This is a genomic window from Kitasatospora sp. CM 4170 (genome assembly GCF_032110285.1).
Taxonomy (GTDB): Bacteria; Actinomycetota; Actinomycetes; order Streptomycetales; family Streptomycetaceae; genus Kitasatospora; species Kitasatospora aburaviensis.
This window is the reverse complement of sequence record NZ_CP134877.1, coordinates 6,227,501-6,284,778: the sequence shown is the minus strand read 5'-3', so window position 1 is coordinate 6,284,778 and position 57,278 is coordinate 6,227,501. Positions and strand designations below refer to the sequence as shown.

Annotated in this window: 45 protein-coding genes, 1 tRNA gene and 2 rRNA genes (1 of these 48 cut by a window edge); 27 read left to right on the top strand and 21 right to left on the bottom strand. The window is 73.8% G+C overall.

What is annotated here, in order from left to right:
* Nucleotides 1-94 precede the first annotated feature (94 nt).
* Both RMN57_RS26780 and RMN57_RS26775 read left to right on the top strand, forming a co-directional pair.
* Nucleotides 95-856 carry a DUF3152 domain-containing protein gene (locus RMN57_RS26780; RefSeq protein WP_313765851.1) on the top strand — a complete coding sequence of 254 codons (762 nt, stop codon included), beginning with the start codon at nt 95-97 and terminating at the stop codon, nt 854-856.
* A 147-nt stretch (nt 857-1,003) separates the two neighbouring features.
* On the top strand, nt 1,004-1,999 hold the full coding sequence (locus RMN57_RS26775; protein WP_313765850.1) for a TetR/AcrR family transcriptional regulator C-terminal domain-containing protein: 996 nt from the start codon (nt 1,004-1,006) through the stop codon (nt 1,997-1,999).
* Between the two features lie 48 nt (nt 2,000-2,047).
* Here the strand turns inward: RMN57_RS26775 and RMN57_RS26770 are convergent, their stop codons facing one another.
* A complete protein-coding gene (locus RMN57_RS26770) occupies nt 2,048-3,013 on the bottom strand; it encodes a helix-turn-helix domain-containing protein (RefSeq protein ID WP_313765849.1) in 966 nt (321 codons plus the stop codon).
* A 104-nt stretch (nt 3,014-3,117) separates the two neighbouring features.
* Here RMN57_RS26770 and RMN57_RS26765 point away from each other — a divergent pair, with 104 nt between their 5' ends.
* The gene (locus RMN57_RS26765) at nt 3,118-3,741 is read left to right on the top strand and encodes a cysteine hydrolase family protein (RefSeq protein ID WP_313765848.1); all 624 of its coding nucleotides are present in this window, start codon (nt 3,118-3,120) and stop codon (nt 3,739-3,741) included.
* A 49-nt stretch (nt 3,742-3,790) separates the two neighbouring features.
* On the opposite strand, the gene RMN57_RS26760 is transcribed toward RMN57_RS26765, so the two are convergent.
* Nucleotides 3,791-4,555, bottom strand: coding sequence for an NAD(P)H-binding protein (locus RMN57_RS26760; RefSeq protein WP_313765847.1), 765 nt, complete (start codon nt 4,553-4,555; stop codon nt 3,791-3,793).
* Between the two features lie 117 nt (nt 4,556-4,672).
* Here RMN57_RS26760 and sigJ point away from each other — a divergent pair, with 117 nt between their 5' ends.
* Nucleotides 4,673-5,584, top strand: coding sequence for an RNA polymerase sigma factor SigJ (gene sigJ / locus RMN57_RS26755; protein ID WP_313765846.1), 912 nt, complete (start codon nt 4,673-4,675; stop codon nt 5,582-5,584).
* 72 nt (nt 5,585-5,656) lie between these two features.
* Here the strand turns inward: sigJ and RMN57_RS26750 are convergent, their stop codons facing one another.
* From RMN57_RS26750 to RMN57_RS26740, 3 genes are all read right to left on the bottom strand, one after another.
* Complete coding sequence (locus tag RMN57_RS26750; RefSeq protein WP_313765845.1) at nt 5,657-7,147, bottom strand: hypothetical protein; 1,491 nt, start codon at nt 7,145-7,147, stop codon at nt 5,657-5,659.
* A 156-nt stretch (nt 7,148-7,303) separates the two neighbouring features.
* Nucleotides 7,304-7,822 (bottom strand): DinB family protein, encoded by a 519-nt coding sequence (locus tag RMN57_RS26745; RefSeq protein ID WP_313765844.1) that lies wholly within the window; start codon nt 7,820-7,822, stop codon nt 7,304-7,306.
* 34 nt (nt 7,823-7,856) lie between these two features.
* On the bottom strand, nt 7,857-8,432 hold the full coding sequence (locus tag RMN57_RS26740) for a nucleosidase (protein WP_313765843.1): 576 nt from the start codon (nt 8,430-8,432) through the stop codon (nt 7,857-7,859).
* A 536-nt stretch (nt 8,433-8,968) separates the two neighbouring features.
* Here RMN57_RS26740 and RMN57_RS26735 point away from each other — a divergent pair.
* The 10 genes from RMN57_RS26735 (at nt 8,969) to RMN57_RS26690 (ending at nt 22,139) form a co-directional block, all read left to right on the top strand.
* Nucleotides 8,969-10,276, top strand: coding sequence for a hypothetical protein (locus RMN57_RS26735; protein ID WP_313765842.1), 1,308 nt, complete (start codon nt 8,969-8,971; stop codon nt 10,274-10,276).
* Between the two features lie 14 nt (nt 10,277-10,290).
* The gene (locus RMN57_RS26730) at nt 10,291-11,241 is read left to right on the top strand and encodes a glutamate ABC transporter substrate-binding protein (protein ID WP_313765841.1); all 951 of its coding nucleotides are present in this window, start codon (nt 10,291-10,293) and stop codon (nt 11,239-11,241) included.
* Nucleotides 11,242-11,372: 131 nt separating this feature from the next.
* On the top strand, nt 11,373-12,731 hold the full coding sequence (locus RMN57_RS26725; RefSeq protein WP_313765840.1) for a hypothetical protein: 1,359 nt from the start codon (nt 11,373-11,375) through the stop codon (nt 12,729-12,731).
* Between the two features lie 5 nt (nt 12,732-12,736).
* Nucleotides 12,737-15,271, top strand: coding sequence for a tetratricopeptide repeat protein (locus tag RMN57_RS26720; protein WP_313765839.1), 2,535 nt, complete (start codon nt 12,737-12,739; stop codon nt 15,269-15,271).
* 3 nt (nt 15,272-15,274) lie between these two features.
* Nucleotides 15,275-16,579 carry a protein phosphatase 2C domain-containing protein gene (locus RMN57_RS26715; protein ID WP_313765838.1) on the top strand — a complete coding sequence of 435 codons (1,305 nt, stop codon included), beginning with the start codon at nt 15,275-15,277 and terminating at the stop codon, nt 16,577-16,579.
* Nucleotides 16,580-16,636: 57 nt separating this feature from the next.
* Nucleotides 16,637-17,992: a VWA domain-containing protein gene (locus tag RMN57_RS26710; RefSeq protein ID WP_313765837.1), complete on the top strand. Its 1,356-nt coding sequence runs from the start codon at nt 16,637-16,639 to the stop codon at nt 17,990-17,992.
* Between the two features lie 72 nt (nt 17,993-18,064).
* Entirely contained in the window at nt 18,065-19,384 is a 1,320-nt protein-coding gene (locus RMN57_RS26705; RefSeq protein ID WP_313765836.1) for an FHA domain-containing protein, read from the top strand.
* 165 nt (nt 19,385-19,549) lie between these two features.
* Nucleotides 19,550-20,467 (top strand): ABC transporter ATP-binding protein, encoded by a 918-nt coding sequence (locus RMN57_RS26700; protein ID WP_313765835.1) that lies wholly within the window; start codon nt 19,550-19,552, stop codon nt 20,465-20,467.
* On the top strand, nt 20,464-21,627 hold the full coding sequence (locus RMN57_RS26695) for an ABC transporter permease (RefSeq protein WP_313765834.1): 1,164 nt from the start codon (nt 20,464-20,466) through the stop codon (nt 21,625-21,627). Before RMN57_RS26700 ends, RMN57_RS26695 begins: the two co-directional genes overlap by 4 nt.
* Before the next feature lie 107 nt (nt 21,628-21,734).
* Nucleotides 21,735-22,139, top strand: coding sequence for a globin (locus RMN57_RS26690; RefSeq protein WP_238863881.1), 405 nt, complete (start codon nt 21,735-21,737; stop codon nt 22,137-22,139).
* A gap of 84 nt (nt 22,140-22,223) precedes the next feature.
* Here the strand turns inward: RMN57_RS26690 and RMN57_RS26685 are convergent, their stop codons facing one another.
* The 4 genes from RMN57_RS26685 to RMN57_RS26670 all read right to left on the bottom strand — a co-directional run bounded on the left by RMN57_RS26685 (nt 22,224) and on the right by RMN57_RS26670 (nt 27,122).
* A complete protein-coding gene (locus RMN57_RS26685; RefSeq protein ID WP_313765833.1) occupies nt 22,224-22,922 on the bottom strand; it encodes a hypothetical protein in 699 nt (232 codons plus the stop codon).
* A gap of 120 nt (nt 22,923-23,042) precedes the next feature.
* A complete protein-coding gene (locus RMN57_RS26680; RefSeq protein WP_313765832.1) occupies nt 23,043-23,522 on the bottom strand; it encodes a thioesterase family protein in 480 nt (159 codons plus the stop codon).
* Between the two features lie 107 nt (nt 23,523-23,629).
* Complete coding sequence (gene ettA, locus RMN57_RS26675; RefSeq protein ID WP_313765831.1) at nt 23,630-25,294, bottom strand: energy-dependent translational throttle protein EttA; 1,665 nt, start codon at nt 25,292-25,294, stop codon at nt 23,630-23,632.
* Nucleotides 25,295-25,655: 361 nt separating this feature from the next.
* The gene (locus RMN57_RS26670; RefSeq protein WP_313765830.1) at nt 25,656-27,122 is read right to left on the bottom strand and encodes a Cys-Gln thioester bond-forming surface protein; all 1,467 of its coding nucleotides are present in this window, start codon (nt 27,120-27,122) and stop codon (nt 25,656-25,658) included.
* 1,238 nt (nt 27,123-28,360) lie between these two features.
* Between RMN57_RS26670 and RMN57_RS26665 the strand changes: the two genes are divergently transcribed.
* Nucleotides 28,361-28,433 (top strand) — tRNA-Arg (locus RMN57_RS26665).
* A gap of 283 nt (nt 28,434-28,716) precedes the next feature.
* Here RMN57_RS26665 and RMN57_RS26660 read toward each other — a convergent pair.
* The gene (locus tag RMN57_RS26660) at nt 28,717-29,352 is read right to left on the bottom strand and encodes a TetR/AcrR family transcriptional regulator (RefSeq protein WP_313765829.1); all 636 of its coding nucleotides are present in this window, start codon (nt 29,350-29,352) and stop codon (nt 28,717-28,719) included.
* Nucleotides 29,353-29,425: 73 nt separating this feature from the next.
* On the opposite strand from RMN57_RS26660, the gene RMN57_RS26655 reads away from it, so the two are divergent.
* Nucleotides 29,426-29,977 (top strand): GNAT family protein, encoded by a 552-nt coding sequence (locus RMN57_RS26655; protein ID WP_313765828.1) that lies wholly within the window; start codon nt 29,426-29,428, stop codon nt 29,975-29,977.
* Between the two features lie 159 nt (nt 29,978-30,136).
* Here the strand turns inward: RMN57_RS26655 and RMN57_RS26650 are convergent, their stop codons facing one another.
* Nucleotides 30,137-31,621, bottom strand: coding sequence for an MFS transporter (locus tag RMN57_RS26650; RefSeq protein ID WP_313765827.1), 1,485 nt, complete (start codon nt 31,619-31,621; stop codon nt 30,137-30,139).
* A 202-nt stretch (nt 31,622-31,823) separates the two neighbouring features.
* Between RMN57_RS26650 and RMN57_RS26645 the strand changes: the two genes are divergently transcribed.
* Both RMN57_RS26645 and RMN57_RS26640 read left to right on the top strand, forming a co-directional pair.
* Nucleotides 31,824-32,528, top strand: coding sequence for a TetR family transcriptional regulator (locus RMN57_RS26645; RefSeq protein WP_313765826.1), 705 nt, complete (start codon nt 31,824-31,826; stop codon nt 32,526-32,528).
* Between the two features lie 170 nt (nt 32,529-32,698).
* Nucleotides 32,699-33,511, top strand: a complete 813-nt coding sequence (locus RMN57_RS26640) for an enoyl-CoA hydratase/isomerase family protein (RefSeq protein ID WP_313765825.1) — start codon at nt 32,699-32,701, stop codon at nt 33,509-33,511.
* A gap of 90 nt (nt 33,512-33,601) precedes the next feature.
* Here the strand turns inward: RMN57_RS26640 and RMN57_RS26635 are convergent, their stop codons facing one another.
* On the bottom strand, nt 33,602-34,825 hold the full coding sequence (locus tag RMN57_RS26635; protein WP_313765824.1) for an acyl-CoA dehydrogenase family protein: 1,224 nt from the start codon (nt 34,823-34,825) through the stop codon (nt 33,602-33,604).
* Between the two features lie 212 nt (nt 34,826-35,037).
* Here RMN57_RS26635 and RMN57_RS26630 point away from each other — a divergent pair, with 212 nt between their 5' ends.
* Both RMN57_RS26630 and RMN57_RS26625 read left to right on the top strand, forming a co-directional pair.
* The gene (locus tag RMN57_RS26630) at nt 35,038-35,676 is read left to right on the top strand and encodes a TetR family transcriptional regulator (RefSeq protein ID WP_313765823.1); all 639 of its coding nucleotides are present in this window, start codon (nt 35,038-35,040) and stop codon (nt 35,674-35,676) included.
* 198 nt (nt 35,677-35,874) lie between these two features.
* Nucleotides 35,875-37,338 carry a cellulase family glycosylhydrolase gene (locus tag RMN57_RS26625; RefSeq protein WP_313765822.1) on the top strand — a complete coding sequence of 488 codons (1,464 nt, stop codon included), beginning with the start codon at nt 35,875-35,877 and terminating at the stop codon, nt 37,336-37,338.
* Nucleotides 37,339-37,569: 231 nt separating this feature from the next.
* Here RMN57_RS26625 and RMN57_RS26620 read toward each other — a convergent pair whose 3' ends face one another.
* Complete coding sequence (locus RMN57_RS26620; RefSeq protein ID WP_313761509.1) at nt 37,570-38,523, bottom strand: IS481 family transposase; 954 nt, start codon at nt 38,521-38,523, stop codon at nt 37,570-37,572.
* Between the two features lie 116 nt (nt 38,524-38,639).
* Complete coding sequence (locus RMN57_RS26615; RefSeq protein ID WP_313765821.1) at nt 38,640-40,664, bottom strand: M3 family metallopeptidase; 2,025 nt, start codon at nt 40,662-40,664, stop codon at nt 38,640-38,642.
* Between the two features lie 256 nt (nt 40,665-40,920).
* Here RMN57_RS26615 and RMN57_RS26610 point away from each other — a divergent pair, with 256 nt between their 5' ends.
* A complete protein-coding gene (locus RMN57_RS26610) occupies nt 40,921-42,636 on the top strand; it encodes a bifunctional 3'-5' exonuclease/DNA polymerase (protein ID WP_313765820.1) in 1,716 nt (571 codons plus the stop codon).
* Nucleotides 42,637-42,685: 49 nt separating this feature from the next.
* On the opposite strand, the gene dhaM is transcribed toward RMN57_RS26610, so the two are convergent.
* A complete protein-coding gene (dhaM, locus tag RMN57_RS26605; protein ID WP_313765819.1) occupies nt 42,686-43,078 on the bottom strand; it encodes a dihydroxyacetone kinase phosphoryl donor subunit DhaM in 393 nt (130 codons plus the stop codon).
* Nucleotides 43,079-43,293: 215 nt separating this feature from the next.
* Between dhaM and dhaK the strand changes: the two genes are divergently transcribed.
* Entirely contained in the window at nt 43,294-44,289 is a 996-nt protein-coding gene (gene dhaK, locus RMN57_RS26600; protein ID WP_313765818.1) for a dihydroxyacetone kinase subunit DhaK, read from the top strand.
* A gap of 52 nt (nt 44,290-44,341) precedes the next feature.
* Entirely contained in the window at nt 44,342-44,968 is a 627-nt protein-coding gene (gene dhaL / locus RMN57_RS26595; protein ID WP_313765817.1) for a dihydroxyacetone kinase subunit DhaL, read from the top strand.
* Between the two features lie 111 nt (nt 44,969-45,079).
* Here dhaL and RMN57_RS26590 read toward each other — a convergent pair whose 3' ends face one another.
* Nucleotides 45,080-46,255, bottom strand: coding sequence for a PP2C family protein-serine/threonine phosphatase (locus tag RMN57_RS26590; RefSeq protein WP_313765816.1), 1,176 nt, complete (start codon nt 46,253-46,255; stop codon nt 45,080-45,082).
* Nucleotides 46,256-46,618: 363 nt separating this feature from the next.
* On the opposite strand from RMN57_RS26590, the gene RMN57_RS26585 reads away from it, so the two are divergent.
* Together RMN57_RS26585 and RMN57_RS26580 are read left to right on the top strand one after the other, a co-directional pair.
* The gene (locus RMN57_RS26585) at nt 46,619-46,837 is read left to right on the top strand and encodes a cation transporter (protein WP_313765815.1); all 219 of its coding nucleotides are present in this window, start codon (nt 46,619-46,621) and stop codon (nt 46,835-46,837) included.
* Between the two features lie 96 nt (nt 46,838-46,933).
* Nucleotides 46,934-49,249 carry a heavy metal translocating P-type ATPase gene (locus tag RMN57_RS26580; RefSeq protein WP_313765814.1) on the top strand — a complete coding sequence of 772 codons (2,316 nt, stop codon included), beginning with the start codon at nt 46,934-46,936 and terminating at the stop codon, nt 49,247-49,249.
* A gap of 65 nt (nt 49,250-49,314) precedes the next feature.
* Here the strand turns inward: RMN57_RS26580 and RMN57_RS26575 are convergent, their stop codons facing one another.
* From RMN57_RS26575 to RMN57_RS26565, 3 genes are all read right to left on the bottom strand, one after another.
* Nucleotides 49,315-50,034 (bottom strand): SDR family oxidoreductase, encoded by a 720-nt coding sequence (locus RMN57_RS26575; protein WP_313765813.1) that lies wholly within the window; start codon nt 50,032-50,034, stop codon nt 49,315-49,317.
* 569 nt (nt 50,035-50,603) lie between these two features.
* The gene (locus RMN57_RS26570; protein WP_313765812.1) at nt 50,604-51,893 is read right to left on the bottom strand and encodes a citrate synthase; all 1,290 of its coding nucleotides are present in this window, start codon (nt 51,891-51,893) and stop codon (nt 50,604-50,606) included.
* Nucleotides 51,894-52,117: 224 nt separating this feature from the next.
* On the bottom strand, nt 52,118-54,364 hold the full coding sequence (locus RMN57_RS26565) for an ATP-dependent RecD-like DNA helicase (RefSeq protein ID WP_313765811.1): 2,247 nt from the start codon (nt 54,362-54,364) through the stop codon (nt 52,118-52,120).
* Between the two features lie 160 nt (nt 54,365-54,524).
* Here RMN57_RS26565 and RMN57_RS26560 point away from each other — a divergent pair, with 160 nt between their 5' ends.
* Together RMN57_RS26560 and RMN57_RS26555 are read left to right on the top strand one after the other, a co-directional pair.
* Nucleotides 54,525-55,355 carry a VOC family protein gene (locus tag RMN57_RS26560; RefSeq protein ID WP_313765810.1) on the top strand — a complete coding sequence of 277 codons (831 nt, stop codon included), beginning with the start codon at nt 54,525-54,527 and terminating at the stop codon, nt 55,353-55,355.
* A 174-nt stretch (nt 55,356-55,529) separates the two neighbouring features.
* Nucleotides 55,530-55,982, top strand: a complete 453-nt coding sequence (locus RMN57_RS26555; RefSeq protein ID WP_313765809.1) for a GNAT family N-acetyltransferase — start codon at nt 55,530-55,532, stop codon at nt 55,980-55,982.
* A gap of 60 nt (nt 55,983-56,042) precedes the next feature.
* Here RMN57_RS26555 and rrf read toward each other — a convergent pair.
* Together rrf and RMN57_RS26545 are read right to left on the bottom strand one after the other, a co-directional pair.
* Nucleotides 56,043-56,159: ribosomal RNA gene (gene rrf / locus RMN57_RS26550) — 5S ribosomal RNA — on the bottom strand.
* Nucleotides 56,160-56,239: 80 nt separating this feature from the next.
* A 23S ribosomal RNA gene (locus RMN57_RS26545) occupies nt 56,240-57,278 on the bottom strand; it runs 2,082 nt beyond the window's last position.

Below are 57,278 nucleotides of genomic sequence, written 5' to 3'. Positions count from 1 at the left end.
CGTCCACGACACCAGCCACCGACACGGGACAGCCCAGCACGGGGAAGCACGCCAGGGAGAGGCCCGGCCGGAGAGGCCCCGCGGGGGCGGGCTCTTGAAGGGCGCGCTCGCGCTGCTGCTGGTCGCGGCCGTGGCGGCCGGACTGCTGTGGTGGCACCCGTGGAGCGGGAAGACCGCCGGGCCGAAGCCGTTGCAGTTCACCAGCGCCACCGGCGGCTCCGACCGGTTCGGCACCGGAGCACACCTCTACCGCTACAAGGTGCGGGTGGAGGACGGGCTCGCCGAGCGGCCCGAGCAGTTCGCCGCCGAGGTGGACGCCGTCCTCGGGAACGTCAAACTCGGCTGGGCCGCGGGCGGTGAGGTGTCCTTCCAGCGCGTGGCCGCCGACCCGGTGGACTTCACCGTCTACCTCGCCACCCCGAAGTCCACCGACCGCATATGCGGCCAGTACGGGCTGGACACCGGCGGCTGGGTGAACTGCGGCGCCGGCCACCAGGTGGTCATCAACGTCAAGCGCTGGACCGAGCTGTCCGAGTTCTACGTCGGCCGCCCCGAGCTCTACCACGCCCTCGCCGTCAACCACGAGGTCGGCCACATCCTCGGCAACGGGCACGTCGACTGCCCGGGCCCGGGCGCCCCGGCGCCGGTGATGCAGCAGCAGATCAAGGGCCTGAACGGCTGCGTCCCCAACGGCTGGCCCTACTCCGACACCGGCGCCCTGCTCACCGGCCCACCCACCCCGGACGCGATCCCCAGCCAGGGCGCCACACCCGCCCAGGGCGCCACGCCCGGCCAGGGCAGCACGCCCGCCCAGGGCGCCACGCCCGGCCGGGCCACCGGGGCGGCCATGCCGTAGCCGCGGCCGTCCCGTAGCCCCGGCCGGGCCGTCGCCGGGGCCGCCGGCCGCCGCGGCGTGAGCGGCTGCGCCGTGAATCCGCGCTGGTAGGGTCGGAGCCAGTACAGAGCGGCCAGCGACACAGCGATCCTCCGAGGAGTCGGCACCATGGCACCGGAGACGGAGCCGCCCTTCCAGCGCATCGCCGCCGAGCTCCGCCGGCGCATCGCCACCGGGGAGCTGGCGCCCGGCGAGCGGGTGCCCTCCACCCGGCGGATCGCCCAGGACTGGGGCGTCGCCCTGGCCACCGCCACCAAGGCGCTCACCGTGCTGCGCCTGGAGGGCCTGGTGGAGGCCCTGCCCCGGGTCGGCACCGTGGTGGCGGCACCCGCCGGGCCGACGGCCGGCAGCCCAGCGGCACCCGCCGCCCCGGCGGACGGCGCGCCCGGGCAGCAGCACCGCTCCCCCGCCGCCGACGGCGAGTTGAACCGCGAGCGGATCCTCCGGGCCGCCCTGGAGCTGGCCGACGCCGAGGGCCTGGCCGCGCTCTCGATGCGGGCCGTGGCGGCCCGGCTCGGCGTCTCGGCGATGTCCCCGTACCGGTACGTCACCAGCAAGGACGAGCTCGTCCTGCTGACGGCCGACCTGGCCTTCGGCGAGGCGGCCTACCCCGCCGAACCGCCCGCGGGCTGGCGGGCCCGGCTGGAGGTGGGCGCGCGCACCCTCTGGTCGCTGTTCCGCCGCCACCCCTGGCTGGCGCAGCTCAGCCCGGTCACCCGGCCGCTGGTGCTGCCCAACCTGATGGCGCACGCGGAGTGGGCGCTCGCCGCACTGGAGGGGCACGGACTGGACGCCACGACCGTGCTGGACACCCATGTGCTGCTCTACAGCTACATCGAGGGGATCGCCGTCAACCTGGAGCGCGAGGCCCAGGCGCAGGCCACCACCGGCCTCACCGAACAGGAGTGGATGGACAGCCGGACCCCGGCCCTCGGCGCGCTCATCGCCTCGGGCCGCTTCCCGGCGTACACCCGGCTGGTGGCCGACCTCCCGGACGGCTACGACCTGGACCTGGACGCGCTCTTCGAGTTCGGCCTGGCCAACCTGCTGGACGGCCTGACCGCCCGCATCGAGCGGGCCGCCGCCGGGCACGACCGGGACTGACCGGCCTCCGGATGCCGACCGACCCCGACCCGGCGGCCCCCGGGCCCGCTATCCCGCCTCCCGCCCCCGGAAGGTGCGGCGGTACTCCCGCGGGGCGACGCCGACGCGCGAGGTGAACGCCGGGCGCAGCGAGACCGCCGAGCCGAACCCGCAGCGGACGGCGACCGCGTCCACCGGCAGGTCCGTCTCCTCCAGCAGCCGCTGGGCGAGCAGCACGCGCTGCTCCAGCAGCCAGCGCAGCGGCGTCGTCCCGGTCGCCTCGACGAACCGGCGGGCGAAGGAGCGCTCCGACATCAGGGCCAGCCCGGCCATCCGGGCGACCGTCCACGGGGTGTCGAGTGCGGCCAGGACGTCGGCGCGGGCCCGGGCCAGGGCGTCGTCACCGCGGCCGGTGCCCTCGGGGACGGGCGAGGGGATGAACTGGGCCTGCCCGCCGGCCCGGAAGGGCGCGGTGACCATGGCCCGGGCGATGGTGGCGGCGGCCTGCTGCCCGTGGGCGGCCCGGACCAGGTGCAGGCAGAGGTCGATGCCGGCCGCCACCCCGGCGGAGGTCCAGAGGTCGCCCTCACCGGTGAAGAGCACCTCCGGGTGCACGTCCACCTCCGGGAACCGGCGGGCGAGTTCGGCGCTGAGCGCCCAGTGCGTGGTGGCCCGGCGGCCGTTCAGCAGCCCGGCCTCGGCGAGCACGAAGGCGCCCGCGCAGAGCGAGGCGACGGTCACCCCCCGCTCGTGGGCGGCCCGCAGCGCCGCCAGGACGGCCGGGTCGCACGGCTCCCGGACGCTCTCCAGGCCCGGGACGACGACCAGGTCGCACCTGGCGAGCTCGTCCAGTCCGAAGTCCGGCACCCGTTCCAGCCCGCCGCCCAACCGCACCCGGGCCCCGGCCGGCCCGCACACCCGCAGGTCGAACGACGGCAGCCCGGGCCGGGTGGACCGGTTCGACCAGACCTCGTTGATCACCGCATAGTCGAACGCCCGCACACCGTCGAAGATCAGGCAAGCCACCGTACGCATGGCAGCCAACCTACGTCGTGGGGCCGCCGCGGTGGCAGGATTCGATCGATGGGTGGCGGCGGCGCCCATCACGGCGCGCGCTCCGGCCGCAGCACGATGGACGCATGACGAACACCAGCGCTTTCGACGCCCCGCTCACCATCGACTCCGACGCCGTCCTGATCGTGATCGACGTCCAGAAGGGCTTCGAGGACCACGCGTTCTGGGGCGAGCGGGACAACCCCGAGGCGGAGCAGCGGATCGGCGAGCTGATCGACGTGTGGGAGGCCACCGGCCGCCCGATCGTCACCGTGCAGCACGCCTCGGCGGGCGGTCCGCTCGTGCCGGGCACCCCGGGCTACGAACTGAAGGACTTCGTCGCGGCGGCCAGGTCCGACCTGCACATCACCAAGCAGGTGAACAGCGCCTTCTACGGCACGCCCGACCTGCACGACTGGCTGCAGCAGCGCGGCGCCCGGCAGGTGGTCATCACCGGGATCATCACCAACGTGTGCAACGAGACCACGGCCCGGATGGCCGGCAACCTCGGCTACGACGCGATCTTCCCGGCCGACGCGATGCACGCCTTCGACATGACCGGCCCCGACGGCGTCACCGTGCCCGCCGCCGAACTCGCCCGCGCCACCAGCACGGTGCTGCACGCGATGCGGTTCGCGAAGGTGGTCGACACCGGGACCGTGGTCGCCGCGGCCGCCGCCGGTCGGCCCGCGGCGGCCGGCGCGCGGTAGGGCCGGTGGGCCCGGCACGATGCAGGGCCGACGCGGTCCCGCCGGCACGTCAGCCCACCCGCTCGGCCAGGAACTCCTCCCAGGTGCGCCGACCGGTCTGCGCGCCGATCAGGGTCAGGTTGTCGCCGGCCCGGTAGGCCCGGCCGACCTTGCCCGGGACGCGGACCGGCAGCATCGGCCGGCGCCGGCCGCTCGCCCGGAGGTAGCCGCGGACCAGGTCGGCCATCGGGTACACGGTCGGCCCGGTCAGGTCGGGCACCAGGCCGGCCGGCTCGTCCAGGGCCAGCTCGACCAGCCGGGCCGCCACCTCGCGCGAGTCGACCGGCTGCCAGCGGATCCCGCCCGGGGCCGGGACCACCGGCATCTTCGCCATCCCGGTGGCCACCTTGAGCGCCAGGTCGTGGAACTGCGCCGCGCGCAGCGTGGTGTACGGCAGGCCGGAGTCGGCGACGGCCTGCTCCGCGCCCAGCTTCGAGCGGAAGTAGCCGAGCGGGAGCCGGTCCGCACCGATCACCGAGATGTAGACCAGGTGCTCCACGCCGGCCCGCCGGGCGGCCCGCACCAGGTTCCGGGTGGCCACGTCGTCGCCCTTGGCGCCGCCCGCGAGGTGCAGCACCGTCCCGGCGCCGGCCACCGCCGCCTCGATCCCCTCGTCCCCCAGCAGGTCGCCGGTCACGTAGGTGACGCCGTCGGCGGACGGGCGTGCGGTGCGGGTGAGCACCCGGACGTCGCGGCTGGCCGCGCGCAGCAGCGGGAGGACGTGGCCGCCGAGGGTGCCGGTGCCGCCGGTCACGAGGAGCGGTGAGTTCGCCATGGTCGTCTCCGATTCGTCCGACCGGGAGTGGATCTCCGGCCTCGACCGTTAGGTTTCGTGGTCCTGCAGTGCGTGGTTCTGCAGCTATGACCCGGGGCGACGGAGGAATGTGACACGGTGATCGGGAATTCTTTGCCGGCCGGCGGACCGGCCGACGTACGGACCGGGCTCTTCGAGGAGCACCGGTCGCATCTGCGCGCCGTGGCGTACCGGATGCTGGGCTCGCTCAGCGAGGCCGAGGACGCGGTCCAGGAGGCCTGGCTGCGCTACGACCGGACGGACACGGCCGAGGTGGAGAACCTCGGCGGGTGGCTCACCACGGTGGTCGGGCGGATCTGTCTGAACCTGCTGCGCTCCCGCGCGCAGCGGCGCGAGGAGTCGCTGGAGTCGCGGATGCCCGACCCGGTGCTCGGGCGCGAGGGCGTGGTGGACCCGGAGCAGGAGGTGCTGCTCGCGGACTCGGTCGGGCTGGCGCTGATGGTGGTGCTGGAGTCGCTGTCGCCGGCCGAGCGGGTGGCGTTCGTGCTGCACGACATGTTCCAGGTGCCGTTCGAGGAGATCGCCCCGCTGATCGAGAAGACCTCGGCCGCCACCCGGCAGCTGGCCAGCCGGGCCCGCCGCAAGGTCCAGGGGCAGGCGCCGGCGCCCGACCGGGACCTCGCCCGGCAGCGGGTAGCCGTCGACGCGTTCTTCGCCGCCACCCGGACCGGGGACCTGGAGGCGCTGCTCTCGGTGCTCGATCCCGAGGTCGTGCTGCGCGCCGACGGCGACGTCGGCCGGATCCGGCAGACCGTGGTGCTCAGCGGCGCCCGGACGGTGGCCAGCCAGGCGGTCCTGTACCGCTCGCTGGCCCCGTACGTCCGCCCGGCGCTGATCAACGGCGCGGCCGGCGTGGTGGTGATCGGCGCCAACGGCAAGCTGGTGTCGATCATGGCGTTCACCGTGGTCGACGGCACGATCGTCGCCATCGACGTGCTGACCGACCCCGAGCAGCTGCGCGCCCTCGACGTGACGCCGTTCGAGGACTGAGCCGGCGACGCACGACCGCCCCCGCACGCGATTGCGTGCGGGGGCGGTCGGGTCAGCGGTGCGGGGCCGGGATCAGCCCTTCTTCGACAGGAAGTCGTACGCGCCCGCGGCCACGTCGTCCAGGTACGGGCCGGCCTGGAACATCGGGTCGCCGGTGTGCTTGCCGACCGAGACGTTGCTGACCAGGGCGGGCTTGCCGTCCTTCACCGCCAGCCAGCCGCCGCCGCTGGAGCCGGCGGTCATGGTGCAGCCGATCGCCAGCATCGGCGGGCGGCTCGGGTCGAACGACAGCCGGGTCGGCTTGCCGCTCTCGCAGTGGTTGAGCTCCATGCCGTCGTACGGCGGGGCCGCGGGGAAACCGAACTCGGAGATGCTGAGCTGGTCGCGCGGGGCGTTGAACCAGACCGGCAGCGCGCCGCCGACCGTCTCCTCCAGCGACTTGCCGTTGTCCGCGGGCTTCACCCGGATGATCGCGAAGTCGTAGTGGGTGGCCGCGTCACCGGTCTTGCCGCCCTCGGCCTTCCACTGCGGGGAGGTGACGGCCTGCGTCCCGGGCCAGATGCCGTACGGCGCGTACTGGGACTCGTCGGCCTGCTTGCCGCCGCTCAGCGCGGCGTTGCTGTTGAAGGCCGGGATGAAGGTGATGTTGCTGTAGAACGAGCCGCCCTTGCCCTGGTGGACGCAGTGGCCGGCGGTCCACACCAGGTTGCTCTTCCCGGGGTGGGCCGGGTCGGCCACCACGGTCGCCGAGCACTGGTTGTGGTTGAGGCCGCCGGCGGCGTCCGCGCCGGCGCCCGGCGCGTCCGCGAACAGCTTCCCGTGCACGGCGACCTTGGTGTACGGGTGCTGGACCGGCTGGGCGTTGACGGTCTTCGGCAGCGGGTCGTTGCCGTTGTCGCCCGGCTGGGCGGCCGGCGGCTGGGCAGGCTGCGCCGGCGGCTGGCCCGGCTGCGAGGGCTGCGCGGCCGGCGGCTGCGCCGGGGCCTGCCCGGGCTGCGACGGCTGGGCGGCCGGCGGCTGCGCGGGCTGCGCCGGCGGCTGCGACTTGGGCGGCGCCGGGGCCTGCGAGGCCGGCTGCTGGGTGGTGGACGGCTTCGGCGCGGCCGGGGTGGTCGGCTGGCCGGCCGGCGGCTTGGCGCCCGGCGGGGTGGTGGCGGGCGCCGGGGCCGACGGCTTGCCGGGCTGCGACGGCTGCGCGGGCGGCTGGGCCGGCTGGGCCGGCTGGGCGGGCGGCTGGGCCGGCTGCGACGGCTGGGCGGGCGCGGCCGGCGGCGCGATCGGCTCGTCCGGCTTGGCCTGGAGCAGCTTCTCCAGCGTCCAGAAGCCCTTGGCGGCGGCCGGGAGGGCGTAGTCCTTCGCCCACTTCTCCCAGTCCTCGAACTTCCACTTCTTCAGGTCGTCGAGGTTGGCCGGCAGGCCGAGGTTGGGCGCTGCCGCCGCGGCGGCCGCGTCGGCGGAGCCCTCGTTGTCCGGCCCGCAGGCCGAGGTGCCGAGCAGGGTGAGGGCGAGGACCGAGGCGCCGAGGACGGTCCGGGCGGAGCGGGTGGAGCGGGTGGAGCGCACGGTGGAACGACCCGTGTTTCTGACTGACGATGACATGAACTTCTGATCCCCCTGTTGGAAACTCGCGGCGCGGCCGTCGAGGCGGCACCGCGGTGCGCGGGGGAGTATTCCACTGCCCGTCAGCACGCCGCCCACCCGCCCCCGGGTGGCGCGGGGTCAGCGCCCGACCGCGCCGTCCAGCTGCTCGCGGATGATGTCGGCGTGGCCGGCGTGCCGGCCGGTCTCCTCGATCATGTGGACCAGCAGCCAACGCATCGACGGCGCTTCGGCGTTGGGGCGCAGCGAGCGGACCCCGGGGCGGTCGAGATCGCCGGCGGCCGCCGCGACGACCTCGTTGGCGCGGGCGATCGCCGCGCGGTAGGCGGCGACCGACTCCGCGACGGTCTCGTCGCCCGGCGAGGGGGCGTCGTCGTCCCAGAGCTCGACGTCGTCGCCCCGGTAGGCCCAGAGGAACCAGTTGAGTTCGACCGCGGTGAGGTGGCGGACCAGCCAGAGCAGGCTGGTGCCGGAGGCGACGCCGGGGCGGCGGGCGTCCTCGTCGGAGAGGTCCGCGGTCTTGCCGATGACGGCCTCGCGCAGGTAGTCGAGGAAGGTCAGCAGGGTGGTCGGCTCGTCGGCGTTGAGGCCGGGCGGGCGGACGTCGGAGCGCTTGCGCGCGGCGGAGTTCTCGGTCACGCCCGCCAGCCTAATCAAGCCTGCTGACGGCGCGTCACCAACCCTGGCCGTGCAGCCAGTCCGCGAGGTGGCGGGCGCAGTCGTCGACCGACTCGCGCCAGGTGTGCGCGGCGCCGTCGCCGGCCTCGTCGCTGACGTGCTTGACCAGCCGGACCGGCACCCCGGCCCGGTGGGCGACGGAGGCGACGGCGTAGCCCTCCATGTCGACGAGGTCGGCGTGCTCGGCCAGCCGCTCGCGGGCGGCGGCGGAGGAGACGAAGAGGTCGCCGGTGGCCAGGATCGGGCCCTCGCCCTTGCCGACGACCAGCGGGGCGCCGTAGACGCGGCCGGTGAGCTCCTGCAGGGCCGGGCTGTCCAGGTCGTGCTGGATGACCTGGGTGACGGTGTGGGTGCCCTCCCAGCCGGGCCGCAGGGCGCCGGCGGTGCCGAGGTTGAGCACCTCGGAGGGGTGCTCGCCCCGGGCCAGCACGGTGGCGAGCGCAGCGGCCGCGTTGACCTTGCCGATGCCGGTGAGCAGCACCGGGAGCTTGTCACCGAGGTACGCGGCCTCCTCCCGGACGGCGACGACGACGAGCGGGCGGTCGGCGGAGATCGTTCCCATCAGGCGCATACCGCCATGGTACGGAGCGGGTGCCCGGTCGGCGGCGGCTTCGCGGCAACACCGGCGGCACCGCCGCGCCTGCGGCGGACGGCGGCGCGGAGCGGCGGACGGCGGCGCGCGGCGCCCGCCCGCGGCACCGTCCGCCCGGGCCGCGCACAAGCGGACCCCTCCCCTCCGGCTGTCCGGGGAACCGCATAGGGTGCATCCGGCGTCGACCCGATCGCCGCCCGCCCCGCACCGGGGCGGCGGGCCCTGGAAGTGCTCGACCACAGTGCTCGACCACGCGCCCGGAACGGCTCCCGGCGGCGCCCGCGGAAACGCGTTCGCCCCCCCGGTCCCGGACGGGCTCGAAGATGCTCAAGATCGGCGCAAGTCGGGTGTGGCCGCGGGGAGTGACGGCCATACTGCTGGCAACGGCCGGGCCCCGTCGCCACGGGGCGGGCCACAGGGGAGGGTGAGGCGGGGTGGCGACACCAGTACGTACGGAGGGGGCGGGCGCACCGGCACGGCCGGACGGCCCGGTCGCGGTGGGGCGCCCGGGTCCGGTGGCCTGGCTGAACCGGGCCACCAGGACGGCGCCGGGCCGGCTGCGGCTGGCCGGGGCGCTGCTGGCGGTGGTCACCGTCGCGTTCGGCACGCTCACGGCCTGGCAGGTCGACGGCCGGGCGCGGGCGGCCGAGCGGGTCGTCTCGTACAGCCAGCCGCTGAGCCAGGCGGCGGCCGACATCCACCGCTCGCTGGCCGACGCGGACACCACGGCGGCCACCGGCTTCCTGCTGGCCGGCGCCGAGCCGAAAGCCGTCCGGGAGCGCTACGAGCAGGACCTCGCGACGGCGTCCCGGCTGATCGCCGAGGCGGCGGCACGGACCACCGCCTCCTCCCCCGCCCAGGGCTGGCTGGCCACCCTCAACCAGCAAGTCCCGGTCTACGCCGGCCTGGTGGAGACGGCGCGGGCCAACAACCGGCTGGGCTACCCGCTCGGTGGCGCCTACCTGCGGTACGCCTCCGACCAGATGCGCACCGTCCTGCTGCCGGCCGCCGCGCAGCTCAGCGCCGCCGAGAACCAGGAGCTCGCGGACGACTACGCCGCCGCCCGGTCGGTGCCGTGGGCGGCGTACGGGCTGGGCGTGCTGGCGCTGGCCGTGCTGGTCTGGGTGCAGGTCGTGCTGTTCCGGCGGACCAACCGGGTGTTCAACGTCGGGCTGGTGGCCGCGACCGCCGCCGTGCTGTCCGCCGTCCTCTGGCTGACCGTGGCCGGCACCACCGCCGACTCCGCACTGCAGCGCAGCGAGAAGCGCGGGGCCGCCCCGCTGCGGGCGCTCAACGCGGCCCGGGTGGACGTGCTGACCGCCCGGCTGGCGGAGAACCTGCACCTCGTCGCGCGCGGCTCCAGCACCAAGTACGCCGAGCTCTGGTCGAAGACCACCGAGCACCTGTCCGGCACGGACGGCCCCCGGGACCAGCCGACGGGCACGCTGGGCGAGGCCCGGTCGCTGGCCCCGGCCGAGGCCGTGGACGCCCTCGTCGCCGCCGGGGAACAGTTCCGGCACTGGCGCGACCAGCACGCCGCGGCGACCAAGCTGGAGGTCGTCGACGGGGACTACCAGGCGGCACTGAACGCCACGGTGGCCGCCAGGCCGGAGGACGCGGCGAAGACGGCCGACGCCTCGTTCGGCGCCACCGACCGGAAGCTGGCGGAGGCGGCCGGGGTCGAGCTCAAGCAGTTCCAGCAGGCGGCCGAGGGAGTCGACGGGGACCTGCGCACCGCCGCCGTGGCGGTCGCGGTGCTGGCCCTGGTGGCGGCCGCCGCCGCGGTCCGCGGCCTCGGCCGGCGGCTGGCCGAGTACCGGTAGAGGGGGGAACGGACATGATGCGCGGCAAGAACGGACGGGCCCGGTCGGTGGCGGCGGTGGCCCTGCTGGCCTCCTGCACGGCGGTGCTCGGCGCCGGCAGCCCGCAGGGCGCGGTGCTGCCCGAGGCGCAGCGGACGGCGCAGGCACCGCAACGGGGGCAGCAGGAGCAGGCCGGCGGCGACTGCGACGTGTACAAGAGCGTGCCGCCGAGCGGTGAGGACGGCCCGGCGGTGAAGGCCATCAAGGCCAAGCGCAGCCTGGTCATCGGCATCGACCTGAACAGCTACCGCTGGGGTGCCCGCAACCCGGACACCGGCCAGATCGAGGGCTTCGACATCGACCTCGCCCGGGCGATCGGGACCGCGATCATGGGCGACCCGGACAAGGTGACGCTCAAGGCGGTGCCCACGGCCGACCGGATCAAGTTCATCCAGGAGGGCCGGGTCGACATGATCGTCCGCACCATGACGATCACCTGCGACCGGCTGGAGCAAGTGGCCTTCTCCCGCCCGTACTTCAACACCAGCCAGCGGGTGGTGGTGCCCAAGTCCTCCCCGGCGCGCAGCCTCGACGAGGCGCTGAACGGCGCGACCGTCTGCGCCGCGGCGGGCTCCTCGGCCCAGGACGAGCTGAAGAACCACCCGGTCAAGCAGGTCGTCTCCGTGGAGAACCACCTGGACTGCCTGGTGCTGATGCAGCTGGGCAAGGTCGACGCGACCATGACCGACGACGCCCTGGCCGCCAGCCAGGCGGCCCAGGACCAGACCGTGCGGGTGGTGGACGGCGAGATCCGCCCGGGCGTCATGGGCATCGCGATGCTGAAGACCAGCACCGACCTGACCGCCCGGGTCAACCAGGTGCTCGCCGACTACTACGGGAGCGGCGCCTGGCGCGGCACGTACGACCGCTGGCTCAAGCCGTACCTGCTGAACGACGCCGACCACTACTGGCCGGTGCAGCACTGAGCTGCCGGCCGCCGGGGCGCCCGGCAGCGCCTCGACGGCCCGCCGACCGGGTCCGGACGGGCCCGCAGGCGCAGGCTAGGGTCGGGAACCGGTCCGGGACGGACCACCAGGACGACGAAGGAGAAACGGCGTTGGCGGCTTCTGCTGGCCCGGTGCTGAGCCGGGAGGAGGTGGACCGCGCGCTCGCGCGCCTCGGCGCGGAGCGCGACGCGGTCGAGGCGGCACTGCTCTCGCTCCAGGACCACGCGGGACTGCGGCTGCTCGACGGCGCCGAGCTGACCGGGCGCACCCGGGAACGCTGGGCCGTCGCCGGACAGGGCCTGCCGCTGCTCTGGGCCCTGTTCGACCGGTACTCGGAGGCGCTGGCCTCGGCCCGCGCGGTGCGGGCCCGCAAGGCCCGGCCGGGCGCGGCCGAACTCGCCGAGCTGAGCGAGCTGCTGACCGGCGATGCGGTCACCGTGCCCGGCGGCGCCGTGCCGGACGGCCCGCAGCTGCTCGGCGCGCCCGCCAAGCTGGTCGAACGGGTCAGCCTGGACGAGCTGATGGCCCGGATGAACTCCTGGTACGCCACCGTGCTGGAGGTGGTCTGCGCCGCGGACGCGGTCTGGTCGGCGCTGCCGGCCCGGATCGACCTGCTGCTGGCCGAGCTGCGCCGGGTGCAGACGCTGGCCGGCTCGCTCGGCGTGCACCCGGGCAGCCACCCGCTCGGCGACGACCTGGCGGGGCTGGAGGCCGATCTGACCGGGCTGCGGACCGAGGTGCGCGGGGACCCGCTGGCGCTCTGGCGGCCGGCCCGGGTGCCCGCCCAGCGGGGCACCGTCCCGGACGGTACCGCGCTGGCCACGCCCTCCGGCGTGGTCGACACCGAGCGGTTCGACCGGGCCGGCCGGGCGCTGGACGGCGTCCGGCTGGAGCTGGAGGACCTGCTGCGGCTGCGCGACGACGCCGAGGAGCGGCTCCAGGGCGTCGGCGACCTGCTCCAGCGCGCGGACGCCACGCTGGCCGAGGCGCGCCGGGCGCGCGGCGAGGTGCTGGCGAAGATAGCCGCCACCGAGGTGCCCGCGGTACCGGGCCCGGCCTCGGCGCTGCGCGAACGGATCGTGGTGGCGCTGGAGTTGCGCCAGGGCGGCCAGTGGCACCGGCTGGCGCCGCTGCTGGACGCGCTGGAGGACGCGGCCGCCAAGGAGCTGAGCCGGGCCCGACAGTCGCTGACCGAGGTGACCCAGCCGCTGGCCGTCCGGGCCGAGCTGCGCGGGCGGCTGGACGCGTACAAGGCGATGGCGGCCCGGCTGCGGGTGGCCGAGGACCCGGAAGTGGTCGAGCGGTACGAGAAGGCGCGCTGGCTGCTCTGGAGCGCACCCTGCGACCTGCGGGCGGCCGCGGCGGCGGTGTCCCGCTTCCAGCAGTCGCTGCGGCCGGCGCAGGTCGAACGGCCCGGCGGCGGCGCGCCGGTCGACGGACAGGCACAGGAACACGGACTGGGGGGCTGAGGTTCATGGGCGAGGCGTGCGAGCGGCCGGAGTGCACCGGCGGCGGGACTATCGACGCGGACGGCTACTGCGACGAGTGCGGGCTCGCACCGGCCGGCACGGGCACGGGCACCGGCAGTGCGAGCGCCGGCAGCACGGGCACCGGCACCGGGCGCAGCGGCGCCGGCGCGGGTCCGGCGCCCGGCTCCCCCTGCCCGCGCGAGTGCTCCGGCACCATCGACCCGGACGGCTACTGCGACGAGTGCGGCCTCGCCGCCCCCGGCGCCGACACCGGCCTCACCCAGCCCCACGTGCCCTCCGCCCGGGTCGCCCGGGACTCGGCCCGCTCCACCCGGACCGGCTCGGCCCGCTCGATGTCCGGCCGCTCCCGCGACCACCGCTCGACCCGCACCGACGGCAGCCGCTCGGTGTCGGTGGTCAGCGCCCGCCGCAGCGCCAGCTCCGGCACCCGCAACCGGCTCGGCGCCGGCCTGGTGACCGTCCCGACCGTCCCGGCGGCCGACCCGCTGCAGGCGGTGATGGCCGACCCCCAGGTGCCCGAGCGCAAGCGGTTCTGCTCCAAGTGCGACGCCCCGGTGGGCCGGACCAAGGGCGAGCGGAAGGGCCGCCCGGACGGCTTCTGCACCAAGTGCGGCACGCCGTACTCGTTCACGCCCAAGCTGCGCCGGGGGGACCTCGTCGGCGGGCAGTACGAGGTGGTGGGCTGCCTGGCGCACGGCGGCCTCGGCTGGATCTACCTGGCGGTGGACCGGCGGGTCAACGACAAGTGGGTGGTGCTGAAGGGCCTGCTGGACACCGGCGACGAGGACGCGCTCGCCGCGGCCGTCGCCGAGCGGCGGTTCCTGGCCGAGGTGGACCACCCCAACATCGTCCGCATCATCAACTTCGCCGAGCACCCGGACCTGCGCACCGGCGCCACCGACGGCTACATCGTGATGGAGTACGTCGGCGGCAAGTCGCTCAAGGACATCGCCAACGCGCGCCGCACCCCGGACGACCGGCGCGAGCCGCTGCCGGTGGAACAGGCGATCGCCTACGCGCTGGAGGCCCTGCCGGCGCTCGGCTACCTGCACGGCCGCGGTCTGGTCTACTGCGACTTCAAGATCGACAACGTGATCCAGAGCGGCGACAGCCTCAAGATCATCGACATGGGCGCCGTCCGCCGCTTCGACGACGAGGGTCCGATCTACGGCACCATCGGCTACCAGGCCCCGGAGATCGCCACCGACGGCCCCTCCCCCGCCTCCGACCTCTACACCGTGGCCCGCACCCTGGCGGTGCTCAGCTTCGACTTCCAGGGCTACAGCACCACCTACCGCGAGTCGCTGCCCGGCCCGGAGACCGTCCCGGCCTTCGCCGCGTACGAGTCGTACTACCGCCTGCTGGTCCGCGCCACCGACCACGACCCGGCCCGCCGGTTCGCCTCCGCCGAGGAGATGGCCGACCAGCTCACCGGCGTGCTCCGGGAGGTGCTGGCGCTCCAGGACGGCCGGCCGCGCCCGGCGCTGTCCACCCTGTTCGGCCCCGAGCTGCGGGTGGTGGACACCGAGCTGGTGCAGCCGCCCCGCACCCCCGGCGAGCTGCGGGTGACCGCGCTGGACCCGGCCGCCGCCGCGCTGGCGCTGCCCGTCCCGCGGGTCGACCCGGCCGACCCGAACGCCGGTTTCCTGGCCACCCTGCTCGCCACCGACCCGGAGGAGGCGCTCGCCGCCCTGGCCGGCGCGCCCGCCGACTCCGTCGAGCGCCGGCTGCGCGAGCTGCGCGCCCACCTCGAACTCGGCGGCGGCACCCCCGCCGAGGAGGCCCTGACCGCCCTGCAGAAGGACCACCCGGACGACTGGCGGGTGGTCTGGTACCGCGGGCTCGCCGCCCTGGTCGCGGCCGCCGGCGAGACCGCCGACGAGGTCGGGCTGCGCACCGCCGCCGAGGCCTTCGACGCCGTCTACGACGCGTTCCCCGGCGAGTGCGCCCCCAAGCTGGCCCTCGGGATCTGCGCCGAGCTGCTCGGCGACGGCGCGGACGCGGCCGAGTTCTACCGGCTGGTGTGGACCACCGACCAGGCCTACCTGAGCGCCGCCTTCGGGCTGGCCCGGGTCCGCCTCGCCGACGGCGACCGGGCGGGCGCGGTCGCCGTCCTGGAGTCGGTGCCGGCCACCTCCAGCCAGTACACCGCCGCCCGGATCGCCGCCGTCCGGGCCCGGCTGCGCGAGCGGCCGTCCACCGACCCGCTCGGCGCCGACCTCGGCGCCGGCTCCGACCAGCTGACGGCGCTCCGGCTGGACGACCGCCGCCGCGAGGAACTCTCGGTCGAGGTGCTCGGCGCAGCGCTCGGCTGGGTCGCCGCGGGCTCGCCCGGCGAGACCGGCCTCGGCCGGACCACCGGCGAGGTCACCGTGCTGGGACGACCTGCGGTGGAGCGGGAACTACGGTTCGCGCTGGAGCAGTCCTACCGGGTACTCGCCCGGTTGGCCGACCGGGCCGAGACCAGGATCGAGATGGTGGAGCGGGCCAACCGCGTCCGCCCCAGGACGTGGGTGTAGCCGATGCCGCAGCAGACCGTGTGCCAGAGCTGTTCCGAGCCGCTGGACCCGGAGGACGTCTATTGCGGCTCCTGCGGCCACGGCCGGGACGCCCGACCCGCCGACGGCGCGATGCCGGCGAGCTGGTCGGCCGCCCCGGGCGGGGCCGACCACCCGCCGACGCTCGCCGTGCCCGCCCAGAGCGGGCCCGTCTGCGCGCACTGCGGCGTGCCGCAGGTCACCGCCGACGGCTACTGCGAGGCGTGCGGCCGCGCCCAGCCGCGCCCGCGCGACCACATGGAGAAGGCCCTCGCGGGCGTCGCCGGGGTCAGCGACCGGGGCGTGCGCCACCACCGCAACGAGGACTCCTTCACCGTCGCGGCCACCTCGCTGCCCGGCGGCGAGCCGGTCGTGGTGGCCGTGGTCTGCGACGGCGTCTCCTCCTCCGACCGGCCCGACGAGGCGTCCGAGACCGCGGTCGACGCCGCCTCCGAGTCGCTGCTCACCGCGCTGGAGGCCGGCCGCGACCCCAACACCGCGATGCGGCAGGCGATCGCCGACGCGGCCGCCGCCGTGGCCGCGCTCGCCGCCGACGGCGCCTCGCCGCGCCGGCCCGACATCAACGCGCCCGCCTGCACCTACGTCAGCGCGGTCGCCGCCGGCGGCCGGGTCACCATCGGCTGGGTCGGCGACACCCGGGCGTACTGGATCCCGGACGACCGGGTCTGCGCCGAGCCGTTCCGGCTCACCCAGGACGACTCCTGGGCGGCCCGGATGGTCGAGGCCGGCCTGATGGGCGAGGCCGAGGCGTACGCGGACCCCCGGGCCCACGCCATCACCGGCTGGCTCGGCGCCGACGCCGAGGAGGTCGTCCCGCACACGCTGGACTTCACCCCGCACGTCCCCGGGGTGCTGCTGATCTGCAGCGACGGCCTCTGGAACTACGCCGAGGCCGCCACCGACCTCGCGTACTACGTCCGCCCGGACGCCCGGACCGAGCCGCTCGCGGCCGCCCAGAGCCTGGTGAAGTTCGCGGTCGCCGCCGGCGGGCACGACAACATCACCGTCGCCGTCCTGCCGATCGACCCGCCGGTGGGGCTCGCCGGCGCGGAGCGCCCGGCCGCCGGCGAGGCCGCCCGGACCGCCACCGCCGTGGACCTGCCGGTCGTCCGGCCCGGCGGGAGCCCGGCCGGGGCCGTCGAGGAGGAGGACCACGACCCGACGCTGCCGGACCTCCCGGTGATCGGCTCGCCCGCCGCTCCGCTGCCGCCGGTACCGCCCGGGCCGCCGGCCGCGCCGCCGCGACCGCCGCACCCCCCGGTGGGCTGACGCCCGCCGCCACCGACCGCCCGCACCATCCGACCATCCGACGGGAGTCACCGGCCCATGGCCACACTCGCGAAGCCGAACCTGCCCAGGTTCGACGTCGAGATCTTCCAGAACGAGTTCCTCGCGGACGGCGCCCGCGAGGTGAACGCCATCGTCACCGTCACCGCCACCGGCGGCGGCACCTCCGGCGGACGGCCGCTCGGCGTGGCCGACGCCGGCCCGTTCGGCGCGGACGCGCAGTCCGCCGCCGTCGTGATCATGGTGGACTGCTCCGGCTCGATGGACTACCCGGCCAGCAAGATGCGCGGCGCCCGGGAGGCCACCGCGGCCGCCATCGACACCGTCCGCGACGGCGTCGCCTTCGCCGTGGTGGCCGGCACCCACGAGGCCCGGGACGTCTTCCCCGGCGACGGCACCCTCGCGATCGCCTCGCCGGACACCCGCTCCCGGGCCAAGGAGGCGCTGCGCCGGCTGACCGCGGCCGGCGGCACCGCGATGGGCACCTGGCTGATGAAGGCCGACCAGCTCTTCCAGACCCGCCCCGACATCGCCATCCGGCACGCCATCCTGCTCACCGACGGCAACAACGAGCACCAGTCGGCGACCGACCTGGAGCTCGCCATCGAGCTGGTCACCGGCCACTTCACCGCCGACTGCCGGGGCGTCGGCACCGACTGGCGGGTCGACGAGCTGCGCAAGATCTCCTCCGCGCTGCTCGGCACCGTCGACATCGTCGCCGAGCCCGCCGGCCTGGCCGACGACTTCCGCTCGATGATGGCCGGCGCGATGGGCAAGCAGGTGGCCGACGTCGCACTGCGGATCTGGACGCCGGCCAACGCGGTGGTCAGGTTCGTCAAGCAGGTCGCCCCCTCGGTGGAGGACCTCACCGACCGCCGCACCGAGGCCGGCCCGCGGGCCGGGGACTACCCGACCGGCTCCTGGGGGGACGAGAGCCGGGACTACCACGTCTGCGTCGAGGTCCCGGCCGCCGCCGTGGGCAACGAGATGCTCGCCGCCCGGGTCAGCCTGGTGCTGCCGCCGCAGACCGGTGCCACGGCCGAGGTGCTCTCCCAGGGCCTGGTCAAGGCGGTCTGGACGGACGACCTGGCCTCGTCCACCCGGATCAGCCCGCAGGTCGCCCACTACACCGGGCAGGCCGAGCTGGCCTCGTCCATCCAGGAGGGCCTGGAGGCGCACCGCGCCGGGGACGTCGACCGCGCGACGGCCAAGCTGGGGGCGGCCGTTCGGATCGCGCACGCCACCGGCAACGAGGGCACGTTCAAGCTGCTGCAGAAGGTGGTGGACGTGGTCGACCCCAAGGAGGGTACGGTTCGGTTCCGTAAGAACGTGAGCGAGGCCGACTCGATGACCCTTGAGACCCGGTCGACCAAGACAGTCCGTGTGAAGAAGTGACCGCTGTAGAGCTGACCGGGCCGGGGCCCGGCCGGACACCGCCCCAGCTGGCTGGAATTTAGGGGGGACCTGATGCCGATCTGCCCGAGGGGCCATGAGTCGCAGGCCGAGGACTGGTGCGACTTCTGCGGCTTCCCGATGACACCGCCGACGCCCGTCGGGCCGCCGCCCGGCGCCCACCCCGGCGCGCCGGGCGGGCCGGGGGCGCACGGCCACCCGGTCCACCCCGGTCCGGGCGGCCACCCCGGTCCCGGCGGGGCTCCCTTCGGCGCGCCGATGCCGCCGGGTGCGGTTCCGCCGCCGCCGGGTGCCGTGCCGCCGCCCCCGGCGGCCCCGGCCTACCCGGAGCTCACCGAGGGCCTGGTGGTCTGCCCGATCTGCCGCAGCCCGCAGACCGGGCGGTTCTGCGAGGAGTGCGGGTACGACTACGACCTCTCCACGCCCTCGCGCCGCCAGCCCCCGGCCGCCCCGGCGCCCGCCCCGGCCCCGGCCCCGCTGAACATCCCCGCGGCGTACGGCGGCCCGCAGCCGCCGGCCCCGCACCTCCAGCCGCCGGTGCAGCAGCACGCCCAGCCGCAGCCCGTCCAGCCGGCGCCGGGCCCGCCGGCCGGTGCGCCCTCCGGCTACGGCTACCCGCCCGCTCCGCCCGCACCCGGTGCCCCCTACCAGGAGCCGGGCTACGGCGATCCCGGGTTCGGCAATCCGGGCTACGGCGAGCCCGCTGTCGGCAATCCGGGCTACGGCGAGCCCGCTGTCGGCAATCCGGGCTACGGCGAGCCCGGTTTCGGTGAGCCGGCCTACCCCGAGCCGCTGCCGCGCGAGGAGTCCGGCCCCGTCTACGCCCAGCCCGGTCCGACCGGGCGCGGCGGCGAGTTCGGCACCTCGTTCCACCTGGCCCCGCCGATGACGCCGCAGGCCCAGCAGCAGACCGGGCCCGGGCAGCACGCCGAGCAGCCGCCGGCCGCGCCGCCGGAGCCGGTCCGGACCAACTGGATCGCCGTGGTCGCGGCCGACCGCGACTACTTCACCGAGATGATGGCCCGCAGCGGCCCGGAGGCGGCGGGCCTGTTCTTCCCGCCGTACTGCCCCGAGCGGCGCATCCCGCTGACCGGCCGCGGCCAGCTGCGGATCGGGCGGCGCAGCCAGCACCGCGGGACCGTGCCGGAGATCGACCTCTCCGTCCCGCCGGAGGACCCGGGCGCCTCGCACCAGCACGCGCTGCTCGCCGAACAGGCGGACGGCAGCTGGGTGCTGGTCGACCAGGACTCCACCAACGGCACCACGGTGAACGGCGGCGCCGAGCCGGTCACCCCGCACACCGCGATCCCGCTGAACGACGGCGACCGGATCCACATCGGGGCCTGGACCACCATCAGCGTGCACCGCGCCTGAGCCGCCGCCCGCCGGGCCGGACGGGGCGGTACGCCCTGCCCGGCCCGGCGGGGGACACGGCCGGGCCCCGGCGGGACACGGCTCGGGCACGCTTTGGGAAAATGATCTTCAAATAGTGCTCAGATCGCTGCCCCGGTGCGCCCGCCACCCCTAGTCTCAGGGTCCATGACTGCAGCAATATCCGCCGACGGGATCCGTCAGCGGTACGGGGACGTACAAGCGGTCGACGGCGTGTCACTCACCGTCGAGGCCGGCGAGTTCTACGGGATCCTGGGGCCCAACGGCGCCGGGAAGACCACCACACTGGAGATCCTGGAAGGGATCCGCAAGCCCGACGAAGGGCGCATCGAGCTGCTGGGGCTGGCGCCCTGGCCGCGCAACAAGAAGCTGCTGCCGCGCATCGGCGTGCAGTTCCAGGCCTCGGCCTTCTTCAACAAGCTGACGGCACGTGAGACCATCCGCAACTTCGGCTCCTTCTACGGCGTCGGCCCCAAGCGCGCGGACGCGATGCTGGAGCGGGTCGGCCTGACCGAGTCGGCCGGGGTGATGACCGACAAGATGTCCGGCGGCCAGGCCCAGCGGCTCTCCATCGCCTGCGCGCTGGTCCACGACCCGGAGCTGGTCTTCCTGGACGAGCCCACCACCGGCCTCGACCCGCAGGCCCGCCGCAACCTCTGGGACCTGCTGCGGACCATCAACGCCGAGGGCCGCACGGTCGTCCTGACCACCCACTACCTGGACGAGGCCGAGGTGCTCTGCGACCGCGTCTCGGTGATGGACCACGGGAAGATCCTGCGCACCGGCGCACCGGCCGCCCTGGTCCGCGAGATCGACGACACCGTCCGGATCAGCGTGGAGTCCGGGCTGCTCACCGCCGAGCGGACCCGCGAACTGCTGGCCGCGGTCGGCGCCGAGGTCGCCGCCGTGGACGACGACGGCGTCTCGCTCTCCGTCTCCACCCGCCTGCCCGGCCCGGTCCTCTCCGTGCTGGCCGAGCAGAACGCCCTGCGTGGCCTGGAGGTCCGCGGCGCCACCCTGGAGGACGTCTTCCTCCAGCTCACCGGACGGGAGTACCGCGCATGACCGCCGACGAACGCGCCCGCGAGGCGGCCGTCCCGGCCCAGCGCGGATCCGCCCGCCCCACCGCGCCCGACGGACAGCCGGAGCGCGAGCGCGTCAGCGCCTTCGCGAGCCTGTCCCGGGTGATGCTGGTCGCCTTCTTCCGCGACAAGGCCGCCGTCTTCTTCGTGCTCCTCTTCCCGCTGATGTTCCTGATGCTGTTCGGCACCCTCCTGAAGGGTGCCAGCAGCCCGCACGCCAAGGTGGCGCAGGTCGGCCCGGTCCAGGTGCTGGACGCGGTGCAGGGCGACGGCCGGGCCGAGCTGGAGAAGGTCCTGACCATCAGCCGCAGCGACGACGAGGCCGCCGCGGTGGAGAAGGTCCGCAAGGGCGACCTCGACGCGGTGATCACGCAGGGCCCGGACGGCCGGGTGGTGCTGCGGTTCAGCGCCGCCGACCAGGTCCGCGCCGGCTCCGTGCAGGGCATCGTCAACTCGGTCGTCCAGCAGGCCAACCAGGCCGCCACCGGCAAGCCGCCGGCCTTCTCGCTGGACGTGAGCCGGGTCGAGGACCAGTCGCTGAAGCCGATCCAGTTCCTCACCCCCGGTCTGCTGGGCTGGGCGGTGGCCACCGGTGCGGTGTTCAGCGCCTCGCTGACCCTGGTGTCCTGGCGGAAGAAGATGGTGCTCCGCCGGCTGCGGCTGGCGCCGGTGAGTGCCGGGGCCATCGTCTCCTCCCGGATCGCCGTCTCGGTGATCACGGCACTGGCCCAGACCGCGATCTTCCTGGCGGTCGCCACCACCCCGTTCTTCGGGCTCAAGCTGACCGGCAACTGGTGGCTGATCATCCCGCTGGTGGTCTGCGCGACCGTCGCCTTCATGTCGATCGGCCTGCTGGCCGGGGCGCTCGCCAAGACCGAGGAGGCGGCGAACGGCATCTCGCAGATCATCGTGCTGCCGATGTCCTTCCTCTCCGGCTCGTTCTTCCCGACCGACGACATGCCGACCTGGCTGAAGGCGATCTCCAACGCACTGCCGCTCAAGCACCTGGTCACCGCCGCGCAGTCGGTGCTGTCCCGGGGTGGCGGCGTGATGGACGCGCTGCCGGCCATGGGCGGGCTGCTGGCCTTCGCCGCCGTCTTCACCGCGATCGCCTGGCGGTTCTTCCGCTGGGAGGACGCGTAGCAGCGGGCGCACCTCCGAGAGGTGTGCGGTGTGCGGGGTCGTACGCCCGCGGTCCTGGGTCCCAGGTCGCGGTGTACGGCCCCGCCGCCGTCTGCGACCATGGTCGGGTGAACGAGATCCGGCGTGGCACGCTCAGCGAGGAGACCTTCTTCGACCAGGTCGGCGGCGAGCCGACCTTCCGGCGGCTGGTGCACCGGTTCTACCAGGGCGTCGCCGAGGACGAGTTGCTGCGGCCGATGTACCCGGAGGAGGACCTGGGCCCGGCCGAGGAGCGCCTGGCGCTGTTCCTGATGCAGTACTGGGGCGGCCCCCGCACGTACAGCGAGGAGCGCGGGCACCCGCGGCTGCGGATGCGCCACGTGCCGTTCCGGGTGGACCGCGCGGCACACGACGCCTGGCTGCGGCACATGCGGACGGCGGTGGACGAGCTGGCACTGCCGGCCGAGGCCGAGCGCCAGCTCTGGGACTACCTGACGTACGCCGCCGCCTCGATGGTCAACACCGAGGGCTGACCGGAGGGCTGAACGGAGGGCGACGCCGGGGGCCGGCGGCGCCCGGCGGGGCTTCGCGAACGGCGGGGGCCTCGCGAACGGCGCCTAGCGGGTGGGGCTGAGCCCCAGGCCCGCGCCGGGCGCGGCCGCCGTACGGACCGCCACCGACCCGGCCGGGGCGCTCAGCCGCAGCCAGCCGCCCGCCCGGTGCACGGTCAGCGGGGCGTCCGGCTTCAGGAAGCCGATCACATAGGCCGCGTGCGCGGCGCGCAGCGGCAGTTCGGGCAGCGCGGTCACCGGCCGCGACCAGATCTCGTCGGCGAGCGCGTCCAGCACCGCGCGGCTGCGGTGGTGCTCCGGAACGGCCTCGCTGCGCTCGCGGAACTCCTGCACGCCCGCCATCAGTTCGGGGTAGACCTCGGCCACCGGCGGCTCCCCGACCGGCCGCCAGCCGGCGCGCGGCGGCAGCAGACCGGCCCAGGCCGGTCCGGTGACGGCCTCCGGCAGGGCGACGGTGTTGGCCTCGCCGTCCAGGCCGTCCAGCAGCTGGCCCGCGGAGACCGTCCGGTCGGCCGGCTCGACGCTCCCGGCCAGCCGCGCGGTGCGGATCGCCAGCGCGCCGGACCCGCCCAGCGGCAGCCGTCCGAAGACCGCCAGCACGCCCGAGGCCGAGCCGTCCGCCGCCGGCACCGTCTGCAGGCGCACCGCCGCGGCCCGGTCGAACCGCAGCAGGCGGACCAGGAACGCCGCGAGGTCGGCGGCCTCCCCGGCGTCGGCGAGGGCGAGGGGGGCGGTACCGGTCAACGCGTTCAGCTCGAATCCGTAGGTCGGTGGTGGTGGTCCCGGGTCACGGTGCGGTGCCCGGCAGGGCGGCACGGCGCCCGGCAGGAGCACGGCGCCCCGTGCAGGCGCGGTGCCCGGTGCTCAGACGGCCGCGACGGCGCGCGCTCCGGCCGACCGGTCCGCTTCGGCGCCGCCTTCGGCGTCGTCGGCGTAGCGGGAGAGGAAGTCCCGCTCCACCGCGCTGATCCGGCGCGGCCGGCCCTCGGCCAGGTCGTAGGGGACGACCACGGTGGACGCCCGGACGTAGACCGTCTCGGTGCCGTCCTCGGCGGTGTCCTTGATCTCGTACGCGACGGTCAGCGAGGCGACGCCGATCTTGGTCACCCAGGTCTCGACGGTGACCGGCTCGGGCCGGTGCACCAGCGGCCGCTTGTAGTCGATCTCGTGGCGCGCCACCACCGAGCCGCCCGCGAACTCCCCGGCGCCGGCCTCGGCGGCCTGGGTGAACATGAAGTCGATCCGGGCCTCCTCCAGGTAGCGCAGGAAGACCACGTTGTTGACGTGCCCGAAGGCGTCCATGTCGGACCAGCGCAGCGGGCAGGCGTAGATGTGGCGGGCCACGGATTCTCCTCGACGTCCGGTTCCCGCCGACCGGTGGTGGCCGGCGGGCCGCGGCCCGGCAGGCCGCCCCGGAGGGCGGTCTGCCGGGCCGTCGTGACAGCTGGGTGTCAGCCTCGGGTCAGCTTCTTGTAGGTGGCCCGGTGCGGACGGGCGGCGTCGGCGCCCAGCCGCTCGATCTTGTTCTTCTCGTACGACTCGAAGTTGCCCTCGAACCAGAACCACCTGCTCTCGCCCTCGTAGGCGAGGATGTGGGTGGCCACCCGGTCCAGGAACCAGCGGTCGTGGGAGATGACCACGGCGCAGCCGGGGAACTCCAGCAGCGCGTTCTCCAGCGAGGACAGGGTCTCGACGTCGAGGTCGTTGGTGGGCTCGTCGAGGAGCAGCAGGTTGCCGCCCTGCTTGAGGGTGAGCGCCAGGTTCAGGCGGTTGCGCTCACCGCCGGAGAGCACACCGGCCGGCTTCTGCTGGTCCGGGCCCTTGAAGCCGAAGGCCGACACGTAGGCGCGGGACGGCATCTCGACCTGGCCGACGTTGATCCAGTCCAGACCGTCGGAGACGACCTCCCAGAGGGTCTTCTTCGGGTCGATGTTGGAGCGGGTCTGGTCGACGTAGCTGATCTTGACCGTCTCGCCGACCTTGACCGTGCCGCTGTCCGGGGTCTCCAGGTCCTGGAGCATCTTGAACAGCGTGGTCTTGCCGGCGCCGTTCGGGCCGATGATGCCGACGATGCCGTTGCGCGGCAGGGTGAAGCTGAGGTCGTCGATCAGGACCTTCTCGCCGAAGGCCTTGTTCAGGTTCTCGACCTCGATGACGACGCTGCCCAGGCGCGGGCCCGGCGGGATCTGGATCTCCTCGAAGTCCAGCTTCCGCATCTTGTCGGCCTCGGCCGCCATCTCCTCGTAACGGGCGAGGCGGGCCTTGGACTTCGCCTGGCGGCCCTTGGCGTTGGAGCGGACCCACTCCAGCTCTTCCTTGAGCCGCTTGGCGCGCTTGGCGTCCTTCTGGCCCTCGACCTTGAGGCGGGACTGCTTGCTCTCCAGGTAGGTGGAGTAGTTGCCCTCGTAGCCGATCGCGCGGCCGCGGTCGAGCTCCAGGATCCAGCCGGCCACGTTGTCCAGGAAGTACCGGTCGTGGGTGACCGCGACGACGGTGCCCGCGTACTTGGCCAGGTGCTGCTCCAGCCAGTTCACCGACTCGGCGTCCAGGTGGTTGGTGGGCTCGTCGAGCAGCAGCAGGTCGGGGGCCTCCAGCAGCAGCTTGCAGAGCGCGACGCGGCGCTTCTCACCACCGGAGAGCTTGGTGACGGCCCAGTCACCGGGCGGGCAGCCCAGCGCGTCCATGGCCTGCTCCAGCTGGGCGTCGAGGTCCCAGGCGTTGGCGTGGTCCAGGTCCTCCTGGAGCTTGCCCATCTCGTCGAGCAGCTCGTCCGAGTAGTCGGTGGCCATCAGCTCGGCGATCTCGTTGAAGCGGTTGAGCTTCCCCTTGATCTCCTTGACGCCGTCCTCGACGTTCTCCAGGACGGTCTTGGTCTCGTCGAGCGGCGGCTCCTGGAGCAGCATGCCGACGGTGAAGCCGGGCGAGAGGAAGGCGTCGCCGTTGGAGGGCTGCTCCAGGCCGGCCATCATCTTCAGCACGGTGGACTTGCCGGCGCCGTTGGGGCCGACGACACCGATCTTCGCTCCCGGGAGGAAGCTGAGCGTCACGTCGTCAAGGATGACCTTGTCTCCGTGCGCCTTGCGCACCTTGCGCATCGTGTAGATGTATTCCGCCACGTGAGATCGCTCCGGCGTCGTCGGGAGTATTCGGCTTGCAGCGTTCCATTGTGCCGCACCCGGCCCCGGTCCCCGACCGCCCGCCCTGCCCCACCGGGGTATCCGGAGGGCTCCCCCGCGATCTTCCCGGCGGGTGCCCGCGCCGGGCCCGCCCGCAGTGCCCCGCCCGGCTCCGGCCCCCGCCCGACCGGTCCGCGGGCGCCCGCCCCCGACGGCCTCCTCGCGCTCCCCCCGCCCGGTCCCGGACGCGACTCGGCCCGGCTCCCCGCATTGCTGCGGGGAGCCGGGCCGAGGTGGTGCTCGCGAGCCAGGGGCTCAGACCCCGTGGTTCAGGACCTCAGTTGCGGTCCGGACCGTGGGCTCAGGCGGCGTTACCGCTGTGGCGGCCGCGACGGCGCACGACGAAGACCGCGGCACCGCCGGCCACGACCAGGCCACCGGCGACGGCGGCGATGATCGGGGTGGCGTCGTTACCACCGGTCTGGGCCAGGCCGGTGGTGCCGGCCGGGGTGGTGGTGGCCGGAGCCGGCTGCGCGGCCGTGGTGGTGGCGGAGGCCGACGGGGTGGCGCTCGGGGTGCCGGTCGGGGCCGGGGTGGCCGAGGTGCTCTTGGTCGGCGACGGGGTGCCGGTCGGCGTGGTGCCGCTCGTCACCTTGCAGTCCAGGATGCCCTTGAACTCCTTGGTGAAGCCGTTCGGGCCGGTGACGGTGATGTCGTAGGCGGTGTCCTCGGCGACCGGGACGAGAACGGTCTCGACCTTGCCCGGCTGGACGGTGAGCGTCTTGCCCGGCTTCACCGTGACGCTGGCCGCCTCGTCACCGCCGTTGGCGACGGAGACCCGGACGCCGTTGTTGTCGCACTCGACCTGGGAGACGCTGTCGACCAGCGCGCCCTTGCCCTGCTTCCAGGAGGCCTTGGCGGCGTCGGCGACGCTGAGCTTGGTGGAGCCGGCCAGGATCATGGTCTGGCTGTGCTTCGAGGGGGTGTACCCCTTGCTCAGGAAGACGCGGCCGCTGGGCACGACGGTCTCGGCCGAGGCCTTCACGGTGGCGGCGCCGTCCGGGGTGCCGGCCGGCACGTCCAGGAACAGCTGGGTGTCCTTGGCGACCGGGCCGGTCAGGCCGGTGACCGGCTTGCCGTCCTTGTCGACCAGCTTCACCTTGTCCGCGGCGTCACCGGAGACCGCCAGCTTCACCTCGTTGGCGCTGGAGTTGATGGTGAACGGACCGAGCTTGTTGCCCGGCTTGCCCGACACCGAGTCCGGGGTGAGGCTCAGCGAGGGCTTGGGCTCGGCGGCGATGCCCTTGTTGGCGTCGCTGACGAGGTAGTCGCGCAGCTGCTTGGCCTGCGGGTCGGTCGGGATGGCGTTCTTGCCGTCGGAGAACTTCCAGATCGCGGCCTGGGTGCCCGCGGCGGCGTCCTCCTTGGTCAGCTCGCCCTGGACGCCGGCGGCCTTGGCCAGCTTCGGGAGGTCCTCGGCCTTGACCTGCGGGTAGGAGTTCTCCAGGATCCAGCGGATCTTGGCGGCGGCCTCGGCCTTGTCCTTGCCGCCCAGCGAGCTCGACTTCCAGTCGGACTCCTGGTACTCGACGCCGCTGGTGATGTCGACCGGGTGGTCGATGTCGATGCAGTACGTCTTGATCTCGCCGTTGGGCGTCTTGAGGGTGAACAGGCCGCCCTGGATGGGGTGGCTGCCCTCGATGGCGATCTCCTCGCTCAGCAGCGTGGGCTGGATCACTGCCGTGACACCCGCACCGGGGGTGTCGGCCGCAACCGCGGCACCGGTCGCGAGCAGGCTACCGCCCAGCGCAATGCCGGTCGTGAGCATGACAGTGGATATGCGCGGAAGACTCCGCCCCTGCATCTGGAACATCTGGGATCCCTCCGGGCCGGGCCGCACCGAAGGGCGACCCGCCTTGCATTGCCGCGCCCCCTGTGGCGCCGCTGCACGTGTGTGAACCAGACGAATCCTATTGAGCCCCGCTGCCCCGCAAACCCCCATGCGAAATCAGGACGATTCCGTATCTGGATCGTTATCAACCGCCCCACTATCCACACAAGCTGACGATCAGCCAGAAAGTGTGGATCTTTCGCTTAACCCGTGGATGATTGCACAAGCAGAGACAACTACCGTCTCGATCAACATATTTGTCGACAGTTGAGCTCGACCTCGGGTCAGGCCGGCGCCGGCCACCGGGTGCCGCCACCCGCGGGGTCCCGGCGTCCACCCGCCCCTCCCGCTGCCGGTCGTAGCGGCACCCCGCTTCCGGCCGTGGCCGAGCCCCCGCCCCCGGTCGCAACGGCACCCCGTCGACGGCGCCGGGAGTTCGATCGAAACGCCCCCGGCCGCCCGGGGGCGGGCCGCTTCGGTCGCTCCGATCACTTCGGTCGCGGGATTTGCCGATCACCGTCACTCCGACCCCGTTCACAGAACACGCTCCGTTCTCCTCAATGCACCGTACGGAATCGACCGGCGCGGGTTGAGAGTGCACTTCCCGGGAAATCCTTGCCAAGGGGGATCCGAAATCCTGTGGACAACTCGGACACGTGGAAAACCGCCGTCACTCCCAGGGGTGAATTTCGGCCTTCCGGCACTCCGTCCGCCTTCGATCTGCGCTGGCCATGACAACAATCGACCCGCTTCCCGCCCCGGCCCGGCACCCCCAAGGGTGGGTCGGTCGGACGTCCGCGCACGTCATCCGACCGAACGAACCCGAATGCGACCCCCCACCCGCTCCGAGAGCGGCGCTTTCTCCGTGCCGAATCCATAACGGGTGGGGCGGCAGCCCCGTAACGACTGCACAACGTCCGGCCCCGAAGACCGCCAGACCGCTGCACGCACGGCCTTCACCTGCGATTATCGGACCGCTCCACCGAGGCCGACACACCCGCGACGGTGCCGTTACAGCCGGCCGAGGAACTGGGCACCCTTATCCTGTCCCCGACAGGGCGAGGGCCCGCCAACCCCCAACCCCACCCTCAGGTACGGGGCCGGACAGCGGGCGCTGCACGCGCTCGTCGCCCGATCCCGGCAACGGTCACGCCCATCAGGGCGCCGTCCGTCCCGCCCCCATAGCTCAGCGGATAGAGCACCCGCCTTCTAAGCGGTAGGTCGCAGGTTCGAATCCTGCTGGGGGCACACATCGGCGGGCCACCCGCCCCGGGCGTGCGGCCCCTCCGCACATCCCCCGCCGTTCCCCGTCGGCAACACACCCGGAATCCGCCCGTGAACTCACGGTGAATGCGCGAACACCCCGAGCGATAATCGACGGTGATTTGCGCTGCGTCACCGCACGACTACTCCGGGGGCAAATTCCGCTGGCATAGTCGGCAGCCCGCACCCGGGCCCGCCGCCCACGGCGCCGCCCCGGAGGCACCGCCCCGGAGGCACCGGTCGGCGGGTGCCGCTCAGCAGGTGCCGCTCAGGAGGTGCCGCGGTCCGCCGGGGTCGCGGCGAGGCCGGCCAGGTAGGCATCCAGCAGGTCCGTCTGCCGCTCGGGCGGGTACGCGGACGGGGCGAGCAGCGCCTGCACCACCAGTCCCAGGACGAAGGCCTGCGCCCCGGCCGCGAGCTCGGCCGGCGCGAGCCGGTCCGGCAGCTCGCCGAGCCGCTGGGCGGCCTCCACGTGCTCCGCCAGCATCTCCCGGGCCCGCGCGTACCGGACGGCATGGGCGGCGGCCAGGTCGGGATCGGCCAGCGAGGCGTCCCAGGAGCCGACCCAGATCCGGTTGCCGGCCTCCGCCGCCTCGTCCAGCGGGAGGATGTCGAGCAGCGCGGCCCGCAGCCGGGGCAGCCCGGCGGGCGGCAGCGGCGTGCCGTCGACCGGGGCGTTGCGGCGCGGGCGGTCCAGCGAACGCCGGTCGAGCTCGTCGAGCGCGTACGCCACCAGCGCGCGCTTGTTGGGGAAGTAGTGCGTCAACAGGCCGGTGGAGGCGCCCATTTCGGCGGCGACCGCACGCAGGGTCAGCCCGCCGAAGCCGCGCGACGAGAGCACCCGCCACACCGCCTCGGAGACCTCCAGACGTCGGGCGGCATGGTCTCCGCGGGCAGGTGTCATGGGGTTATCGTACATACCAAACGTTTGTTATGGATGCGGGGCCACCGACCCGCGCTTCTCGAAAGGCCCACCCATGTTCGCCGTCCCACTGACCGACAATGCCGAGCTGCGTCCACTGGAACCCTGGCAGGCACCGGAGTTCTTCGCCCACATCGAGCGGGCCCGCGCCCACATGGACCCGTGGATCGGCTGGGCCGGCCGCTCCACCGACCTGGACTCGGCCCGTGCCACCCTGCAGGGCTACGCCGACCGCCAGGCCGCCGACGCCGGCCGGCTCTTCGGCATCTGGCTGGACGGCACGCTGGTCGGCGGCACGATGTTCGTGAGCTTCAGCACCGCCACCGCCACTGCCGAGATCGGGGTCTGGACGGAGCCCGCCGGCGAGGGCCGCGGGCTGGTCGGCGCCGCCGTCCGCCACCTGATCGACTACGCCTTCACCGTCCGCGGCCTGCACCGGCTGGAGTGGCACACCAGCCCGGACAACGTCCGCAGCCAGGCGCTCGCCCGGCGGGTGGGCATGACGCTGGACGGCACCCTGCGGGAGTCCTACCTGAACAACGGCGTCTTCCACGACGCGCAGATCTGGTCGATCCTCGCCCACGAGTGGCAGCCGGCCGCCGCCTGACACCGCGGCACCCGTCACACCGACAACACCCCGGCGGCTCGGCGTCACACCCACAACACCCCCGGCCGCCCGGCGTCACCGCCCGCGGCACCCGGCCGGCAGGAACGGCGAGGGGCCCGGTGGACGACCGTCCACCGGGCCCCGCCCCCGCTCCCCCGCTCAGGCTGCGAGCACCGGCCGCTCCCCGGCCGGGTCCCCCGCCGCCCCCGCGACCGGGCGCGGCCGCAGCCGCAGCGCCAGCAGCACCGCCAGTGCCATCACACCGGAGGCCGTGAAGAAGACCACGTCCACCGCTTCGACGAAGCTCTGCACCGCGTGCACCCGGGCCGCGCCGGTCGTACGGCCCACCGCGCCGAGCGGCATCCCCGGCTCGCCGTCCGCGAAGACCCGCGCCAGCAGCGTGCCGAAGAGCGCCGCGCCGAGCGCGCCGCCGAGCGTCTGGAAGAACCGGACACCGGTGGTGGCCACGCCCAGCTGGTGCTTCGGCGCGGCGTCCTGGACGACGCCGATCAGGTGTCCGATCAGCTGGCCGAGCCCGCAGCCGAGCAGCACCAGCTCCGCCCGCACCAGCCAGAGCGAGGTCTCCGGACCGCTCAGCCCGAGCAGCAGCAGGGCCACGGAGGCGCAGGTCGCGCCGGAGGCCAGCACCGCGCGGACCGACCAGCCCCGCGCGGCGAGCCTGTCGATCACCAGGCCGACGCCGGTCATACCGACCGCCATCGGGATCAGGTAGAGGCTGGCGGAGGTCGCGGCGACCCCGCGGGCCACCTGCAGGTACAGCATCACGTACATGATCGCGCCCATCAGGCCCATCCCGACCAACCCCTGCACCGCGAAGCCGATCCGGATCTCCGGCACCCGGAACAGCGAGAGCGGCAGCAGCGGTTCGGCGGCAGTGGCCTGGCGCCGGACGAAGAGGCCGAGCGCGGCGAGGGTCGCCGCGGCCAGCGCGAGGATCTGCGGGGAGGTCCAGGCATAGTCCTTGCCGCCCCACTCCGTGACCAGCAGCAGTCCGGTGGCGAACGCGGCAGCCAGCGCCGCCCCCGCGAAGTCCAGGCCGCCACGGCCGACCGACTTCGGGAGCTTGAGGACGAGGGCGGAGCCGACCAGGACGAGCAGGCCGAGCGGCAGGTTGACGTAGAAGATCCAGCGCCAGTCGAGGTGGTCGGCGAGCAGCGCGCCGATCAGCGGGCCGACGGCCATGCCGGCACCGCCGACGATGCCGCCCATGCCGCCTCCGCCGCCCTTCTCCCCCGTCGGGTCCTTGAGCTGGGCCATCACCACCATGGTCACGCTCATCAGCCCGCCGCCGCCGACCCCCTGGACGGCCCGGAACGCGATCAGCTGCTCCATCGACTGCGCCGCACCGCAGAGCGCCGAGCCGAGCAGGAAGGTGCCGACCGCCCCGAGCAGCACGCGCTTGGCGCCGTAGAGGTCGCAGAGCTTGCCGTAGAGCGGCAGCAGCGCGGTGGCGGCCAGCGCGAACGAACTGACCAGCCACGGCAGCCGGTCGACGCCGTGGACCGGGTCGAGGTCCCGGACGATCGGCACGGTGGCCGCCGACACGATGTTCATGTCGAGCACGGCCAGGATGATCGTGATCAGGCAGAGCAGCATCCCGAGTTTGCGCTGAGGCTCGGTCATCAGAGCTGCTGCCGGCGCGGACGCGGCCATGGAAGTCCCCCCTGGGGCAATGGAGTTCGAGAGTTCGAGCAGGAGCGGGCCGCACCGGCCCGGACGGCTCGGCGGCACGCCACCACCATGGCAGGGGTTTTTGACTCGGTCAATTCTTTAGCTTGACCAATCTTTCGACCTGCTCCATCTTTGATCCTGGTACAGTGCTGCCATGGCGAAGCGCACCGCGACCACCCCCGACCCCGACGACGGGCTGGGCCTGCGCGAGCGCAAGAAGCGGCAGACCGCCGCCCGGATCTACCGCAGCGCCATCGGGCTGTTCACCGACCGGGGCTTCGACGAGGTCTCGGTGGCCGAGATCGCCGCCGCCGCCGAGGTCTCGAAGATGACCGTCTTCAACTACTTCCCCACCAAGGAAGACCTGGTCATGGCCCCGATGGAGGACCACACCGACGAGGCCGCCCGGGTGGTGCGCGAACGGGCGCCCGACGCGTCGGTGGTGGCCGCACTGCGCGACCAGTTCCTCGCCGCCCTGGCCGGGTTCGACCCGGCCACGGGCCTCAACGACGACCCGTTCACGCTCTCCGTGGTCCGGCTGATCCACCGGACGCCCACCCTGGCCCTCCGGGCGATCACCACCGTCAGCCACCAGGCGAACCGGCTGCTGACCGCGGAGCTGCTCCGGCAGGACCCGGCCGGCGACCGGATCCGCGCCGAGGTCGCCGCCGCCCAACTGCTCGGCGTCCGCGTGGCCTTGACCTCCCACAACCAGGACCGGATGCTGGCCGGCGAGCGGGCCGCGGACGTCCTGCCGGAGGCGGTCGAGAACGCCCGCCGCGCCTACGACATGGTCGAGCACGGGCTCGGCGACTACGGCCTGTGGCCCGGCGCCGCACCGGCGCAGCCGACGGCCTGACACCCGTACGGCCGACCGCCTCCGCGGCCGCCCGCCCGGCTCCGGGTCGGCTCCGGGTCGGCTCCGGGCGGGCTCCCGGTCGACTCCCGGTCGGGCGGCACCCGGACCGCCGGGGAGTGCCGCCGAGCATCCCTGAGAGAGTGGGCGCACCACGATCACCGGAGGTGCGCATGGACGACCAGCCGCTGCTCACGCGGGGCCGCTCCCCGCTGCCCACGCACGTCGACGGCCTCAACGCCTGGACCGGCGAGGACGGCGTCGCGGTGCTGGAGTTCGCCCGGCCGCACCGGCGCAACGCGATCACCCTGGCGATCTGGCAGGCCCTGCCGAAGGTGCTGCAGCAGCTGGCCGAGCAGCCGGACGTGCGCGCACTGCTGGTCACCGGCGCAGGCGGCACCTTCAGCGCCGGCGCGGACATCGCCGAGCTGTCCGAGGTCTACGGCGATCCGGACCGCGCCGACGCCTACCACGCCACCAACGTCGCCGCCGAGGAGGCGCTCGCGGCCTTCCCGCACCCGACGATCGCGGTGGTGCGCGGCGCCTGCGTCGGCGGCGGCTGCCAGCTGGCCGTCGCCTGCGACCTGCGGTTCGTCGCCGAGAACGCCCGGATGGGCATCACCCCGGCCAAGCTCGGCGTGGTCTACCCGGCGGTGCCGACCCTGCGACTGGCCCGGCTGGTCGGGCCGGCCCGGGCCAAACTGCTGCTGTTCTCCGGCGAGTTGGTGACCGGCCGGGAGAACGTCGTGCTCGGCCTCGCCGAGCGCGCCCTGCCCGACGCCGAACTCGACGCCGGCGCCCTGGAGTTCGCCCGCCTGCTGACGCTGCGCTCGCCCCAGACCATCGGCGCGGTCAAGGCCGCCCTGGCCGTCCCCCCGGAGCGGGCCGCCGAGGCCCTGCGGCCCTGGGAGAGCCGCTCCCGCGAGGCCTCCGACACCCACGAGGGCCTCGCCGCCTTCCTCGAAGGCCGCCCGCCCCGCTTCTGAGCCCCGGCGCAGGGACCGCGAACGGCTACGCCCCCGGCCGGAGCCGGGAGGCGGGCCGTCGGGAACCCGGCCGGGGTCGCGCGGGGGCCGTCAGCGGATCGGCATGCCGGAGATGGCGCGGGCGATGACCAGGCGCTGGATCTCGCTGGTGCCCTCGAAGATCGAGTAGATCGCGCTGTCCCGGTGCATCCGCTCCACCGGGTACTCGCGGGTGAAGCCGTTGCCGCCGAGGATCTGCATCGCCTGCGCGGTGACCCACTTGGCGGTCTCGCCCGCGTACAGCTTGGACATCGAGCCCTCGGCGGCGGTGAACGGCTGGTTGTTGGCCGCCATCCAGGACGCGCGCCAGACCAGCAGCCGGGCGGCGTCGATCCGGGTCTTCATGTCGGCCAGCTGGAAGGCCACGCCCTGGTTGTCGATGATCGGGCGGCCGAACTGCACCCGGGTCCTGGCGTAGTCCAGCGCCACCTCGTACGCGGCCCGCGCGATGCCGATCGCCTGGGCCCCGACCGCCGGCCGGGAGGCCTCGAAGGTGGCCATTGCGGCGTTGCCCTTGCCGGCCGCCCGCTTCGTGCCCTCGCGGGCCCGGGCCAGCCGCTCGTCCAGCTTCTCCTTGCCGCCGAGCAGGCAGTGGCCGGGCAGCCGGACGCCGTCCAGGACGACCTCGGCGGTGTGCGAGGCGCGGATGCCGTGCTTCTTGAACTTCTGGCCCTGGCTCAGCCCGGGCGTGCCCGGCGGCACCACGAAGGAGGCCTGGCCGCGCGCCCCGAGCGCCGGGTCGACGGTGGCCACCACCACGTGCACGGCGGCGATCCCGCCGTTGGTGGCCCAGGTCTTGGTGCCGTTGAGCACCCACTCGTCCTTGGCCTCGTCGTAGACCGCCCGGGTGCGCAGCGCCGAGACGTCCGAGCCGGCGTCCGGCTCGGAGGAGCAGAACGCGGCCACCTTGACGTCCTCCGGCGTGCCGAACATCTGCGGGGCCCAGGTGCCGATCTGCTCCTCGGTGCCGTTGGCCAGGACGGCGACCGCCGCGAGCGTGGTGCCGACGATGGACAGGCCGATGCCGGCGTCGCCCCAGAACAGCTCCTCCATGGCGATCGGGATGCCGACTCCGGAGGGGTCGAAGTACTGCTGGGCGTAGAAGTCCAGGGAGTAGATGCCGAGCTTGGCCGCCTCCTGGATGACCGGCCACGGGGTCTCCTCCCGCTCGTCCCACTCGGCGGCGGCCGGGCGCATCACGTCGGCGGCGAAGCCGTGCAGCCAGTCGCGTACGGCGAGCTGGTCCGCGCCCGGGTCCAGCGAGAACGTGCTCATGATGCCTCCGGTGGGAGCGGCGGCCCCCGCCCCGGACTCCGGGCCGGGCGGTGGGCGCTGAAGCGGTGTCGGTCAGGTGTTACCGGCGGTAACATCGCCGGAGTCTGCTACTCATAGGTAGGAATGTCAACGCCCCGCACACCGCGGCCCGGACCACGCCGGACCACGCCCCCGAAGCCGCGACCCGCCGGCCAGAACCGTCAGGAGCCCCCATGCCGCCCGCCGACGAACCGCGCCGGGAGCAGCTGCTCAACGCCGCCGACCGGGTGATCCAGCGGGACGGCCCGAGCGCCAGCATGAACGCCATCGCCGCCGAGGCCGGCATCACCAAGCCGATCCTGTACCGCCACTTCGGCGACCGGAACGGGCTGATCCGGGCCCTGACCGAACGCCACACCAGCGGCCTGCTGGCCGCCGTCCGGGCCGCGCTCAACGAGCCGCTGGAGCGGCGCGACCGGGTCGAGCACGTGCTGGACACCTACCTGTCCGGCATCGAGGCCCGCCCGCAGGTGTACCGGCTGCTCACCCACCCCGAGCCCGGCGACCCGAGCGGCGCCGGGCACGCGCTCGCCCCGGCGCTGCGGCAGATCGCCGAGGAGATCACCCGGGCCGTCGACAACCAGGTCGACCTCGGCGCCGACCGCGAACTCCTCGCCGAGGCCTGGGGGCGGGGCATCACCGGCATGGTCCTGGCGGCCGGGGACTGGTGGCTGGAGACCAGACCCTGCTCGCGGACCCGGATGGTGCAGGCGCTCGCCGACCTGCTCTGGGGCCGGCTCGCGGCCGCCGCCGACCTGCCCACCGCCGTCCTCCCGGCCCCGGCCCCGGCCGCGGACGCCCCGCCGGCCTGAGCCGCCCCGCCGGGGGGCCGAGACGCCGGAGGCCGAGCCGGCGGGGCCGAGGTGCCGGCACACGTCCGCTCCCCGGCGCCGGCCGGGGCTTCGCCGAAGTCCCCGGCTCCCGTGCGGTACGCGACTCTTGTGCGGTACACGGCGATCCGGGCATCATCGGGCCCCACCCCCAGCCGGAGCGATCCCCCCGAGGTCCCGATGCGCTTACGCCGCACCGCCGTTGCCCTCCTGCTCGCCGCCACCGCCGCGGTGACCCCGCTCACCGCCGGCCCGGCCGAGGCCCGGTCGGCACCCCGCGAGGCCGCCTTCCCGACCGGTACGGCCACCGCCGCCGACGGCCGTACCAGCCTCACCGATTCCGCCGGCCGCCGCCTCCCCCTGCGCGGCTTCAACCTCGACAAGTACGCCGAGGCCACCGAACAGGACGTCAAGGGCATCGCCGACCGGGGCTTCACGCTGATCCGGGTCGCCGTCTCCTGGACCAGGCTGGAGCCGCAGCGCGGCCGCCTCGACGAGGCCGAGCTGCGCCGGCTGCACCGCGTCCTCGGCTGGGCCGACCGGTACGGCGTGCTGGCCCTGGTCGACTTCCACCAGGACGTCTACGGGCCGAAGTTCGGCGGCGGCGACCGCGGCATCCCGGTCTGGGCCACCCGCGACGACGACCTGCCGTTCACCCCGGACCCGGACGACTGGTTCGCCGGCTACTTCCAGCCCGCCGTCCAGGCCGCCTTCCGCCACCTCTACGACGACGCCGACCTGCGCACCTGGCAGGCCGACTTCTACACCCGGCTCGCCCGCGAACTGCGCGTCCACCGCTCGCTGTTGGGCTACGACCTGTTCAACGAGCCGTTCGGCCCGGTGGACGGCGACCCGACCGACCCGGCCGTCCTCGCCGCCTCCGCGGCCGCCCTCGAACAGGGCCGGCTCGCCGACATGTACCGCCGGCTGATCCGGGCCGTGCGCCGGGTCGACACCCGCGCCTGGCTGTTCGTCGAACCCACCGTCCTGGTCGGCCAGGGCGTGCCCACCCGGCTGCCCGGCTTCACCGACCCGCGCCCCGGCGCGGCCCGGATCGGCTACGCGCCGCACTTCTACGACACCGCCGTCGAGTCCGGCGCCGACTGGGACCCGGCCGGCGGCTTCGTCGAGAACTACACCGCCGCGATCACCGCGTACCCGGCCGAACACCGCCTGCCGGTCCTGGTCGGCGAGTGGGGCCCGCCGGACTCCCGCAGGCCCGGCAACGCCCAGCTGGTCCGCCGCCAGGTCGCGGCCATGGACGGCTTCGCCGCCGGCTGGGCCATGTGGTACTGGTGCCGGGGCAACGGCGGCTACTGCGCGCTCGACCCGGCCGGCCGACCCGCCCCCGGCGACGAGCCCGCCTTCGGCCCCTACCCGGTGGCGGTCGCCGGGACGGACCCGGCCACCACCGCCACCGCGGGCGGCCACACCGTGCGCTACCGGGCCGACGGCACCGGCCACAGCACCGAACTCGCCCTGCCCGCCTCGGCGTTCCCCGCCGGCGTGCGGGTCGACGTGGTGCCGGCCGGTGCCCGGGTCGAGGTCGACCAGCCGGTCGGCGACCGTGCCGGCACCGCCCGGATCCGCCTCCCGCACGCCCGCCCGGGCACCCCGGTCACGGTCACCCTCACGCCCCGCTGAGCCCCGCGGCGGAGGGCCTGTCTTCAAACCCCCGTCGTCCGCCCGGAGGGCGGGCGGGTCGGCGTTAGGGTGCGTGCATCGCAAGGCGGAGGTGGGGGCACCTCCCGGCCGGAGGCTGGGGGCCATCGGCGACCGACGACAACGCGGCGTGGGGGTACCTCCCGGCCGAAGGCTGGGGGCGTGCGTGCCCCGGCGTCGACCCGCAGGCGGGGGTTTGAAGACAGGCCCTGGCTAGGTGTTCTGACTCGTGAGGTTGGGGACGCGGCTGGCGGGTGGCTTGCCTGCGAGTGCTGTGTGTCCGCGGTGGTGATTGTAGGTGTGGAGCCAGGCGGGGTAGGCGTCGCGGCGTTCCTGTTCGGTGCGGTAGGGCCTGGCGTAGGCCCATTCGTCGAGCAGGGTGCGGTTGAAGCGTTCGACCTTGCCGTTGGTCTGGGGCCGGTAGGGCCGGGTTCGCTTGTGCGTGATGCCTTCGGCCGCGAGGGCATCGCGCCAGGTCCGGGAGCGATAGCAGGAGCCGTTGTCGGTCAGCACGCGCTGGACGGCGATCCCGGCCCGGGCGAAGAACTCGCTTGCCCGGGCCCAGAAGGCGGTGGCGGTCTCCTTGCGCTCGTCGGGCAGGATCTCGCTGTAGGCCAGGCGGGAGTGGTCGTCCACGGCGTTGTGGAGGTAGCTGTAGCCCGCGCCGGAACGGGTCTTGCGGCCGGCCTCACGGCCCAGGATCTTGTGGCCGCCGCCGTCGGGGATGTTGCCGAGCTTCTTGATGTCGACGTGGACCAACTCGCCCGGTGCGGCGCGTTCGTAGCGCCGCACCGGGCGAGCGGTCGCGCGGTCCAGGTGGGCCAGGCGGGCGAGCCGGTAGCGGGTCAGCACGCGGTGCACGGTCGCTGGGTTGAGCCGCAGCAGGTAGGCGATGCGGGCCGGGCCCCAGCGGCGCAGGACGCGGACCTTGATGATCCGCCGCTCGGTGCGCGACGGGGTCCGCCGGGGGCTGCGGTGCGGGCGGCTGGAGAGGTCGCTCATACCGGCCTCGCCCAGCGCCCGGTAGCGGTCCGCCCAGCGCTTGGCCGTGGTGGGCGAGACCTGGAAGCGCTCGGCGGCCCGCCGCAACGGCCAGCCGTCGTCGACCACGCAGCGGGCCAGGCGCAGGCGTCCGGTCTCGGTCAGCGGTGCGTTACGGTGTGGCATGAGGGCCTTTCTGGCTGAGGTGCAGATGTCGCAATCCACACCGAGCCAGAAGGCCCTCACTCATTTCAAGATCACCACGCCGTGAGCCCTGTCACCAACCTCCGTGGTCAGTACAGCTAGGCCAGGCCGCGGCGGGCCAGCAGCGGGCCGGGCTGCGGGTCGCGCCCGACCACCGCGCGGAAGGAGTCCAGCGCGTCCCGGCTGTCCCCGCGCGAGAGCAGCTCGCGGCGGAACACCTCGCCGCTCTCCCGCACGCTGCGGCCGTTCCGCTCGAACCAGTCCACCGTCTCGGCGTCCAGCACCTCGGACCAGATGTACGCGTAGTAGCCCGCGCTGTAGCCGCCCGAGAAGATGTGCGAGAAGTACGCCGTCCGGTAGCGCGGCGGGATCGCCGCCACCGCCAGCCCCGCCTTCGCCAGCGCCGCCGCCTCGAACTCCTCGGCGTCCGCCACCTCCTGGCCCTCCGGCACGCTGTGCCAGGCCCAGTCCAGCAGCGCCGCCGCCAGGTACTCGACGGTCCGGAAGCCCTGCCCGAAGCCCTCGGCCGCCGCCATCCGCTCGACCAGCTCGGTCGGCAGCGGCTCGCCCGTCACGTGGTGCCGGGCGTAGTTGGCCAGCACCTCGGGCCGGACCATCCACATCTCGTTCACCTGCGAGGGGAACTCGACGAAGTCCCGCGGCACGTCGGTACCGGCGAAGTACGGGTAGCGCACGTCCGAGAAGAGCCCGTGCAGCGCGTGCCCGAACTCGTGGAACAGCGTGCGCACCTCGTCCCAGGAGAGCAGCACCGGCTCACCCGGCGCCGGGCGGGCGACGTTCAGGTTGTTGTACACCACCGGCCGCTGCCCCAGCAGCCCCGACTGGGTCACCAGTTCGTCCATCCAGGCCCCGCCGCGCTTGGACGCCCGGGCGTGGAAGTCCCCGAGGAAGAGCCCCAGCGAGCCGCCGTCCTCCTCGAACACCTCGAAGACCCGCACGTCCGGGTGGTAGGCGACGAGGTCGGTGCGCTCGGTGAAGGTCACCCCGTAGGCCAGGTTGGCGGCGAAGAAGACGCCGTCCCGCAGCACCCGCTCCAGCTCGAAGTACGGGCGCAGCGCCCCGGCGTCCACCTGGTACGAGGACTGCCGGACCTGCTCCGAGTAGTACGCCCAGTCGTGGGCGGCGATCTCCTCGATCCCGTCGGCCGCGGCCAGCTTGGCCAGTTCGGCGGCCTCCCGGCGGGCGTTGGCCACCGCCGGGGGCACCAGCCGGGCCAGCAGCGCGTCCACCGCGTCGACGCTGCCCGCGGTCTCGTCCGCCACGACGTACGCGGCGTGCGTGTCGTACCCGAGCAGCCGGGCCCGCTCGGCGCGCAGCGCGGACATCCGGATCGCCAGCGGCCCGTTGGTCGCGACGGCGCGGCCCAGCGAGGCCGCCAGCAGGCGCTCGCGCACCGAGCGGTCGGTGAGGGAGGCCAGCTCGCTCTGGTTGGAGAAGTTCTTCAGGCTGAGCACGTACTTGCCGTCGTGCCCGAGCGCCCGGCCGTTCTCGGCCGCGGCGGCGACCTCGTCCGGCGAGAGGCCGGCCAGCTCCTCGGCGGAGTCCACCACCAGCGCCCGGGCCTTCGAGTCGGCCGCCACGTTCTGCCGGAACACCGCGGAGGCGGTGGCCAGTTCGGCGTTCAGCCCGCGCAACCGGTGCTGCCGGTCGGCGTCCAGCCGGGCGCCGGCCCGGACGAAGGCGGTGTGCCGCCGCTCCAGCAGCCGCAGTGACTCCTGGTCCAGCCCCAGCTCGGCGCGGCGCTCGTACAGCTCCTCGATCCGGGCGAACAGGGCCGCGTCCAGGTGGATCGCGTCCCGGTGCGCCGCCAGCCGCGGGCTGATCTCGGCGTCCACACCGTCCACCCCGGGCGTGGTGTCCGCCGAGCTCTGGTTCTCGAAGACCACCCTGACCCGGCGCAGCAGGGCGCCGGAGCGCTCCAGCGCGATCAGCGTGTTCTCGAAGGTCGGCGGCTCCGGGTTGGCGGTGATCTCACCGATCTCCGCGAGCTGCTCGGCCATTCCGCGCTCGAAGGCGGGCAGGTAGTGCTCTTCCCGGATCTCGGCGAAGGGCGGCAGTTCGTACGCCAGGGTGCTGGGCTTGAAGAAGGGGTTCTCCGTCATTCGGCCGACCCTACGCGCTGGCACCGGCCCTGCCTACGCCACCCGGCCGGCTCGACGGCGCACCGCACCGGCCCCGGCGCACCGCCCGGACCACGCGCCCGAGCCGCGCGCCCGACCCGTACCCCTCCGACGCGCCCCCGCCGCAGGCCCGCCGCGTCGGCCCCGACCGGCGGCCGGCGCCCCGCTGCCGACCGGCTGTCGTACCCACGGGTTACCGTCGAGGTCCCCGTCCGTCCGCCCGAGAGGAGAAGCCCGCGTGGCGCCCCGGATCGCCCTCGTCCCCGACCCGCACGGCCCGGGCGGGCGGCTGCAGCCCCTCGACGACGCCGGCACCCCGCTCGGCCCGCCGGCCACCGCCCCCGACCTCGCCGCCGCCGTCGCCGCCGCCGAGCGGGACGGCACCGTCCGCTGGGTCTGGGCCGCCGCCGACAGCGCCTACGCCCCCCTGCTCCCCCGGCTGCCCGACCGGCTCGCCCGCTGCCACGACCTGCGGCTGGTCGAGGCGCTGTTGCTGGCCCACGAGGGCCGGTTCGGCGCGCCGCGCTCGCTCGGCGCCGCCTGGGCCCGGCTCCACGGCCTGCCCGTCCCGCCCGACCTGCCCGAGCCCGGCTCCGCCGAGTCCGACGACGGCCAGGACACCCTCTTCGCCCCCGACCGGCTCCAGCTGCCGCCCGGGGCCGACCCGCTGGCCGCGGTGGTGGCCGTCCACGCCGAACAGCAGCGCCGGCTCACCGCGATCCGGGACGACGGCGCCCGCGCCCGGTTCCGGCTGCTGGTCGCCGCCGAGTCGGCCGGCGCCCTGGTGGCCGCCGAGATGGCGTACGACGGCCTGCCCTGGCGCGCCGACATCCACGACCGGCTGCTCACCGAGCTGCTGGGCCCGCGCCCGGGCGTCCCCGGCAGCCGGCCCAGGATCCTCGCCGACCTCGCCGCCGAGCTCCAGCAGGCCCTCGGCGGTCGCCCGTTCAACCCCGACTCGCACACCCAGGTGCTGCGGGCCTTCGCCGACCGGGGCATCCAGCTCGGCTCCACCCGCTCCTGGGAGCTGAAGGGGGTGGACCACCCGGCCGCCCGGCTGCTGGTCCGCTACAAGGAGCTCTCCCGGATCCACACCGCGCACGGCTGGGCCTGGCAGGACGCCTGGGCCCGCGGCGGGCGGTTCCGCCCCGAGTACGTGGTCGGCGGCGTGGTGTCCGGACGCTGGGCCAGCCGGGGCGGCGGCGCCCTGCAGATCCCGCGCATCCTGCGCCGCGCCGTGGTCGCCGACCCGGGCTGGCTGCTGGTCGTCGCCGACGCCGCCCAGTTGGAGCCGCGCGTCCTCGCCGCCCTCTCCCAGGACGCCGGCCTGGCCCGCACCGCCGCCGGCGGCGACCTGTACGAGGCGCTCGCCGCCTCCGCCTTCCACGGGGACCGCGACAAGGCCAAGCTCGGCCTGCTCGGCGCCATGTACGGCCAGACCAGCGGCGACATCGGCCCGCTGCTGAACACCCTGCGCCACCGCTACCCGGCCGCCATGGGCTACGTCGAGGCGGCCGCCCGCACCGGCGAGGACGGCGGCGTGGTCGCCTCCCGGCTGGGCCGGGTCTGCCCGCCGCCCTCCGCCGACTGGCTCGACCTCACCGAGGCGGCGGAGACGGCCGGCGACGCCGGCGGGCGCTCGGCCCGCGCCCGGGGGCGCTTCACCCGCAACTTCGTGATCCAGGCCAGCGCCGCCGACTGGGCGCTCGCCCTGCTCGCCGCGCTGCGCCGCCGGCTGGCCGCCCTGCCGGTGGCCGGCCCCGCGGACCGCCCGCACCTGGTCTTCTTCCAGCACGACGAGGTGGTGGTGCACACCCCGGCCAACCTCGCGGACGAGGTGGCCGTCGCCGTCGCCGCCGCGGCCGACGAGGCCCGGCTGCTGGTCTTCGGGGACACCCCGGTCCGCTTCCCGCTCACCACCGCGGTGGTGGACTGCTACGCGGACGCCAAGTAGGCCCGGCCGGACGGGTCGGCCGGCGGACCGCCCGGGCGACGGTCAGGAGCTACAGCTTGCGGAAGCCGCGGGCCTCCTCGGCGGCCGCCACCACCTCCGCCAGCCCCGCCCCGGTCGCGGCCGTGACCGCGGCCGAGACGGCGCCCTCCACGAACGGCGCGTCCACCAGCACCACCCCGGGCCGGGGCTCGTCCTCCAGCACCGTGACGGCGGTCAGCACCGAGCTGCCGAGGTCGGGGAGGACCACGACGCCCGCCCCGGCGTCCGCCTCCGCGACGGCCCCGGCGATCAGGTCGTAGCTCGTGCCGAGCCCGCCGTCCTCGGTCCCGGCCGCCACCACCACCCGCACCGCGTCCGAGGCGAGCTCCCCCAGCAGCTGCCGCAGCCCGGCGGCCAACTGCGGGCTGTGCGAGACCAGGACGATGCCCACGTAGTCGCTCATACCGCCGACCCTACGGCCCACCGGCTGCTCCGCAAGGGTGACCCGACCGCGTGTCCCCGCCACCCGCTCTCCCCCGGCACGGCGCGGGCACCCGCCGCCCCCGCCCCGTGCGTCCCGTCCGTCCTGCTCCGTCACCCGCGTGTCGCAGCACCGCCCCCCACCCCCCATCTGGCGTAGCGTCGGGTCAGCAGCGTCTGCCGAGGGAGCGAAGCGCTTTGAAGAAGCTGATCAACACCCCGGAGAGCGTCCTGGAGGACGCGCTGGCCGGAGTCGCCGCCGCACACCCCGAGTTGACGGTGGACCTCGCCAACCGGGTGATCACCCGCGCGGTCCGCCCGAGCACACCGAAGGTCGCCCTGGTCTCCGGCGGCGGCTCGGGCCACGAGCCGCTGCACGGCGGCTTCGTCGGCCCGGGCATGCTGGACGCCGCCTGCCCGGGCGAGGTGTTCACCTCCCCGGTGCCGGACCAGATGCTGGCCGCCGCCAAGGCCGTGGACTCCGGCGCCGGCGTGGTCTTCGTCGTCAAGAACTACACCGGCGACGTGATGAACTTCGAACTCGCCGCCGAACTGGCCGCCGAGGAGGGCATCGAGGTCCGCACGGTGCTCGTCGACGACGACGTCGCCGTCGAGGACTCGACCTGGACGGCCGGCCGCCGCGGCACCGGCGCGACCGTGCTGGTGGAGAAGATCGCCGGCGCCCTGGCCGAGCGCGGCGCCCCGCTGGACGAGGTGGTCGCCCTGGGCGAGCGGGTGAACGCCGCCTCCCGGTCGTTCGCGATCGCGCTGACCGCCGCGACCGTCCCGGCGGCCGGCAAGCCCGGCTTCGACCTGCCGGAGGACGAGATCGAGGTCGGCGTCGGCATCCACGGCGAGCCCGGCCGCCGGCGCGAGAAGCTCCGGCCCGCCCGCGAGCTGGCCGCTGAGGTGGTGGAGACCGTCCTCGCCGACCACCACCTGACCGCCGGCGACGAGGTGATCGCCCTGGTCAACGGCCTCGGCGGCACCCCGTTGCTGGAGCTGTACATCGTCTTCGGCGAGGTGGCGGCGCGGCTGTCCGAGCACGGCGTCACGGTGGCCCGGAACCTGGTCGGCAACTACGTGACCAGCCTGGACATGGCGGGGTTCTCGCTGACCCTGACCAAGGCCGACGGCCGGCTGCTGGAGCTCTGGGACGCCCCGGCGGACACCCCCGCCCTCAAGCGGGCCTGACCGCGCGGCCGAGCCGCCGGGACCGATCGCAGGAACGCAGGAAGGAGAGGGCATGGACTTCGACACCCGCCTCGCGCAGGCCTGGGTCCGCGCGGCGGCCGCCGCCGTCGGCGAGGAGCAGGAGCGGCTCACCGAGCTGGACTCCGCGATCGGCGACGGCGACCACGGCAGCAACCTGCAGCGCGGGTTCACCGCCGTCCTGGCCGCGCTGGACGGGCTCGACCCGGCCGGCCCCGGAGCGGTGCTGACCAGGACCGGCACCACGCTGATCTCCAAGGTCGGCGGCGCCTCCGGCCCGCTGTACGGGAAGGCCTTCCGCGCCCTGGGCGCGGCCCTGCCCGAGCCCGCCGACCCGGCCGGCTTCGGCGACGCACTCGCGGCCGGCCTGCAGGCGGTCCGGGACCTCGGCAAGGCCGAGCCCGGGGACAAGACCATCGTGGACGCCTACACCCCGGCCCTGGCCGCCTTCCGCGCGGCGGTGGCGGCCGGCGCCGACCTGCCGCAGGCCGCCGCCGCGGCGGCGGACGCGGCCGAGCAGGGGGCCCGGGACACCGTGCCGCTCCAGGCCCGCAAGGGCCGCGCCTCCTACCTCGGCCCGCGCAGCGTCGGCCACCAGGACCCGGGGGCGACCTCCACCGCCCTGCTCTTCCGCGCCCTGGCCGACGTCACCACGCCCTGACCCGCGGCGCCGACCCGAGGCCCCGGCCGGATGCGTCGCCCGCCCCCGGAAACCCCACCGTCCCCGCCCGCGTGCCGTCGGGCTCGGCGGCCCCGTCGGCCGCCGGCCCCGTCAGGCCCGATCGGTCCGGGTGATCAGGAGCAGCAGGGCGTCGTCCCGCAGCTCCCCGCCGGTGTGCTCCAGCAGGTCGGCGTAGACCCGGCCGACCGCCGCCTCCAGCTCCGCCGAGGAGCGGGCCGCGCCCCGGACCAGCGGGCCGACCCGCTCCGCCAGCGGGTAGAACTCGCCGTTCTTCCGGTGCCGGGCCTCGATGACGCCGTCGGTGCAGAGCACCAGCACGTCCTCGTGCCCGAACGGCTGGTTCCACGCGGTCGGCTCGCCCGTGGCCAGCCGGCCGAGGCCGAGCGGCACCCAGGGGTCGGGCGCGTCCAGGACGTGCACGCCGCCGTCCGGGCCCACCCGGATCGGCGCGACGTGCCCGTACTGGAGCAGTTCCATCACCCCGGGCGCGCGGAACTCGGCGAACAGCGCGGTGGTGAACTCCCCGTCGGGGGCGTGCCGCTCGACGCTGGCCTCGATCCTTGCGGCCACCCCGCGCAGCCCGGCCTCGTCGTAGGCGGCCTCGCGGAAGGCGCCGAGCACCACGGCGGCGGTCTGCACCGCGCCGAGCCCCTTGCCGCGCACGTCCCCGACCGCCACCCGGGTGCCGTGCGGGGTCTCCAGCACCGAGTAGAGGTCCCCGCCGATCCGCGAGGCGTCGGCCGCGGAGACGTACCGGACGGCGAGGTGCAGCGGTCCGACCTCCGGACCGGGGAGCCGGAGCAGCGCCCGCTGGGCGGCCTCGGCGACCGAGCTGACGGCCGCGAAGGCCGCCGCCCGGCGCATCCTGATCTTGGCGACCCAGGCGGAGAAGAGGGTCAGCAGCACGTAGCTGACCAGGGCGCCGTAGAGGAAGCGCTCGTCGTTGACGTTGTCGACCTCGTCGTAGTGGCTGAGGCCGAAGACCGCGAGGAAGCCGAGCGAGCAGACGAGCAGCAGCTCGACCGGCCGCAGGGTGAGTGCGGCGATGGCGGGCACCACCGTCATCAGCGGCGCGAGGTAGCGGTCCTTGCCGGAGAGCAGGTCGGCCATGCCGACCAAGACGATCGCGAGCAGCGCGGGGGTGGCCCGGCGCCAGAACGGGATGTCCTGGAGGTCGGTGGCCAGCAGCGCGCCGCGGCGCCGCTCCGGCGACAGCCCCGCGGCCGTGGGGAGCGCGGGCATCCGGAATCGGCGGATCGAGAACACATATCGAACATAACGGACATTCAATGCCCCCACCCGCGCACACCCGCCCGATCGCACACGGACCCCGGAGCAGGCCGATCCACCGCCCCCACCCGGCCGATCCGTACCGACACGCCCGCCTTTCCGGACAGCACGACCGAAGCGGACGCACAAGGAGGGAATCCGACCGCCGCCCGGGCGCGGATTCGAGCGCCGCGTGTCCAGGCGCATACGCTCTGCTCTCGGACCGCGGGCCGCGGCGCGGCCGGCCCGGTGATCCGGGCCACACCACCCCCTCCTGCTGGTGATACCCCGCAGGGGTATGGTGTTATCAGACGAAGAGCCCGGGCGGCCTGCCCGCGGCGGCACAGACCGGAGGCCCCGATGTCCAGCACCATCACCTACACCGTGACCGGCATGAGCTGCGGCCACTGCGAGAGCTCGGTCTCCAAGGAGCTCTCCGCCCTGGCCGGCGTCACCGAGGTGGCGGCCGACGCCAAGGCCGGCACCGTGACGGTCTCCTCCGCCGCCCCGCTCGACGAGGGGCTGGTCCGCGCCGCCGTCGACGAGGCCGGCTACGAGCTCGTCGGCCGGACCGCCTGAGCCCGGACCGCGCCGCGCGGCGGGGGTCCGCGCCCGGGCTCCCGCCCTCCGCCCATCGCCCTCCGCCCTCCGCCCTCACCAAGGAGCTGATCCGCCATGAGCACCTCCACACCGGGCACCACCGCCCCGGACGCCGCCGCGGCCGACGGCGACGGCCGGTCGGGTGCCCGGGACCGCGTCGAGCTGTCGATCGGCGGCATGACCTGCGCGTCCTGCGCGGCCCGGATCGAGAAGAAGCTCAACCGGATGGACGGCGTCGAGGCCACCGTCAACTTCGCCACCGAGAAGGCCCGGATCGACTTCGGGCCCGGGGTCGGCGTCGCCGACCTGATCGCCACCGTCGAGAACACCGGCTACACCGCGGAGCTCCCGCCGCCGCCCGCCACCGCGCCGGCCGAACCGGCCGCCGCGACCGGCGCCGCCGCGGAGCAGCGCCCGGCCGACCCCCTGCTGGACCGGCTGCTGATCAGCGCCGTGCTCAGCGTCCCGGTGGTCCTGCTCTCGATGGTCCCCGCCCTGCAGTTCACCAACTGGCAGTGGCTGGCCTTCGCACTCACCGGCCCGGTGGTCGTCCACGGCGGGCTGCCGTTCCACCGCGCAGCCTGGACCAACCTCCGGCACGGCGCGGCGACCATGGACACCCTGGTCTCGCTCGGCACCCTGGCGGCCTTCGGCTGGTCCTTCTGGGCCCTGTTCTGGGGCCACGCCGGCATGCCCGGGATGCAGCACGAGTTCTCGCTCTCGATCGGCGCCACCGACGCCTCGTCCGCCCTGTACCTGGAGACGGCCGCCGCCGTCACCGTGCTGATCCTGCTCGGCCGCTACCTGGAGGCCCGCTCCAAGCGCCGGGCCGGCGCCGCCCTGCACGCGCTGCTCGACCTCGGGGCCAAGGACGTCTCGGTGCTGGAGCACGGCCGCGAGGTCCGGCTGCCGGTCGACCGGCTGGCCGTCGGGATGCGCTTCGTGGTGCGTCCGGGCGAGAAGATCGCCACCGACGGCACGGTGGTCGAGGGTGCCTCGGCCGTGGACGCCTCGATGCTGACCGGCGAGTCGGTGCCGGTCGAGGTCGCGGTGGGTGACGCCGTCACCGGCGCCACCGTGAACGCCGGCGGCCGGCTGGTGGTGGAGGCCACCCGGGTCGGCGCGGACACCCAGCTCGCCCGGATGGCCCGGCTGGTGGAGGACGCCCAGAACGGCAAGGCCGCCGCCCAGCGCCTGGCCGACCGGATCTCCGCCGTCTTCGTGCCCGTGGTGATCCTGATCGCGCTCGGCACGCTGGTCGGCTGGCTGCTGGTCACCGACAGCCCCACCGAGGCGTTCACCGCGGCCGTGGCCGTGCTGATCATCGCCTGCCCGTGCGCCCTCGGCCTGGCCACCCCGACCGCGCTGATGGTCGGCACCGGGCGCGGCGCCCAGCTCGGCGTCCTGATCAAGGGCCCCGAAGTCCTCGAAAGCACCCGCCGGGTGGACACCGTCGTGCTGGACAAGACCGGCACCGTGACCACCGGCCGGATGACCCTGCTCGCCGTGCGCACCGCCGAGGGCGTCACCGAGCACGAGGCGCTGCGGCTGGCCGGCGCGCTGGAACACGTCTCCGAGCACCCGATCGCCGCCGCCGTCGCGGCCGCGGCCACCGAGCGCACCGGCACCCTGCCCGCCGTCGAGGACTTCGAGAGCCTCCCCGGCCTCGGCGTGCAGGGCCTGGTGGACGGCCACCGCGTGGTCGTGGGCCGCGCGGGCCTGCTGGCGGACCTCTCCCAGCCGCTGCCGCCCGCGCTGGCGGAGGCCAAGCGCGCGGCGGAGGCCGCCGGCCGGACGGCCGTCGCGGTCGGCTGGGACGGCGCGGCCCGGGCCGTCCTGGAGATCGCCGACGCCGTCAAGCCGACCAGCGCCGAGGCGATCGCCGAACTGCGGGCCCTCGGACTGACCCCGATGCTGCTCACCGGCGACAACGCCGCCGTGGCCGCCGCCGTGGCCGCCGAGGTCGGCATCGCCCCGGAGCACGTGATCGCCGAGGTGCTGCCCGAACAGAAGGTCGACGCCGTCCGCCGGCTGCAGACCGAGGGCCGGATCGTCGCCATGGTCGGCGACGGCGTCAACGACGCGGCCGCACTCGCCCAGGCCGACCTCGGCCTGGCCATGGGCACCGGCACCGACGCCGCCATCGAGGCCGGCGACCTCACCCTCGTCCGCGGCGACCTGCGCGCCGCCGCCGACGCCATCCGCCTCTCCCGCCGCACCCTCGCCACCATCAAGGGCAACCTCTTCTGGGCCTTCGGCTACAACGTCGCCGCCCTGCCGCTCGCCGCCGCCGGCCTGCTCAACCCGATGATCGCCGGCGCCACGATGGCCTTCTCCTCGGTCTTCGTGGTCACCAACAGCCTCCGGCTGCGCCGCTTCCGGCCCTCCTGAGGCCGGCATGGCGAAGGCCCGTACCGCGCGGCGGTACGGGCCTTCGCCATGCCGGCTCCGGGCGCTCAGCGGCCGAGCAACTCGCCGCCGTTGCAGTGCAGGATCTCCCCGGTGATGAAACCGGCCTCCGGCGAGGCCAGGAAGTGGACCGCCGCCGCGACCTCGCCGGTCTCCCCGATCCGGCCGAGCAGCGTCCGGGCCGCCCGGCGGGAGACCTCCGCCTCGTCCAGGCGCGGGCCGAAGAACTCGGTGCCGGCCACCGTGCCCGGGGCGACGATGTTGGCCGTGATGCCGGAGGCGCCGAGCTGGGCGGCGAGGAAGTGGTTCCAGGCGTGCAGCGAAGCCTTGGCGGCCCCGTACGAGCCGGCCCCGCGCAGGGCGGCGATCGAGCTGATGGTGACCACGCGGCCGGAGCCCTGGGTGAGCCGGTCGCGGATGGACTCGGTGAGCAGCACCACGGTCAGCACGTTGCGCTCGAAGTCACCGCGCCAGCGGGCCAGCAGGGCGTGCGGGCCGCCGCCGATCACGGTCTCCCGGCTGCCGGCGTTGTTGACCAGCACGTCGATCTGCTCCGGCAGTTCACCGAGTGCCGCCTCGACGGCGTCGGGATCCGCGAGGTCACAGACCAGCGGGGTGACGTTCGGTCCCAGGTCGGCCGCGGCCTGTTCGAGCACCGCTCGCCGGCGGCCCACGATCACGACCCGTTCGCCCGCGTCGGCGAAGCGGCGCGCCACCTCGTACCCGATCCCCGTGCCACCGCCGGTGACAACCACGTTCCTGGCCATCTGCGCACTCCCTCCCCAGTTCCGCCGCCACGCTGCGAGGGTGCGGGGCGGTCCGTACCGGAATGCCACGATTCCTATCACGCTCGGTTGCCGTGACTGCGGGGAGGGTGACGTCGCCGCCGCCGGAAGGTGTGGTATGGGCGGGGTACCACGCGCACACGGAGCGTGGCGAGAGGCAGCTCACACCCCCCGGGCGTAACTTCTCGCACCCTGATACGTCTTAGGTTGGTAGTGCGGCAGTTTTCGGTGGGCGGCGGCGTGGTGAACGGCTTCACGTCACCGCACGGCCACCGCTGCCGCCGACGGGGCTCCGGCGGGCCCCGGGACGGTCGCCGAGTTCGGCGGCCTTCGCGCACGGCGCCGGGGTGTGGCGGGTCAGGGACGCTTTGAGCGGCCGTCCCGGGCTGCGCCGCCCCGGAGTCGTGCGCCGTCTGTCTCCCGTCCTCGCGACGGGACGCCGAAGGGCCCGGCCGCGCAGTGCGGCCGGGCCCTTCGAGGTCCCACGTCGGCGGTCCCGGCTCAGCGGGGCCTGGTCAGCGACCGGTCAGGCGCCAGTGACCGGTTGCGGATCAGCGGTCGCCGAGCTCGACGTAGTCGCGGATCGCGGTGCCGGTGTAGATCTGGCGCGGACGGCCGATCCGGCTGGTCGGGTCGTTGATCATCTCGTGCCAGTGGGCGATCCAGCCCGGCAGCCGGCCGAGGGCGAACAGCACGGTGAACATGCTGGTCGGGAAGCCCATGGCGCGGTAGATCAGGCCGGTGTAGAAGTCCACGTTCGGGTAGAGCTTGCGCGAGACGAAGAAGTCGTCCTGGAGCGCGTGCTCCTCCAGCTTGAGCGCGATCTCCAGCAGCTCGTCGGACTTGCCGAGCTGGCTGAGGACCTCGTGCGCCAGCTGCTTGACCTGCGCGGCGCGCGGGTCGAACGCCTTGTACACGCGGTGGCCGAAGCCCATCAGCTTGACGCCGTCCTCGCGGTTCTTCACCTTGCGGATGAACGCGTCGACGTCGCCGCCGTCCTTCTGGATGCTCTCCAGCATCTCCAGCACCGCCTGGTTGGCGCCGCCGTGCAGCGGGCCCCAGAGCGCCGAGATACCGGCCGAGATCGAGGCGAACAGGTTGGCGTGGCTGGAGCCGACCAGGCGCACGGTGGACGTCGAGCAGTTCTGCTCGTGGTCCGCGTGCAGGATCAGCAGCTTGTCCAGGGCGTTGACCACGACCGGGTTGAGCTCGTAGTCCTCCGCGGGGACGGCGAACGTCATCCGCAGGAGGTTCTCGACGTAGCTCAGGTCGTTGCGCGGGTAGACGAAGGGCTGGCCCATCGCCTTCTTGTACGCGTAGGCCGCGATGGTCGGGAGCTTCGCCAGCAGGCGGACCGTCGACAGGTGCCGCTGGGCGGCGTCGAACGGGTTGTGGCTCTCCGGGTAGAAGGTGGAGAGCGCACCGACCACCGAGGACAGCATCGCCATCGGGTGGGCGTCCCGCGGGAAGCCCTGGAAGAAGCGCTTGACGTCCTCGTGCAGCAGCGTGTGCTGGGTGATCTCGCGGTTGAACTCCGACAGCTGGTCGGCCGTCGGGAGCTCGCCGTTGATCAGGAGGTACGCGGTCTCGATGAAGCCGCCCCGCTCGGCGAGCTGCTCGATCGGGTAGCCGCGGTACCGCAGGATGCCGTTGTCGCCGTCCACGAAGGTGATCGCGGACTTGTACGCGGCGGTGTTACCGAAGCCGTTGTCCAGGGTGACCAGGCCGGTCTGCGGGAGCAGCTTCGAGATGTCGAAGCCGGCGTTGCCCGCAGTGCTCTCGACGACGGGGTACTCGTACTCGCCGTCCTGGTACCGCAGTACTACCGAGTTGTCGCTCACGTCTTCCTCACCGACGAAATGAATCCTCTTCCAAGGTGCCCTGACTGTCTCTACCATCCCCCATCTGGAGGACAGCCGCGCACCCGGGGTGGCCCGAAAGGGACCACCCCTACAAAACCTGCCGCCCCAGCCGGTACGAACCGGACAAGATCGGCACCACCCCAGGCTCTGCCGTAAATCTCTTCACGTCAAGAGAACAATAGAGGCAACCATCCGTTGGAGAATCATCCAGTGGCCAGCCGGTGATCCAGGGCGGCGTGCCTGCGACCTGCGCTGACAGCCCGAACGGCCTGCCCGATCGCCTTCCGTGACCCCACCAGCACCACCAGTTTCCTCGCCCTGGTCACAGCCGTGTAGAGCAGGTTCCGCTGGAGCATCGTCCACGCGGACGTGGTGACCGGAATCACCACCACCGGATACTCGCTCCCCTGCGACCGGTGGATCGTCACCGCGTACGCGTGCGCCAGCTCGTCCAGCTCGTCGAAGTCGTACGGCACCTCCTCGTCCTCGTCGGTCAGCACGGTCAACCGCTGGTCGTCCGCACTGAGCGCGGTCACCACTCCCACTGTGCCGTTGAAGACCCCGTTCCGCCCCTTGTCGTAGTTGTTCCGGATCTGGGTGACCTTGTCCCCCACCCGGAACGTCCGCCCGCCGAACCGCCGTTCCGCCAGCCCCTCCCGGGCCGGCGTCACCGCGGCCTGCAGCAGCGTGTTCAGGTTCCCCGCACCCGCCGGCCCCCGGTGCATCGGCGCCAGCACCTGCACGTCCCGCCGCGCGTCGTACCCGAACCGCTGCGGGATCCGCCGCGCCACCACGTCCACCGTCAGCCCCGCCGCCCGCTCGGCGTCGTCCTCCACGAACAGGAAGAAGTCCGCCATCCCCTCCGTCAGCGGCGGCAGCCCCTCGTTGATCCGGTGCGCGTTGGTCACCACCCCGGACTGCTGCGCCTGCCGGAAGATCCTGGTCAGCCGCACCGACGGGATCGGGCTCCGCTCCGCCAGCAGGTCCCGCAGCACCTCGCCGGCACCGACCGACGGCAGCTGGTCCACGTCCCCCACGAACAGCAGGTGCGCACCCGGCGCCACCGCCTTGACCAGCTTGTTCGCCAGGATCAGGTCCAGCATCGACGCCTCGTCCACCACCACCAGGTCCGCGTCCAGCGGCCGGTCCCGGTCGTACGCCGCGTCGCCGCCCGGCTTCAGCTCCAGCAGCCGGTGCACCGTGGACGCCTCCACCCCCGTCAGCTCCGACAGCCGCTTCGCCGCCCGGCCGGTCGGCGCCGCCAGCACCACCTTCGCCCGCTTCGCCAGCGCCAGCGTCACGATCGACTTCACCGTGAACGACTTCCCGCAGCCCGGACCGCCCGTCAGCACCGCGACCTTCTCGGTCAGCGCCAGCCGCACCGACTGCTCCTGCTCCGGAGCCAGCTCCGCCCCCGTCCTCTTCGCCAACCACCCCAACGCGGCCGGCCAGTCCACGTCCGCGAACCACGGCATCCGGTCCGCGTCCGCCCGCAGCAACCGCAGCAACTGGTTGGAGAGCGAGATCTCCGCCCGGTGGAACGGCACCAGGTACACCGCGGTGATCGGCTCGCCGTCGTCCGCCGGCACCGTCTCCCGCACCACCCCCTCCGCCGCCACCAGCTCCGTCAGGCAGTCGATCACCAGCCCCACGTCCACCTGGAGCAGCTTCACCCCGTCCGCGATCAGCCGCTCCTCCGGCAGGTAGCAGTGCCCCTGGTCGCTGCTCTGCGACAGCGCGTACTGGAGCCCCGCCTTCACCCGCTCCGGGCTGTCGTGCGGGATGCCGACCGCCTGCGCGATCCGGTCCGCCGTCAGGAAGCCGATGCCCCACACGTCCGACGCCAGCCGGTACGGCTCCTGCTTCACCACCCCGATCGAGCCGTCCCCGTACTGCTTGTAGATCCGCACCGCGAGCGACGTCGACACGCCGACCCCCTGGAGGAAGACCATCACCTCCTTGATGGACTTCTGCTCCTCCCAGGCCACCGCGATCTTCTTCGTCCGCTTCGGCCCGAGCCCCGGCACCTCGATCAGCCGGCCCGGCTCGTTCTCGATCACCTCCAGGGTGTCCACCCCGAAGCGCTCCACGATCCGCTCGGCGAACCGCGGCCCGATCCCCTTGATCAGCCCCGACCCGAGGTAGCGCCGGATCCCCTGGACGGTGGCCGGCAGCACCGTCGTGTAGTTCTCCACCACGAACTGCCGCCCGTACTGCGGGTGCGACCCCCACCGCCCGTGCAGCCGCAGCGACTCCCCCGGCTGCGCGCCCAGCAGCGCGCCCACCACCGTGAGCAGGTCGTTGACCCCGCGCCCCGTGTCCACCCGGGCCACCGTGTAGCCCGTCTCCTCGTTCGCATAGGTGATGCGCTCCAGCACGCCCTCGACCTGCGCGAGCTGGCGCGGCTGTTCCGCCCGGCCCGCCGGCGACTGCTGCGACTGCCCGGCCACCCGGCCCCCTTTACCAGTACGGGTGCAGTTCCGCTACGCACCGTACCGCCCGGGTGCGACAGCCGGTGGCCGGATGCCAGGCTGGTACCGGTAGAGGGGGATATCTCCGTCCCGGCCCGCGACCCCGCGGCGACGGGCCCGCCCAAGGAGCCGTGCCGCCATGCTCACCACCGCCGTCACCCCCGGGTCTCCCAACTGGCTCGACCTCACCAGCCCGGACACCGCCGACTCCGCGACCTTCTACGCCACCGTGCTCGGCTGGACCTTCGCCGCCACCGACCCGGAGGACGGCACCCACGGGCTCTTCCGCCAGTACGGCCGCACCGTCGCCGCGGTCGGCCCGGTCGGCCCGGACGACGGCGCCCCGGCCTGGACGATCTCCTTCTGCAGCCTCGACGTCGACCGGACGGCCGAGCTGGTGGAGACCGCCGGCGGCCTCGTCCACACCACCGCGTCCGACGCCGCGGCGACCGCCGCCGCGGCCGCCGTCCCGCTCGCCACCCTGGCCGAAGCCCGGACGGTCCACTGCACCGATTCCACCGGAGCCCGGTTCGCCGTCCGCCAGCCCGGCCGGACCCCCGGTCTGGAGGCCGTCACCGACCCCGGCACGTTCTGCTGGGCCGAGTGCCACAGCGTCGACGCCGAGGCGGCCAAGGCCTTCTACCGCGCCGTCTTCGCCTGGCAGGAGCAGGACGTCCCGCTCGGCGAGGCGATGTACACCGTCCTGACCCCGGCCGGCGGCGGCACCGACGACGCCCACGGCGGCCTGATGCAGCTCAGCCCCGGGCACACCGCCGCCGGCACCGGCTCGCACTGGCTCCCCTACTTCGAGGTCCCCAACGTCGACGCGGCCGTCGCCCTCGCCGAGCGGCTCCGCGCGACCGTCCGGATCCCGCCGACGGACGTGCACGGCGTCGGCCGGCTCGCCCGGCTCGCCGACCCGTACGGTGCCGTGTTCGCCGTCATCACCAGTGCGGCGACCAGCGGGTGACAGGAGGTCACCCGCCCGGACGGGCCCCGTCGAGCCCGTCGCACGGGGCCTGGAGGGCCTGCAGGGGCGTTCAGGACGCCGACGGGGGCAGCGGGGCGGCAACGGGGGCCGCGGGGGCGTGTGGGTGCCGGTAGCGGCTGCAGCGGGGTCCGCGGCTCCGCCTAGGCTGTGATCATGACCGACCTGACGATCCGCCGGGCCACCGCCGACGACCTGCCGGCGATAGTGGCCATGCTCGCCGACGACCCCCTGGGCGCCACCCGCGAGAGCCCCGACGACCTCACCCCCTACCGGACGGCCTTCGCCCGGATCGACGCCGACCCGCACCAGCACCTCGTCGTCGCCGAACGCACCGGCCGGACCGTGGGCACCCTCCAGCTGACCGTCGTCCCCGGCCTCTCCCGCAAGGGCTCCACCCGTACGATCATCGAGGCGGTCCGGATACACGCCGACGAGCGCGGGAACGGGCTCGGGACCGAGCTGATCCGCTGGGCGATCGACCGCTCCCGTGAGCTCGACGCCGATCTCGTCCAGCTCACCTCCGACGCGACCCGCACCGACGCCCACCGCTTCTACGAGCGCCTCGGATTCGTCGCGTCGCACCTCGGATTCAAACTCGCGCTCTGACCGGCCGGAAATGCGAAGAACCCCCATCCGGGACCCGGATGGGGGTTCTTCAGAAGAATTGTTCGGCGGCGTCCTACTCTCCCACAGGGTCCCCCCTGCAGTACCATCGGCGCTGTGAGGCTTAGCTTCCGGGTTCGGAATGTAACCGGGCGTTTCCCTCACGCTATGACCACCGAAACACTATGAAACTATCTGCCACCCACCCGCAGAGCGGTGGGGGTCGTTGTTTCAGAACAACACAGTGGACGCGAGCAACTGAGGACAAGCCCTCGGCCTATTAGTACCGGTCAACTCCACCCCTCACAGGGCTTCCATATCCGGCCTATCAACCCAGTCGTCTACTGGGAGCCTTACCCTCTCAAGGAGGTGGGAGTGCTCATCTCGAAGCAGGCTTCCCGCTTAGATGCTTTCAGCGGTTATCCCTCCCGAACGTAGCCAACCAGCCATGCCCTTGGCAGAACAACTGGCACACCAGAGGTTCGTCCGTCCCGGTCCTCTCGTACTAGGGACAGCCCTTCTCAACACTCCTACGCGCACAGCGGATAGGGACCGAACTGTCTCACGACGTTCTAAACCCAGCTCGCGTACCGCTTTAATGGGCGAACAGCCCAACCCTTGGGACCTACTCCAGCCCCAGGATGCGACGAGCCGACATCGAGGTGCCAAACCATCCCGTCGATATGGACTCTTGGGGAAGATCAGCCTGTTATCCCCGGGGTACCTTTTATCCGTTGAGCGACGGCGCTTCCACAAGCCACCGCCGGATCACTAGTCCCTACTTTCGTACCTGCTCGACCCGTCAGTCTCACAGTCAAGCTCCCTTGTGCACTTACACTCAACACCTGATTGCCAACCAGGCTGAGGGAACCTTTGGGCGCCTCCGTTACCCTTTAGGAGGCAACCGCCCCAGTTAAACTACCCACCAGACACTGTCCCTGATCCGGATCACGGACCCAGGTTAGACATCCAGCACGACCAGAGTGGTATTTCAACGACGACTCCACAACAACTGGCGTTGCTGCTTCAAAGTCTCCCACCTATCCTACACAAGCCGAACCGAACACCAATATCAAGCTATAGTAAAGGTCCCGGGGTCTTTCCGTCCTGCTGCGCGAAACGAGCATCTTTACTCGTAATGCAATTTCACCGGGCCTATGGTTGAGACAGTCGAGAAGTCGTTACGCCATTCGTGCAGGTCGGAACTTACCCGACAAGGAATTTCGCTACCTTAGGATGGTTATAGTTACCACCGCCGTTTACTGGCGCTTAAGTTCTCAGCTTCGCCCCACCGAAATG

What these genes read in the sequence shown, in the direction of transcription:
- RMN57_RS26775 (WP_313765850.1), top strand. Translation starts at nt 1,004, where the DNA reads ATGGCACCGGAGACGGAGCCGCCCTTCCAGCGCATCGCCGCCGAGCTC.
- RMN57_RS26770 (WP_313765849.1), bottom strand. Translation starts at nt 3,013, where the DNA reads ATGCGTACGGTGGCTTGCCTGATCTTCGACGGTGTGCGGGCGTTCGAC.
- RMN57_RS26765 (WP_313765848.1), top strand. Translation starts at nt 3,118, where the DNA reads ATGACGAACACCAGCGCTTTCGACGCCCCGCTCACCATCGACTCCGAC.
- RMN57_RS26760 (WP_313765847.1), bottom strand. Translation starts at nt 4,555, where the DNA reads ATGGCGAACTCACCGCTCCTCGTGACCGGCGGCACCGGCACCCTCGGC.
- RMN57_RS26740 (WP_313765843.1), bottom strand. Translation starts at nt 8,432, where the DNA reads ATGCGCCTGATGGGAACGATCTCCGCCGACCGCCCGCTCGTCGTCGTC.
- RMN57_RS26730 (WP_313765841.1), top strand. Translation starts at nt 10,291, where the DNA reads ATGATGCGCGGCAAGAACGGACGGGCCCGGTCGGTGGCGGCGGTGGCC.
- RMN57_RS26720 (WP_313765839.1), top strand. Translation starts at nt 12,737, where the DNA reads ATGGGCGAGGCGTGCGAGCGGCCGGAGTGCACCGGCGGCGGGACTATC.
- RMN57_RS26715 (WP_313765838.1), top strand. Translation starts at nt 15,275, where the DNA reads ATGCCGCAGCAGACCGTGTGCCAGAGCTGTTCCGAGCCGCTGGACCCG.
- RMN57_RS26710 (WP_313765837.1), top strand. Translation starts at nt 16,637, where the DNA reads ATGGCCACACTCGCGAAGCCGAACCTGCCCAGGTTCGACGTCGAGATC.
- RMN57_RS26705 (WP_313765836.1), top strand. Translation starts at nt 18,065, where the DNA reads ATGCCGATCTGCCCGAGGGGCCATGAGTCGCAGGCCGAGGACTGGTGC.
- RMN57_RS26700 (WP_313765835.1), top strand. Translation starts at nt 19,550, where the DNA reads ATGACTGCAGCAATATCCGCCGACGGGATCCGTCAGCGGTACGGGGAC.
- RMN57_RS26695 (WP_313765834.1), top strand. Translation starts at nt 20,464, where the DNA reads ATGACCGCCGACGAACGCGCCCGCGAGGCGGCCGTCCCGGCCCAGCGC.
- RMN57_RS26670 (WP_313765830.1), bottom strand. Translation starts at nt 27,122, where the DNA reads ATGCTCACGACCGGCATTGCGCTGGGCGGTAGCCTGCTCGCGACCGGT.
- RMN57_RS26660 (WP_313765829.1), bottom strand. Translation starts at nt 29,352, where the DNA reads ATGACACCTGCCCGCGGAGACCATGCCGCCCGACGTCTGGAGGTCTCC.
- RMN57_RS26655 (WP_313765828.1), top strand. Translation starts at nt 29,426, where the DNA reads ATGTTCGCCGTCCCACTGACCGACAATGCCGAGCTGCGTCCACTGGAA.
- RMN57_RS26650 (WP_313765827.1), bottom strand. Translation starts at nt 31,621, where the DNA reads ATGACCGAGCCTCAGCGCAAACTCGGGATGCTGCTCTGCCTGATCACG.
- RMN57_RS26645 (WP_313765826.1), top strand. Translation starts at nt 31,824, where the DNA reads ATGGCGAAGCGCACCGCGACCACCCCCGACCCCGACGACGGGCTGGGC.
- RMN57_RS26640 (WP_313765825.1), top strand. Translation starts at nt 32,699, where the DNA reads ATGGACGACCAGCCGCTGCTCACGCGGGGCCGCTCCCCGCTGCCCACG.
- RMN57_RS26635 (WP_313765824.1), bottom strand. Translation starts at nt 34,825, where the DNA reads ATGAGCACGTTCTCGCTGGACCCGGGCGCGGACCAGCTCGCCGTACGC.
- RMN57_RS26630 (WP_313765823.1), top strand. Translation starts at nt 35,038, where the DNA reads ATGCCGCCCGCCGACGAACCGCGCCGGGAGCAGCTGCTCAACGCCGCC.
- RMN57_RS26625 (WP_313765822.1), top strand. Translation starts at nt 35,875, where the DNA reads ATGCGCTTACGCCGCACCGCCGTTGCCCTCCTGCTCGCCGCCACCGCC.
- RMN57_RS26620 (WP_313761509.1), bottom strand. Translation starts at nt 38,523, where the DNA reads ATGCCACACCGTAACGCACCGCTGACCGAGACCGGACGCCTGCGCCTG.
- RMN57_RS26615 (WP_313765821.1), bottom strand. Translation starts at nt 40,664, where the DNA reads ATGACGGAGAACCCCTTCTTCAAGCCCAGCACCCTGGCGTACGAACTG.
- dhaM (WP_313765819.1), bottom strand. Translation starts at nt 43,078, where the DNA reads ATGAGCGACTACGTGGGCATCGTCCTGGTCTCGCACAGCCCGCAGTTG.
- dhaL (WP_313765817.1), top strand. Translation starts at nt 44,342, where the DNA reads ATGGACTTCGACACCCGCCTCGCGCAGGCCTGGGTCCGCGCGGCGGCC.
- RMN57_RS26585 (WP_313765815.1), top strand. Translation starts at nt 46,619, where the DNA reads ATGTCCAGCACCATCACCTACACCGTGACCGGCATGAGCTGCGGCCAC.
- RMN57_RS26580 (WP_313765814.1), top strand. Translation starts at nt 46,934, where the DNA reads ATGAGCACCTCCACACCGGGCACCACCGCCCCGGACGCCGCCGCGGCC.
- RMN57_RS26575 (WP_313765813.1), bottom strand. Translation starts at nt 50,034, where the DNA reads ATGGCCAGGAACGTGGTTGTCACCGGCGGTGGCACGGGGATCGGGTAC.
- RMN57_RS26560 (WP_313765810.1), top strand. Translation starts at nt 54,525, where the DNA reads ATGCTCACCACCGCCGTCACCCCCGGGTCTCCCAACTGGCTCGACCTC.
- RMN57_RS26555 (WP_313765809.1), top strand. Translation starts at nt 55,530, where the DNA reads ATGACCGACCTGACGATCCGCCGGGCCACCGCCGACGACCTGCCGGCG.